Raw genomic sequence first — 57,671 nt, 5'->3', positions numbered from 1 at the left:
CGAAGCTGATCGACGTGTACGTGGAACAACGTACCGAAGACGAGCGCTTCATCGACACCTATCAGCGTATTGGCATCGACCTCTTCAAGGAACGCGTCTATGCAGCGAATCATTAAGAACAACGAAGTCGTCGACGAAACCTGGCATCTGCTGCCGAAGGATTTCAACATCGACGAGATCAGCAACTGTGACGATCTGATCGTGCCATTGCAGTTGTGGCGCGAACATAGCCGTATGCTCAAGGCCCGCGACGGCGGCCTGGGCGTATGGCTGGACGCCGATGAAGAGGCCGAGGAGATTGGTGACGACGTCGCCGATTTCCAGGTGATCGCGCTGAACTTCCCGGCGTTTACCGACGGCCGCAACTACTCCAACGCGCGTCTGCTGCGTGACCGTTACGGTTTCAAAGGTGAACTGCGGGCGATTGGCGATGTGCTGCGCGACCAACTGTTCTACATGCATCGCTGCGGTTTCGACGCCTTCGCTGTACGTCCGGACAAAGATCCCTATGAAGCCCTCGAAGGTCTCAAGGACTTCTCGGTGACCTATCAGGCCGCCACTGACGAACCGCTGCCGCTGTTCCGTCGCCGTTGATTGTGAATCCTTGAGCCCGCGTCGGCGGGCTCAAGGCCTCCCCCGTCATATTGATCAGTTCTCAACGATTGGAAACGGTCTGCCCAAAGCCACCCAATCCCGGAATACCTTTGCCCGGTTTTCCAAAACCGTAAAAATCGCCATGGGGTTGTCGGCCTCATCCGTAGCCGCTTCGACGTCTTGAATCAGTCGTTGCCACAGCTCGGGCGACAGGTCTGTCTCGTTTAACAGCCTCCAGACTCGGGATTGCAGTTCCGTGTAGGTGACCAGGAACTCCGGGGTCAGGCTTACACCTTCCAGCGTGCGCAAGAAACGCGGGCCTTCGGGTTTGGCGGCGAGTCGCTGCCAGATCGCCAATCGGGCATTGCTCAGTTGCTGCTCCGTATCGTGCAGCCAGACACTTGCCTCACCGTAATGGGCTCCCGGTGCGTCTAACCACAGATTGAAACCGGTATTGCGCCGGTGACTGACAAGGCGCAGCAGCGTGTCTCTGTCCTTCAGGGGATTACCCCACAACTGCACCCGATTTCGTGCGACGGCCTGCGCCACGACCGCCGGCGGTACGCGGGCAATACGGTTATCACGCAGATCCAGCGACGTCAGATAGGGCTCCTCGCGAATTCCGACCGGGCACGTGCGGATACCGGTATTGCGCAGATTGACTTCACGCAGGTTGTCCATCCCCAGCAACACCGGCGGAACTTCCAGTGGGTTATCGCTCAAATCCAGAGTGTGCAGATTGACCAGATCACGCAACTGCGCCGCAGTGCTCTCCTTGAACGTCAACTGTGTGGCCCGCAGGTCGAGCTTTGTCAGTTGGCTCAGGCGTGGAATCGCCGAGGGTAATGCGCTGCGCAGCTCTCCGACTGTATCGGTCAACCGCAGATCGACGCTTTCCAGGCTCAAGGTACGCAGACTGGGGAAACACTCGATAAAACCGTTCAGGCTCTCGCGTTCCACCAGATTGAAACCGCGCATGGACAACTCGATCACCTCATCAAATCGGCCATTGATCTGAGGCAAACGATGAAAGTCCTCAAACTCCAGATCCAGTTTGTACCCCAAAAGTACTTCACCTTCATAAAGATGATTGGCCTGAGGCGGACGCTTTTGCCAGATTGCAATCAACTCATCAGTCAATTCCCGCCGACACCCCCGCTCATACTCCAGAGCATGTTGAAGCAGCGCGACTTTGTACTGCTCGATTTGCCCGGCTGTCATCTGCGCAGCGTCCTCATCGCCAGCGAGCATGAAATCGATATCCATGTCCTCGACATCCTGCAGGCTTTGATCAATCCAACCGTTCAGATCCGTGAGCAACAACTGGAATTGGTCGTTGAGCTCGTCGAGTCGCAGTTGAGCGTTTTCACCTGCCTGCAGTAGCCATGCATTGACCTGCTCGTTACCGAGATCGGGATAAATGTCCCTGACCTGCAACCTCATCACTTCGTGACTCAGCCGTGCAGCTTGCGGCGTATCCGGGAAACCGCCTCCTCTCAATCCCTGCATTTCGAAAGGTAGTCCTGCCTGCATTCTGCCAAGCCCCAGCGCGAACTCCGCACGTGACAATGGGCTTTCACGCAGTTTGAGCTTGAGCCCGATAGCCGGGTTGAGCGACGGCAATCGCATTGCCGTGCGTTCATCTGCGGTCAACAACTCAGTCACAGCTGCGAATATGTCCGTGTGGCCATTGGATCGACCGGTTGCATCGAACGACTGATAACGTTTGCCGGTTTTGATCAAGCGACGGCAATTGGCGGCATCAAGCGCTCCAGTGCGATCCAGCACCCGGCCCACCTGAGAACTGTCGCGAATTTCGATTCGCAGGTCTTTCGGCCATCCGGGCAGGTTTTTCAGGGAATGCAGTACCAGCGAGTCGGCGTCAGCCTGGCTGACCGAGTGCAGAAAAAGGCTTTCGTAAGCCCGGATTACCCGCACGTGCTGCTGATATTGACGTGCCTTGTTGTCCAGATTATTGAATAGCGCTTTGGCGAGGGTAGTATCCGGTGTTGTCGCAAGATCGGCTCCGTAGCGGTCAAGCATTTGCTCCACCGCCCCTTTCGGCACGCCGGGATACTGCTGCTGAAACAAACGAACCCATGAGTTTTCAGAGTTCTGAAGTGCCTGATAGCGGTCGTCGAACCACGCCGTTCGCCGGGTTTGCAATGCCTCATACAGATCACTGTCCTGCGGTAAGGATTGCGCATCGAACTGTATTGTCTCCAGGGTCTGCGTCACTTCCTGGTCGATCCTGAACCGACTGATGATGTCGGTCAGCATCGGGTCAGGCTGACGGCCGGTACGAATCATCCGCAGCACGTCATCACTTACGGAACTGAATTTACCGATCTGCAGTAGTACCTCATCGCTGAAAATATCCACCGGGGTGCCGATACCTCGCAGCAGGCTCAAGCGCGTCGGCGGCTCGACGGGGGCTGGTAGCGTCACAGCGACGGGTGGTTTGTCTTCGGAGATCGGCGTTTTTTCGTCTTCCACCTTTGCGACTTCGCCGAGCACCGCGACCTCACTGCCCTCACCTTTCAACGTGGCGACGCCTGCGGCCAACGGCAAGGCATTGAGCAAGCCGAATACCGTTCGCGTCACGCCGGCAGAGCGATCACTAGAGGTTTTGCCTTCGATGGCCTGATCCAGACCGTAACCTGCGTCGATCAGACCCGCCAGTGCCAGCACCCCTTCACCGCCAGGAATGAACAATGCCAGCGGTCCGAAGCGATTGATCCATTGCACCAGCGGCTCGACGAAAGCGCTCAGGTTGTCACGGTTGACCTGCGCATCGTCACGGATGCCGGAGACACTGTCTGCGGCGACCAGCTTCATGACAGCCACCAATTGCGCAAAGGGATCGACGGTCGCAGGCGCGTTCTGAAAATCGATGTAGTCGTCAGGGTCCCAGTAACCGTCGTTGTTGAAAAAGCCGGCTTCCTTCGTCAGTCGATGCATCGCAGGATAGATCGCCATGCCTTCAAGGGCGGTCAGTACGCCAGCATGAAAGCTGCCATCCTGTTGATCATCCTTTAGAAAATGCGCAGCGAGTGCCCGTTTGGTTGAGTCGGCTTTACCCTGAGTGATGATCCATCTACGCAAAGCCTGTACATCGGCGAACTCATGCAACGGCGAAGAATTGCCGGGAATGTAAAGCAACCGGCGGGCATCCGAGCGCTTGCGGAAACACCAGATGTCCGTGGATGTATAGCGATACAGTTTCAATCGGCTCGCGTCGAACACCGATGACATTCTGGTCGGTGCTTGCAGCTGCTTGAGCGTCAACGCTTCCCAGGTTTGCGTGACGGGCAATGCGGCTGCTTGCAGGGCAAGTTCAAAGCCCTTTCGCGAAAGGCTGCCCTCCTGATATTGCAGCCGGGCGGCCATCACAAAGGCTGCCTTGACCGAGGTTCTAAGTGCATAGGGCGCAGCATCGGAGATGACGGCGTCCGATGGCCAGGACTGCTCAAGATAAGTTTGGTAGAGATCAGGCAGCATCAGCTCCCAGACCCATTTCTTGAATTCGGCGGGCCGCAACGTGAGCTGGGTTCCCGGACCATAGGTTTGCGGCACCGTTGCGCGATAAATGCCTTCATACGTGTCGTGATTGCCACTGCCGACTTCGGCGAATTCGTCCACCTTGTTGACAATACGCACGGTCGGCCCGACATCCGGCGGCGTGTAGAACCCGAACGCAGTTTCACCAAAGCGCCCATCGCCGACGGTTTGATAGTTGCCAAGCAAGGCGTCGACCAACGTTCGGGAGCTCTTGACTTGCCCTTGGTGAACGCCTTTCTTTGCGGGATGCCCGCGGTAGTTGTAGTCAAGCGTAACCAGCAACGTACTGTGTGGATCAGTCACCACAGCCCATTTTTCCATGATCAGCTTTGCGCCAAACTGCGCCGGGGTTTGTGGCAGGGCGATGGCTACTGCGGCCTGAAGTTCGTCCGGCATCGTGATTGCCGGCTTGAGTAGCGCGTTCGGGATCGAGTCAGTCATGTGCATTCCTTTGCAACAGATTGAGAAGCCCAAGACTACTCAGTCCTGATTCAGGCGTCAGTCGGACGGATCGACAGGTCGCCTAGGACATTTCGCCAAGTACATGGAAAACACGTGTCTGGAGACGAAAAAAAACCGCGGTAGTCCGCGGTTTTTTTGTTTGCTGGTGCCGAAGGTGCGGCTTACCAGAAGCGTTGCTGGGTCAGTCGACTCCACCAGCTCAACAGCACGCGATCGACCGAACCGCTGGCCGCCATGCCAATGCGTTCCTGCAGGCTTTTGCGCTCGGCGTAATGCAGGTGATAGACCTCGGCCTGCTTGGCTTTTTGCGCGAGGTATTCATCGCTGGTCTTGAGCTCATCGACCAATTGCTTGTCCAGCGCCGCGACGCCGAGCCAGACTTCGCCGGTCGCCACGTCATCGATAGCCAGTTGCGGGCGGTAGCGGGCAACGAAGTTCTTGAACAGTTGATGGGTAATGTCGAGGTCTTCCTGGAATTTCTCGCGGCCTTTCTCGGTGTTTTCGCCAAATACCGTCAGAGTGCGTTTGTATTCACCGGCGGTCAGCACTTCGAAATCGATGTCGTGTTTTTTCAGCAAGCGGTTGACGTTGGGCAATTGCGCGACCACGCCAATCGAGCCGAGAATCGCGAACGGCGCGCTGATAATCTTTTCGCCGATGCACGCCATCATGTAGCCGCCGCTCGCCGCGACCTTGTCGATGCACACGGTCAGCGGCACGCCGGCTTCGCGGATTCGCGCCAGTTGCGACGAAGCCAGTCCATAGCTGTGCACCATGCCACCGCCGCTTTCCAGACGCAGGACGACTTCGTCCTTTGGTGTGGCGAGGGTCAGCAGCGCAGTGATCTCATGACGCAGACTCTCGGTGGCCGAGGCTTTGATGTCGCCGTCGAAATCCAGCACAAACACCCGTGGTTTAACCTCAGGCTTTTTCTTCTGTTTCTTCTCGCTTTTTTCGGTCTTGGCCTCGCTCTTGCGCAAGGCTTTGAGCTGATCCTTGTCGAGCAGGGTTTGCTCCAGGCGCTCACGCAGGCCTTTATAGAAATCATTGAGCTTGCTGACCTGCAACTGGCCCGCCGACTTGCGCCGACCCTTGCTGCGCAATGCGGCAAAACTGGCGAGCACCACCAGAATGGCGATCACCAGAGTGACGGTCTTGGCCAGGAAGCTGGCGTATTCGGACAAAAACTCCACAGAGACTCCTTAAAACGATGCGTGGATGTAACACACACGCGGGATGGCTCCAGCATACCCATGCGCTGGCTCCTCGGCCAGCCGTGAAACCTCTGGCAACACGCCTGTAACGGGCATTTCAAACAAGCGTATGTTTTTTCATTGACAGCTCTCCATCATCCTCATAACCTCGCCAAACCTTCAACGTACCGGGATGACGCGGACGTGGGCAGCATCTACTTGATTCGACATGGCCAGGCCTCCTTTGGTGCAGACGACTATGACGTCCTGTCGCCGACCGGTGTGCGCCAGGCAGAAATCCTCGGTCAACACCTCGCCGAACTGGGGATCAGCTTCGATCGCTGCCTCTGCGGTGACCTGCGCCGCCAGCAGCACACGGCTACCAGTGCGCTGGAGCAATTCACCGCAAAAGGCCTGTCGGTGCCAACCCTGGAAACCGATTCCGCGTTCAACGAATTCGATGCCGACGCGGTGATCCGCGCCCTGCTCCCGGCGATGCTCCCGGACGAGCCGGAAGCCCTCGACATCCTGCGCAACGCCGCGCAAAACCGCACTGAATTCCAGCGCATTTTCGCCCTGATCATCGAGCGCTGGCTGGCTGGCACTTACGACACCCCGGGGCTGGAAAGCTGGCTGGGTTTTGTCGCAAGAGTCCAGGCCGGATTGCACCGAATTCTCGAACAAGCAGAGAAAAACCAGAAAATCGCCGTGTTCACGTCCGGTGGCACCATCACTGCCCTGCTCCACCTCATTACGCAAATGCCTGCGAAACAGGCCTTTGAACTGAACTGGCAAATCGTCAACACCTCGCTCAACCAGTTGAAATTCCGCGGTCGCGAGGTGGCGTTGGCCTCCTTCAACAGTCATGCCCATCTGCAACTGTTGAAGGCCCCGGAACTCATCACTTTTCGCTGAGTCCGGATTACTGTGACCCTTGCTGTAATCAACCAGCTCTTATTACCCAAGAAAGGATCGAACCATGACCTCCGTAGCTGATGCCGTACAAGCAATGAAAGCCAAGTTCAACCCAGCCGCTGCTGCCGGTCTGGATCTGGTCTTCGGTTTCCGCATCGACGAGACCAAAAACTTCTCGCTGATCGTCAAAGACAGCACCTGCGAGCTGAAAGAAGGCGAGAACCCGGACGCCCAGGTCACTCTGGTCATGGACGGCGAAACCCTGGAAGGCATCGTCGACGGTTCGACCGACGGCATGCAAGCGTTCATGGGCGGCAAACTGCGCGCTGAAGGCGACATGATGCTGGCCATGAAACTGTCCGAGCTGTTCCCTTCGTAAGACTGCAGTTCAGCTTCAAACAAATCCCGCCCTTGTGGCGGGATTTTGCGTTTGAGCGCCAGGGAAATTGGCTGACACAACGTTGATCTCGATCACTGGTGTGCGAGCGGTCACTGATTAATCTTCCGGCTCCATCGAAGGCCAGGGAAGGCTCACCGGGAGCCTGCGGCTGATCCCATTCAAGGAAGAACTTTCATGCGACCACTCAACATCATTCTGCTGTCGTCGGCGTTTAACGGCCTGACCCAACGTGCCTGGCTGGACCTGCGTGAAGCTGGGCATTCGCCCAGTGTCGTGGTGTTTACCGACGAGGCCTCAGTGTGCGAGCAGATTGAACACAGCGGCGCCGATCTGGTGATCTGCCCTTTTCTCAAAGACCGCGTACCGCAAGCACTGTGGAGCAACACCGAACGTCCGGTGGTGATCATTCATCCCGGAATCATCGGCGATCGTGGCGCCAGTGCGCTGGACTGGGCGATCACCAACGAGCTGACACGCTGGGGCGTGACGGCGCTGCAAGCGGTCGAGGAAATGGACGCCGGGCCGGTCTGGGCTACTTGCGAATTCAATCTGCCGCCCGGATTGCGCAAATCCGAGTTGTACAACGGTCGGGTCAGTGATGCGGCCATTCGCTGTATTCGCGAAGTGGTGGAAAAATTCGTTGAAGGCTTCGTGCCAGTGGTGCTGGACTACACCGACCCGACAGTACGCGGGCGTTTGCAGCCGAACATGAAGCAGGTTGATCGCAGCTTCAGCTGGCACGATTGCGCACGCTTCATCAAACGCAGCATAGACGCGGCGGACGGCCAGCCCGGCGTGCTGGCAAGCCTGGCCGGCGGGCAGTATTACCTGTACGACGCGCACCTGGACTCGCGCACTGGCATGCCCGGCGAAATTCTCGCGATGCATGACGATGCGGTGCTGGTCGCGGCTGGTGATCAGAGTGTGTGGATCGGCTCGCTGCGGCGCAAACCGCAGCCCGGCGAAGAGACCTTCAAGCAACCGGCGCGGCACGTGCTGGCCGGGCAATTGGTCGATGTGCCGACGCTGGACTGGTCGATTGCCAGTCAGCCGTTCAGCGACGAGGCGTATCAGCCGATTCGCTACCGCGAGTCCGGGCATGTCGGCGAGCTGACCTTCGAGTTCTACAACGGCGCCATGAGCACCGAGCAATGCCGGCGCATGGTTGAAGCGTTGCGCTGGGCCAAGTCCCGCGACACTCAGGTGTTGCTGATCAAGGGTGGGCGCGGGAGCTTTTCCAACGGTGTGCATTTGAATGTGATTCAGGCCGCGCAGGATCCGGGCGCTGAAGCCTGGGCGAATATTCAGGCGATCGATGACGTCTGTGAAGAGCTGCTCAGTGCGCGGCAACTGGTGGTCAGCGGGGTGGCGGGCAGCGCCGGCGCCGGTGGTGTGATGCTCGCTCTGGCTGCCGATATCGTGTTTGCCCGGGCCGATATCGTGCTCAATCCGCATTACAAAAGCATGGGCCTGTATGGCTCGGAATACTGGACGTACAGCCTGCCCCGCGCCGTCGGCCCGGCAATGGCTGAGCAGTTGGCTCAAGCGTGTCTGCCGGTGAGTGCCAGCCAGGCGCTGCAACTGGGCATGGTTCAGGAAATCGGACCGCGTTGCCCTGATGATTTTTCGTTGTGGTTACTGCAACGGGCCAACAGCGTTTTGAGCGATCCGACTTACGCCGCTGTGCGTGAACGCAAGTCACGGATTGATCAAGTGCTGATCCAGCAATGCCGCGAAAGCGAGTTGCAGGAAATGCAGGAAGACATGCTTTACAACCGCAACGGGTTTGCCGAGAAATGCCGCAATTTTGTCTACAAGCGCAAGGCGTGTGGCACCCCGGCGCGGCTGGTGGAGGATTGGGCGCGGGTGCGGGAGGCTGAGTTGATCGGCTGATCTTCAGCGTCCATCACGGCCCATCACTGGCAAGCCAGACTCCCACAGGCTTCAATGGTGCTCACAATTTTGTGTGAGATGACGAAACCTGTGGGAGCTGGCTTGCCAGCGATGAACGATGACGCGGTACGGAGGCTGCACTTACAATGCTCGCCACCTCAAACACCGGCCCGCCCATGGACATCGACCTCGCCCGCACCTTCCTCGAAATCGTCCGCCACGGCAGTCTCGCCGCTGCTGCGCAGAAGTTGTTCGTCACGCAAACGGCGATCACCGCCCGGGTGCAAAAGCTCGAAAGTCAGTTGGGCAGTACCTTGTTTGTGCGCAATCGCGCCGGGGCGAAATTGACGCCCAATGGCGAAGCGTTCGTGGTCTACGCCAATCAACTGGTGCAGACCTGGGAAGCCGCCCGCCGCGATTTACCGCTGCCCGAGGGTTATCACAACGTGCTGCACATCGGCGGTGAAGTCAGCCTGTGCAACCCGTTGATGCTCAGTTGGGCGGCCCAATTGCGCGAGAAAATCCCCGGCCATGCCCTGCGCATGGAAATCCGCGATGGCGAAAACCTGCTGCGCCAACTCGAACTCGGTGTGCTCGACGCCGCATTGGTCTATCAACCGGAATACTGGCCGGGATTGCAGGTCGAGCAGGTGCTGGAAGAAAAACTGATTCTGGTGCGTGCGCCGGATCGGCCCGATCCGTACGTTTACATCGACTGGGGGCCGGACTTCCGCCGCCAGCATGATGCCGCTCTGCCGGAAAAAGCCAAAGCCGCACTGAGTTTCAATCTCGGCCCGCTGGCCCTGCAATACATCCTCGAAAATGGCGGCAGCGGCTACTTCCGTACGCGCGTAGTGCGCACCTATCTGGAAAGCGGCGCACTGGAACCGGTGACCAAAGCCCCTGAATTCGGCTATCCGACCTATCTGGTGTACTCGCGCGATCGCGACTCGGCGACGCTGCAGCAAGCCTTCAACCTGCTGCGCGAAGTGATCCGCACCGATGACGACTGGTCACAACGCTGGAACCCGTTGAGCTGACGCTACCGATTTGCCGCGCAGCATGGCGCATGTGGCCTCAAGGTCTGGGCTGCACAAACGGCGGGATCGGCTAATCTGCCGGGTATAACAACAATACCCACAGGTGAACGCAGTGAGGCAGACCACCGAGGCATTTCGCAGCCGCTATCGCGCGGCGATCCATCCGTTTTACAACCCGTGGCTGCACGGCGTCTTCGTGCTGCTGTTCGGTGTGTTGGCCATCGGTGCGTTCTGGAGCACCGTGCAACAGGTCGGTTGGCTGGAATGGCTGACCGTGCCGCTGACGCTGTTGTTGTTCAACTTTGGCGTGTACATGGTCCATCGCCACCTCGGCCACCATAAAAAAGCTTTCGCAAAAATGTTCTACGCTCGGCATGCGGGCGACCATCACAGCTTCTTCACCCCCGGCCACATGACTTACGACAGCGCCCGGGATTGGCGAGTGATTCTGTTCCCGGCGTGGTTGATCGTGATTCACACGCTGGTCATCACTCTGCCGTTGTGGTGGCTTTTCGCGCAGGTCAACGCCAATGTTGCCGGGTTGTTTGGCGGCTGCATGGTCCTGGGTTATCTGGCCTACGAGGTGTTTCACGCCGCTGAACACCTGCCGCCAGACAACCCGCTGACGCGCCTGCCGTGGATTCGCCAGATGCGGCGTTTGCACGAACTGCATCACCGTCGCGAGCGCATGCAGGAGCGCAATTTCAATATCGTCCTGCCACTGATGGACTACCTGTTCGGCACCCTGTACTGGGAGCCGGAAACCTCTCCTTCGAGCTATTCGAGAATGCCCATGACCCGCATGCAGCACACGATCGATATCGCCGGCGACCCGATTGCCGTGCTCGCCTATGCCGCCAGTGTCAGCCACTGGCCCGAGTGGCACCCGTCTTCATTAAAGATCGACGGCGCGCAAGGCCCGTTGCACGCCGGGTCACGGTTTGAAGAAGATATTCATGCCGGCGGACGTGCCGGTCACCTCAGTTGGGAAGTCACCGAGTACCTGCCCGGCCGACGCTGGTGCGCGCGAGCGCAAGGCGATCACGGTTTGTCGTTGCTGTTGACCTACGAGTGCTCGGCTGAAGGCAACGGCACACGGTTTGTGCGCACGCTTGATTATCGCTTCGACGGTTTGGGCATGCGCATTGCCAATCAGTTATTGCTCAAACGCCGCATCGAGCGGGAGTCGGCGGCATCGATGCTCGCGTTGCGCGATAGAGCGGCACAGCATCTGGCGTCCGTGAGGGCCAGCGCATGAGGTGGCGGCGGTTTTTATTGCTGCTGATTGTTGTCGTCATCGCGTATCTGCTGCTGATGCCCACCCGGGTGGAACCGGTCGCGTGGAAACCGGCGTCGGCGCCCTCCCTCAGTGAAGGCGTCTATGCCGACAACCAGCGTCTCAAAGCGACCGAACAGGTGGGGCCGAGTGATATCGAAGGCCCGGAAGCGCTGCTGCTGGAGAGTGATTTCCTGATCACCGGGCTGCATGACGGGCGCCTGATCCGCACCAGTCTCGACGGCAAGACGCGCAAAGTTCTGGCTGATACCGGCGGTAGACCGTTGGGGCTGGCGCGGCATCCCAACGGGTTGCTGGTGATCGCCGACGGGGTCAAAGGCTTGCTCTCGCTGGATGCTCAAGGCCAGTTGATTCCCTTGACCACCGCTGCCAACGACCTTGAATTTGGTTTCACCGACGACGTGGCGATCGACAAGTCCGGGCATTACGCCTATTTCAGCGATGCCTCCAGTCGTTGGGGTTATGGCCATGACGGCGAGGCAATCATCGAGCACGGCGGCGACGGCCGTCTGCTGCGCTATGACTTCCAGACTGGCAAAACCAGCGTACTGCTGGACAAACTGGAGTTCGCCAACGGTGTAACCCTCGGCCCGGATGACGCCTACGTGCTGGTCAACGAGACCGGCGCCTACCGCATCAGTCGCTTCTGGCTGACCGGGCCGAAGGCTGGCACCCACGACGTGTTCATCGACAATTTGCCGGGGCTGCCGGACAACCTGGCGTTCAATGGCAGCAACCGCTTTTGGGTGGCCCTCTATGCACCGCGCAATGCGTTACTGGATGGCACCGCCGGATATCCGTTCGTACGCAAGATGATCGTGCGGGCGTTGACCGTACTCCCCAAACCGGTGGAAAAGCGCGGATTTGTGTTGGGGCTGGATCTTGAGGGCAAGGTGATTGCCAATTTGCAGGATGCCAGCAGCGGCAATTATTCGCCGATCACCACGGTGCGCGAGTATGGGGACTGGTTGTATTTCGGATCGCTCAAGGCGACGCATATGGCGCGGTTGCCACTGACTGAAGCCCTGAAGTAAGCCTGCTGAATTTGCGCTGGATTGACGGAAGCCATCGCTAGCAAGCCAGCTCCCACAGGAATATTTGTCGTTCGCAGATATTGCGGACGACCTAATAAATGTGGGAGCGAGCTTGCTCGCGATGGCGGTCTGTCAATTTGAGGATTTATCGAACTTGTCGGGGTCTTCATCCTCCGGCAGTTCTTCAACCGGCTCTTCAGGGAATGCGGTGGTGTGCGCCGGGCTATTAGGCTCGGGATGGGTCGGAACCGGGTCGAATGCGCCCTGCTCTTCACTGGGGAATTTGGGATCGTTCATAAGGCACCTCGCAAAGAGTCGATGATGGAAGACTCTGAACATTCGAGGTGCCGGGCGTGGCCGTCGTTCCAGTCAATCTGCAACCGTAGGTCGGCAGGTTAATCAGGGGTCAGGCTTTCGCCTGTAACTGCTGGACGATCTTGTCTTTGACCTGCAAGCGCTTCTCTTTGAGTTTCTTCAGTGCGTCGTCACTGGGGGCATCCGACTGGGCGGTTTCGGCCTTGACCACTTCGGCATCAGCTTCGGCATACTTGTTGATCAATGAATCCAGTAACGGATCGTTGGAGCGTTTGTGCTGGATCTCTTCCTTTGCAATCTTCAAGTCCTGTAACAGGTCATGGGGAACCGGCATGGAACACCTCCATCAGTTGATCGGGTGGCCAACGCGACCGATTGCGCTGGCCAGTTACCAGAATGGCCTCGGTTGAGCCGTTCTGTCGACCACCTGTCAGACCAGCGGTGGCCGTTCGTCGCCCTGTCGCAAATGCGATAAAACCTTTGTCCGTCGCCCTGCCTCCACTGCATAACGCTCACAACAAACTGCGTGGAGATACACAAATGGACGGATTCAAGCTGCGTCATCTGGTACTGGCTGTCGCTTTGAGCACTGGCATGAGCAGCGCCTTCGCTGCCACCGACAACAACTTCGTCGATAACGCCGCTGCCGGTGGCATTGCTGAAATCGAAACCAGCCGCCTCGCCCTGGAAAAAAGCCAATCGGCCGACATCAAGGCATTCGCCACTATGATGATCACCGATCACGGCAACGCCAATGATGAACTGGCGACGATTGCCAAGGCCCATGACATCGAGGTGCCGGACACCACCACGCTGGTCAAGCAGGCCAAAGAGAAAATCCTCGACATGCGCGACGAGTCCTTCGACGCGGCCTACGCCAACAATCAGGTGAAGGCTCACGAAGATACCATCGAGTTGTTCAAGAAGCAGGCCAACACCGTGACGGATGACAAGGTCAAAGGCGCGACTGAGCTGAAAGCGTTCGCCCAGAAAATGCTGCCGGCGCTGGAAAAACATCTGGCAGCGGCGAAGGAACTGCAAGCCAAGCATCCGAGCAAATAAATGATCGGCTGCAAATAACGAGGCCGCATCCAATGGATGCGGCCTCGTTATTTGCGACCCTGATTAACCCCCATCCGTGTCTATATCTGCATCCGTCTCCTCACCCGGTTTCGCACGATCCGGCTCAGGCTTGAAACCCGGGCTGAACTCGTTGTCGTTGTCGGTGTGCTGGTTCTTCTGATCCACCGCCGGATCAGCACTTTGCGCCTGCTCCGTATCACCCTGGCGTTGTGCAGGTTGCGTCGGTGCCGGTTGCCCCGGCACTTGCGGATCGATGGCCGGATCATTGCGATTGATCGGCTGCCCCGACTGATTTTGCTGTTGCTCGCTCATAAGCACCTCGTTGTTCAAAGCCAGCGCGACTGAAACCAGTCGGGCCTTGAAAGTTCGAAGCCGGCGCCGCGCCAACGTTCAAAACATCGCACTCGCCAGCCGTGCCCATCGACGCGCCGCGATTATCGGGTCAAGGCCCGGGCCAGAAACGGCGCTGTCCGGCTCTTTTTACTCGCAGCGACTTTCTGCGGTGTACCCGCCACAACAATCTTGCCGCCCTGATCCCCCGCCCCCGGGCCGATGTCGATCACCCAGTCACTCTGGGCGACCACGCGCATTTCATGCTCGACCACGATCACCGTGTGCCCCGCTGTCACCAGCGTATCGAGCTGTTCCAGTAATCGATCGACATCCCGTGGATGCAGGCCGGTGGTCGGTTCATCCAGCACATACAAGGTCGCGCCGCGCTGGTTGCGCTGCAGTTCGGTGGCCAGTTTGATCCGCTGCGCCTCGCCGCCGGACAGTTCCGTGGCCGGTTGCCCCAGCCGCAGATAACCGAGGCCGATATCACGCAGCACCTCCAGCGAACGACGAATACCCGGCTGTCCGGCAAACACCGTCACCGCTTCATCGACCGTCAATTGCAGCACTTGGACAATGCTCAAGCCTTCCCAGAGAATCGCCAGGGTCTGCGGGTTGTAACGCGCGCCATGACAGGTCGGGCACGGCGCATACACGCTGGGCATAAACAACAACTCGACGCTGACAAAACCCTCTCCTTCGCACGTCGGGCAACGGCCCTTGGCGACGTTGAAGGAAAACTGCCCGGCGTCATAACCGGCCGCCTGCGCCTGGGGCGTCGCGGCGAACAGCTTGCGCACGTTGTCGAACAGACCGGTGTAGGTCGCCAGATTGGAGCGTGGCGTGCGGCCGATGGGCTTTTGATCGACCTGCACCAGGCGCTTGATCGACTCCAGCCCGGCGACGACCTGACCGCTGCTGACCTGCGGCGCGTCATCCTCAAGGCTGAGTTCTTCAGGTTCGGCATCAACGCTCGGCCGCCCCAGTTGCGCGCCGACCAATTCCAGCAAGGCCTGACTGACCAGACTCGACTTGCCGGAACCGGACACGCCGGTCACCGAGGTGAAGCAACCCAAAGGAAATTCGGCGCTGAGATGACTCAGGTTATTGCGGCTGATGCCATCGAGTTTCAGCCAGCCCGATGGCTTGCGCGCCGCTCGTGTCGGACGCTGCTGCTCAGCGAACAGATAAGCGCGGGTCTGCGATTGCTCGATGTCGGCCAGACCCGCTGGCGGGCCGCTGTACAGTACCTGCCCACCCTTCTCGCCCGCCGCCGGGCCAACGTCGATCAACCAGTCGGCGCGGCGCATGGTTTCCAGATCATGCTCGACCACAAACAGCGTGTTGCCGTCGGCCTTCAAACGCTGCAAGGCTTCGAACAGCGCCTCGCCATCAGCGGGATGCAGCCCGGCGGACGGTTCGTCGAGCACGTAGATCACGCCAAACAACTGCGAACCCAATTGTGTGGCCAGGCGCAAACGCTGCAATTCACCGGACGATAAGGTCGGCGTGCTGCGCTCCAGCGCCAGATAACCCAGCCCCAGATCGGTCAGCGTACTGACCCGCTCCAGCAGGTCTTCGGCAATGCGCTGCGCCGCCAGCCGCTTTTCCAGCGACAGGTTCGGCGTGTGGCGCACATCCGGCGCGCCGGCATGGCCGCTCGCACCGTGGACGACGCGTTGCTGGCGTGCTTCGCGGGTCTGCGCATGGCTCAAGGTTTCGCCGCTTTCTTCGGCGTGTTCCAGGTAACTGGCCGCCGCCACCGGTTTCAATACTTCGGCGACTTGCAGCAACGGCATCTGCGACAGTTCACCGATGTCGTAGCCGGCAAACGTCACTGACAACGCTTCGCGCTTCAGGCGTTTGCCATCGCACAGCGGACAAGGGCTGCCGAGCATGAACCGCGAAACGCGCTTCTTCATCAGCGCACTTTGCGAGTGGGTGAACGTGTGCAGGATGTAGCGACGGGCACCGGTGAACGTGCCCTGATAACTCGGTTCCATTTTGCGCTTGAGGGCGACGCGGGTTTCTTCTGGCGTCAGCCCGGCATACACCGGCACGGTCGGGGTTTCTTCGGTAAAGAGAATCCAGTCGCGTTGCTTTTTCGGCAGCTTGCGCCACGGGATATCGACATCGATGCCCATGGTCACGAGGATGTCGCGCAGGTTCTGCCCCTGCCAAGCCAACGGCCAGGAAGCGACCGCCCGTTGGCGGATGGTCAGGTCTGGATCAGGCACCATCAGTGCTTCGGTGACTTCATACACCCGGCCCAGCCCATGACACTCCGGACAGGCGCCCTGCGGGGTGTTCGGTGAAAAGTCCTCGGCGTACAACATCGCCTGACCCGGCGGATAACTGCCGGCGCGGGAATAAAGCATGCGGATCAGACTCGACAACGTGGTCACGCTGCCCACCGACGAGCGTGTGCTCGGCGTACCGCGCTGCTGTTGCAGGGCCACGGCGGGCGGCAAGCCTTCAATAGAATAGACATCCGGCACACCCACCTGATCGATCAGCCGTCGCGCGTACGGCGCAACTGACTCGAAATAGCGGCGCTGCGCTTCGGCATACAAGGTGGAAAACGCCAGCGACGACTTGCCCGAACCGGACACGCCGGTGAACACCACCAGCGCATCGCGGGGGATGTCGACGTCGACGTTCTTCAGATTGTGCTCACGGGCGCCACGCACCCGAACCATACCGGCGGGTGCTTTGGAGGTGCGTTTGGAAGTCATCAGCCTGCCTTGGTGAGGGAGTTTTCAGCTCAGTCGTTAAGCACCGCACGAATCATCTGCAATAGCGCTTCGGGGCCATAGGGTTTGCCCAGCAAATGTGTGTCGGGGCTGAGTTGGTGATTGCGCGAAATGATGTCTCGGGTGTGCCCGGAGGTGAACAGCACTGCCACCTGTGGTGCCTGCACCTTGGCCCACCCGGCCAGATCGGAACTCTTGATCAGCCCCGGCATGACCACGTCGGTGAAAATCAGATCGACATCGACGCCCTCCAGCAGCATCTGCATGGCCGCATCGCCGTTGCCTGCGGTCAACACCCGGTAACCTTCTTCACGCAACAACTCGACGGCCGAGGTGCGCACCGCGTCGTTGTCCTCGACCACCAGAATCGTCTCGTGACCACCTTTCTGATGATTGTCGATGCTCGGTGACTCTTCGCGGATCGGCCGCAGGCTGCGCGGGAAATACAGCTGCACCCGCGTGCCCTCGCCGAGGGTACTGTCGATCTCGACGTGTCCGCCACTTTGTTTGACGAAACCAAACACCATGCTCAGGCCCAGCCCGGTGCCCTGGCCGTCGGCCTTGGTGGTGAAGAACGGTTCAAACACCTGCTCCAGCATCTGCGGCGGAATGCCTGGACCGGTATCGCTGACCGCCACCCGCACGAAATCGCCTGCGCAGATGCCTTTACCGGCGCAAAACGTGCTGTCGAGTCGGGTATTGAGGGCGCTGAGGACAATGGTGCCCTCACCCTGCATCGCGTCCCGGGCGTTGATCGCCAGGTTGAGAATCGCGTTTTCCAGTTGATTGCGGTCGACGTTGATGTGCCACGGTTCTTGCGGCAACTGCATATCGATCTGAATGGTTTCGCCCAACGCCCGTTGCAATAACTCACCCACGCCGTCGAAGATCTGCTGCGGATTGCACACTGCCGGTGATAGCGGCTGACGCCGGGCAAACGCAAGCAATTGCGAGGACAGCTTGGCACCGCGCTCGACTGCCGCCAGCGAGGCACTGACGCGCCGTTGCACGTTGGCATTGTCCGGTTCATGGCGTGCCAGCAAGTGCAGGTTGCCGGCGATCACTTGCAACAGGTTATTGAAGTCATGGGCCACGCCGCCAGTCAGTCCGCCGATCGCTTCGAGCTTCTGCGACTGACGCAATTGCTCCTCGGCGGCCAGCCGCGCCCCCACTTCACTGGCCACCCGTTGTTCAAGGTTGCGGGTGAATTTGAGCAGCGACTCTTCGGCGATCTTGCGCTCGTGGATGTCGATCAACACACCGGGAAAACGAAACGGTTCGCCCTGTTCATTGAACTCGCAGGCACCGCTGGCCAAGACCCACAGATAACTGCCGTCGCTGCGCTGTGCACGGTATTCGGCGTTGTAGGGCTCACCGGTCTGCATTGAATGGACGACCCGCTCCTTCACCCAGGGCAAGTCATCGGGGTGGATGCGCGAGCGAGCGACGTCTTGCGCCAGGTTGCTCAGATCCTGGTTCGGTGGATAAGAGAACGTCCGGGCGAAACGTTCGTCTGCCGACATCGTGTCGCTTTTCACATCCCAGACAAACGAGCCGAGCAAGGCGCCGGCATTCAATGCCAGACGCACCCGTTCGTTATCGGCGCGGTAGGCATCTTCGGCGGCCTGACGCAGCTGTTCGGCAACCACCCGTTCAGTGGTTTCCACCACCGTCGCCATCACACCGGCAGGCGCGCCCGTGTCGTCGGGTACGGGGTTGTAATACAGATCCATCCAGACGTCTTCGGGCACGCCATCGCGCAGTAATACCAGTTCCTTGTTGCGGTAAGACAAGGTGCCACCGGCCAGACACGTATCCACCACATGCCGGTTGAACTCGGCGACTTCCGGCCAGCCCAGTTCCACCGGTGAACCCAACAGGTAGGGATGCCGGCCACCCGCGAACTCCGAATAACCGTCGTTGTAGATCATGTAGCCAGCGCGCCCCCACAGCATGACCATCGGCAACGGCGAAGCAAGCAGCATCTGCACGGCGCTGCGCAAGCTGGTGGGCCAGGTATCCAGCGGCCCCAGGTCAGTCTGGCTCCAGTCGAACGCACAAATGCGCCCGGCCATTTCGCCTTTCCAACCGTCACAACCGTGGCTGTCGGATAAAAACTGCATCGGTTGACTCGGTGTCCTGTGCTGATTGCCCGATAAACCGCGACGCCGTAAGGACGCGATGCCCGTCTGTTTCGAGCATCGCCGAGCGTATTGGTTTCATTAGATGTATAGCCGATTTCAGACGCCGTTCAGGTTTAAACACCGATCAGATGTTTGAGCGGATGGTAGCCAGTTTTCATTTTGGCGGCGACGTCGAGAATGGCCTTCTCGATACCGTTCAGGTGCACGCAGGTCAGTTCGATGGCGGCGCTCTGATTGCCGGCCTCGATGTACTCGATCAAGCGCAGGTGCTCATTGTCGCGGCAGGCTTCGTGGCTGTCGTCATCCAGTGCGGCAATGTACAGCGAGGCGCGGGAAATCAGCTTCTGGAACCAGTCGAGCAGCACCGGATTATTCAGGCTGCGGGCAAGCTTGAGGTGGAACTCGCCGAGCAGGTAGATCAGTCGCTCGTGATCGCCGGCCTCATGGGCTTGATCTTCCAGCAGCAAGTGTTCGCGCAGGACCTGCATGGCGGCGATGTCTTTGCGTCGGCATAGCTCGGTGACAATGCCGATCTCGATCAGGCGCCGGGTTTCAAACAGCGAACGAATCTCTTCGTTACTGGGCAACGAAACCGATGCGCCTTTATTGGGCTCGGTAGTCACCAGTCCGTCGGCCTCCAAATGCTTGAGCGCGGCGCGCACCGACGTGCGGCTGACATTAAACAACTCCGCCAGCGAAGCCTCGCCCAGTTTCATCCCCGGACGCAGCGAACGCTTGCTGATCGCCTCGTAAACCCCTTGGTAGACGCGGTCGACGGTGGTTTCCGGTTTCTTCTCGGTCACTCGAAAGCTCCTTCCGTGCTGGCAACGTTGCCGTGGCGCATGAACTGTCGCGCAGGATATCGCCTTCGGCCGCAAGATGCAGGGTCTTGATTGCAAGTCGATATCGAAGAAAGTCGAGAAGTGTTCAGGCAAAAAAAATCGCAGCCTGTTGCCGCTTCTCGCAAATGTATTTACAAGAAGCGACCGCAGGCTGCGATCTTTTTATCTTCGCTGTCAGTCCGTGCCGTATTTCGGCGAACGTGGCCCGTACAGCAGGCCCGCCGGATGTCCGGCCGACAACAGACGATTGCTGGCGACACCGGCAATCGGATAACCGGCGTCGGTAGAACTGTTGATGATCTGCTTCACCGCTGCGGTAATCAGCATGCCGATCAGGCCACCCGCGTTACCGTTGTTACCCTCTTCGCTCGAGGCCCGCGCCGAACCGGTCCACAGCGTGGTGCCGGATTTCAGATCGACCAGTCTGGCGGTAGCGGTCACTGCGGTTTCGCTGCTGATCACCATGTAACGCGTACCGTACTCGGTCACGGTGATGTACAGCGCCGCATCCGCGCCGAAGATTTCCTTCAGTTTGTCGGGCGGTGCCTGGTGGATATCATCCGGCGTGGTCAGGCCGTTCTGGCGGAACGTCTCGTCAACCAGCGCGATCGGCAACACGTAATAACCGGCCTCGGCCAGCGGAAACGTCACTTGCGACAACAGGCTGTAGGAGGCCTTGACGTCCGGCGAGGTGTTCAGCGGCGGCAGCACCAGAATGGTCTTCGGACGCGCTTGTTTATACGCCGAGTAATCCACGGTCTTGGGTTTTACGCAGCCACCCAGAAGGGTCAGTGCCAGCACGCCCACCAGCAGTTTCACTGCACGCGGGATCATTTGGCGTCTCCGGTCTTGGCGTTTTTAAGCAGGAAATCCATGTACGTGCCGGACTCGGGAAACAGGGTCTTTTCGGTACGGAACTGCTGCACCATCTGATCGTCCTTACCCATGCTCAGGTACAGCAGACCGAGGTGCGCGTGGTAACCCGGTGGCACGGCCTTACCCGTGGAGCGGATCTTCTGCAGGTCGGCTTCCAGTGCTTCAGCCTGGGCTTCTTTCGGTGTTTCGCTTTTGAAATACTCGTAGACCTGGGGTTCGTAGCCTTCCCACTGGTACAGGGTTTGCGGGCCGGCGCAACCCGCCAGCAAGGCGCTGGCGGCCAGCGTCAGGGTCATCAGCGACCGCGACAGAGTCAAATTCATGGGTTGTTGCTCCTTGCAATGGGCGTCGATCAGTTGCCCGGTTTCCAGGCACCGGCGTTCATGCCATCAACCAGACGATTGATCGCCTCGCGCATGGCCAGATCCAGGACTTTGCCGTTGAGGGTGGAGTCGTAGGCAGCGGTGCCGCCGAAGCCGATGATTTCGCGATTGGACAAGGCGTACTCGCCGGCGCCCTGGGTCGAATACACCACTTCCGAAGTGCTGATGTTGACGATGTTCAGGTTGACCTTGGCGTAGGCCACTTGAGTTTTGCCGCGACCAAGAATGCCGAACAACTGGTGGTCGCCAGTCTCTTTGCGGCCAAACTCGGTGACATCACCGGTGACCACATAATCAGCGCCCTTGAGGCGTTGGGCCTGGCCCTTGATCGCCGCTTCCTGCTGGATTTCGCCCATGTTGTCGCGATCCAGCACGGAGAAACGGTTGGTCTGCTGCAAGTGCGTGATCAGGATGGTCTTGGCCTGACCACCGAGACGGTCGACGCCGTCGGAGAAGATCCCGCGCATATAGCTGGAGCGGTTATCGAACTTGCCCACGGCCATCGGCACGCGAACGCCAGTCCAGACTTGCGTGGCGCTTTCAACCTTGGCTACCGGCAGCGCGCGGGAGCTTTCGGTCGCGCAACCAGCGAGCGTGCCGGCGATTGTGCCCAGCACAGCAATCGCAACGCCTGAAACCAGCATCCGGGAGATCATTCTCACTGAGTATTTCCTTCTTGAAAAACGGGGGGTGTCCCGGCACAGCAACGCGGTGGGGGGCTGAAAAGGGGCGGCATTATGACAAAGTGCCATCATTGATAACAGGTTTTTTTTGACGCCAATGGATTGGCTGCTCTGGGAACGATCAGACAGAGAATTTTGTGGTGTCAGTGGAAATCGCGGCTCTGCACGCGGATGCCGTTGAGCAGCGGACTCAGGTCGCTCAGGCGGCCGGCGATCAAGTGGCGCACGTCGCCCTCGCGCTCCCAGCGGCCATCGACCTTGAGCAATTGCGAGCCGACCAGTACCTGGCGCTGACGCTCGGCCAGGTCGCGCCAGACCACCACATTGACGTTGCCGAACTCGTCTTCCAGGGTGACAAACGTCACGCCGCTGGCAGTACCCGGTCGTTGCCGGCCTGTCACCAGTCCGGCAATGCTGACCGGGCGACCATGCTCAACGTCGAGCAACTCTTTTGAACTGCGGCAACGCCGCGCCTTCAGTTCGTCGCGCAACAACGCCAACGGATGCGGCCCCAGGGTGGTGCCGACCGTCGTGTAATCGGCGTGCAGATCTTCACCGACACTGGGCTTGGGTAGCACCACGTCAGGCTCTTCCTGGCTCGGCAACCCGGCAAACAAACCCAGCTGTTTCTGCACCCCGGCCACCTCCCAGCGCGCCCGATGCCGATGACCGGCCAGGCCGCGCAACGCTCCGGAATCTGCCAGCAGCGCCTGCGCCCGACTGTCGAGTGCGGCCCGCTCGCCCAAATCGGCAACATCGGCAAATGCCCCGCGCATCCGCGCCGCTTCAATGCGTCGGGCATCGTCCTCGCGAAAACCCTTGATCATGCGCAGCCCCATGCGAATCGCCGGTTGTGCGCCGCTGATCGGTTCCAGGCTGCAATCCCAGTCACTGGCGCGCACGTCCACCGGGCGGATCTGCAGCTGATGCCGACGGGCGTCCTGAAGAATCTGGTCGGGGCTGTAGAAGCCCATCGGCCAACTGTTGATCAGCGCGCAGGCGAACGCCGCCGGTTCGTGGCACTTGAGCCAGCAACTGGCGTAGGTCAGCAAGGCGAAACTGGCCGCGTGGGATTCGGGAAAACCGTAGCTGCCGAAGCCTTTGATCTGCTCGAAAATCTGCGCGGCGAACTCCGGCGTGTAGCCGTTTTTCTTCATGCCGGCGGCGAGTCGCTCCTTGTGCGGTTCAAGCCCGCCGTGACGCTTCCACGCAGCCATGGAACGGCGCAACTGATCGGCCTCGCCGGGGCTGTAGTCGGCAGCGACGATGGCGATCTGCATTACTTGTTCCTGAAACAGCGGCACACCGAGGGTTCTTTCCAGTACGACCTTGAGTTCTGGCGACGGATAGGTTTCCGGCTCTTCCTTGTTCCGCCGGCGCAGGTACGGATGGACCATACCGCCCTGAATCGGACCCGGCCGGACGATGGCCACCTCAATCACCAGATCGTAGAACTTCGCCGGTCTCAGGCGCGGCAGCATCGACATCTGTGCGCGGGACTCGATCTGGAACACGCCGATGGTGTCGGCGCGGCTGATCATCTCGTAGGTCGGTTTGTCTTCGGCCGGAATCGTCGCCAGTGTCAGATCCAGATGGCGATGACGGCGCAGCAGATCGAAACAGCGGCGAATCGCGCTGAGCATGCCCAGCGCCAGGATATCGACCTTGAGCAGCCCGACCGCATCGAGATCGTCCTTGTCCCACTGAATGATCGTGCGGTCGGCCATGGCGGCGTTTTCCACCGGCACCAGACTGTCCAGCGGTTGCTCGGAAATCACAAAACCACCGGGGTGCTGCGACAGGTGCCGGGGGAAACCGATCAGTTGCCCGGTCAGGCTCAACACCCGGCGCAGCACCGGGCTGTCGGGGTCGAACCCGCCCTCAAGCAGGCGTGCCACTGGCGGTGTTTCATCGCTCCAATGGCCGCAGCAATCGGCCAAGGCGTTGATCTGATCCGGCGGCAGGCCCAACGCCTTGGCCACATCGCGCACTGCACCGGCGGCGTGATAAGTGCTGACCACCGCTGTCAGCGCTGCGCGATGACGGCCGTAACGGCGAAACACGTATTGCAGGACTTCCTCGCGGCGTTCGTGCTCGAAGTCGACGTCGATATCCGGCGGCTCGTTGCGCTCTTTCGACATGAAGCGTTCGAACAGCAACGTGGTGCGATCCGGGTCGATTTCGGTGATGCCCAAGGCAAAGCACACCGCCGAGTTGGCCGCCGAACCACGGCCCTGACAGAGAATGTGCTGCTCGCGAGCGAAGCGCACCACGTCATGCACGGTGAGGAAGTAGCTTTCGTAGCCGAGTTCGGCGATCAACTCCAGCTCATCGTCGATCTGCTTGAGCACTTTCGCCTGTGGCCCTTTCGGCCAGCGCCAGGCGATGCCTTCTTCGGTCAGGTGGCGCAACCAGGAACTGACGCAGTGCCCCTCCTGCACCAGCTCTTTGGGATATTGATAACGCAACTGGCCCAGATCAAAGGTGCAGCGCCGGGCCAGACTCACCGACGCCTCCAGCAAGGCCGGCGGATACAGTTCGCGCAACACCTCGACACTGCGCAAATGCCGCTCGCCATTGGGGTGCAGGCGCAATCCGGCTTCCGCCACCGGGACGTGATGACGAATCGCAGTCATGGTGTCCTGCAAGGCGCGTCGGCCTCGGGCATGCATGTGTACATCACCACTGGCCACGGCAGGAATCCCCAACTCACCCGCCAGACTCGACAACGCCGCCAACCGCCGCTGATCGTCCTGCCCGCGATGCAACTGCACCGCCAGCCACAGCCGTTCGCCGAAGGTTTGCTTTAGCCAGCGGCCTTCTTCCATCTCATCCAGCGAGTCCGGCACCCACAACACCAACAACCCGGGCAGCGCTTCGTTGAAGTCCTCGCGCAGCACCTGATACTGGCCCTTTTGCGTGCGCCGCCGGGCGCGGGTGATCAAGCCGCACAGCGCCTGATACCCCTCAAGGTTCTCCACCAGCAGCACCAGTTTCGGGCCGTTGTCGATGCGAATCTCGCTGCCGATAATCAGCGGCAATTCAACGGATTTCGCCGCTTGCCAGGCCCGGACAATCCCCGCCAGCGTGCATTCGTCGGTGATCGCCAGCGCCTGATAGCCGTGCTTTTTCGCCCGCTGGAACAACTCCAGCGCACTGGACGCACCGCGCTGGAAACTGAAGTTCGACAGGCAATGCAGTTCGGCGTAGCCATCGTTCATCCGAACCAGCCCTGCAGCCACAGCGGACCGCCCTCGCCCACCGCCCGATAGGCCCAGCCTTGCTGACCGGCGCGGTTCTGGATCAGGTAGTAATCGCGGCGTACATCGTCACCGTCCCACCAGCCTGATTCGATGCGCTCCGGGCCCATGAGGATGCGTGCCGAACCTTGCGCCACGCTCTGCGGTTCACCGAGCAACCAGCCCGGGCGGTAGACACTCGGCAAACCGGCGCAACGTTGTTTGTCGACGCCGTTTTGCCACGCGCACTCGGGCCGATGATCCGCCTGAAAGCGCAGGCCCTGCACCGCGTCATCGCCGAGCCGTGCGCGCAGGCGTTCGCGCAGTTGCTCCCAGGGCAAGGTTTGTTGCGGACGGTCATCGAACAGCTCCTGAAACTGCGGCACAAAACTCGGCAGATCTTCGGCACGCAGACGGAAACCGCGCACTGGCGCCTCAACCTGCACCTGTTCCAGCCGTCCACGGGCCAGTTCGAAGAGCATCGCCGGGTCGCGTTCGGCGCTGAGCAGGCCGACCTTGATCAAGGTGTCCGGCAACCCGGCGTGTTCCAGATGCAGGTCGAAACGCTGCACGCCGCTGTCGCGCCCACACAGAAACGCCGACAGATCGCCGGTCAAGCGTCGTAAAGGGAACAGCAGCGCCTGATGGGATTGCACATCGAAATTGAGCTCGATGCGCACATCGAAACGATCCGGCGGCAGGTAGAACGCCAGCGCCAGCGGCCGCGCGCCAAACAAGGTGTCGAGGTGTTTGAGCATCGGCGCTTCGAAGCGTCGGGCCAGTGCCTGACGCGGCAGGCTCTGCACCTGACTCAGGTTGCGCAGGCCCATGCGCGACAATGCTGTGGCCACGCCCGGCTCCAGACCGACCCGGTCGATGGGCAATTGCCCTAGATGATGCTGCAAGGCTTCGCCGTCCGGCACCACCAGTCCGTCATAGGCGTTGGCCAGAATGCGTGCCGCCACCGGGTTGGGTGCAGCGACGATGCGATGACGAAAACCCAGATCGGTCAGTTCCTTGCGCAACCGCGCCTCGAACTGAGCCCAGGAACCGAACAGGCCCAGGCTCGATTCGATCTCGAACACCACGGTGCGCGGGTAATGCACGCTGACCTGCGCGCTGAAGCGGTAGGCCCACGCGGCCAGAAACTGCTGCCAGTGTTCGACCTCGGCCACTTCATAATCGGCGGTGGCAAAACCTTTGCTCAGGGCTTGCGCAGCGGTCATCGACTGGCCGGGACGCAAGCCAAGTTTGCGCGCTGCCGGGTTGACCGCTTGCAGCACCCGACGCTGGGCCGGGCCGCTGAGCAACACCAACGGCTCATCGGGATCGGGCCGCTGACGCAACACGGCGTCGAGGGCCAATTGCGGGAACAGAATACACACCCAGCGCATGACGACCTCAGTGACCCACGGTAAAGGCAATCGGCGCCGCGCGCGCCAGTCCGCCACGGCACTTGAGTACGCGCAGTTGGGCCGGTTTTGCATCGATGGCGATGCGCAACGCTGCCGGTGACGGGTTGATCGCTTCGCTCAAGGGGCGCCACGCAAAGGCCAGGGTATGGCCGGTTTCCGCCGCCACCTGCAAACGCCGCAACGCGCGGTCATCAGCCTTGTGCGGCCAGCACAGCACGGCGCCGCAACTGCCTGAACGCAGGCATTGTTCCGCCGCCCACAAGGCATCGCGTTCACTGGCCTGAATCACCGACAACTGACGCAGGTCGACCCCGGCGTTCTCCCACGCCTGCGGGTACGGCACGAAAGGTGGCGCTATCAGCACGATGCGCTCACCCGCCGCCGACAACCGCGCCAGCGTCGGCCACACCAGTTGCAGCTCACCGACACCGGGGCCGGCCAGGAGAATTTCGCTCAATGCCGCTTCCGGCCAGCCACCGCTGGGCAATGCTGCGTCCAGCGCGGCATGCCCGGTCGGTTGTGGGCTGGCGGCCGGTGGCGCAGGACGGCCCTTCCAGACCTGGCCGCCATTGAACAGGGTATCCAACGCAACGACGGCGCCCATCAGCCTTGCCTCACCAGACCGCAGAACACCCCTTCGATGGCCAGATCCTGATCGTCACGCACGACAATCGGCTGATACGCCGGGTTGCGCGGTAACAGCCGCACCACATCGCCGACGCGCTCGAAACGCTTGATGGTGACTTCACCGTCGAGCCGCGCCACGACGATCTGGCCGTTGAGCGCCTCGGGATTGCGCCGCACACCGACCAGATCACCATCGAGAATGCCGTCCTCGATCATCGAGTCGCCTTGCACTCGCAGCATGTAATCGGGTGTGCGGGAGAACAGCGCCGGGTCGAGCATCAGGCGGTTATGAATGTCGGCATCAGCACCAATCGGCGCACCGGCGGCAACCCGGCCGAGTACAGGAATCTCCAGCAACTCCGCACGTGCCGGTTGCCCGAGCAAGCGAATGCCCCGGGCCTGATGCGGGTTGACCTCGATAAACCCGGCTTCGGTGAGCGCCAGCACATGCTTGCGCGCCACGCTGCGCGAGGCAAAACCAAAAGCCTCGCTGATTTCAGCGAGGCTTGGGGGCTGACCGTGTTCGGCGATGCGTTCGCGGATAAAGGTCAGGATGGCGGTACGGCGGGGAGTCAGGTTCGTCATGGAGTACATTTGTACTCCTGTAGGATTTTCCTGACAAGCACCGCCAGTCAGCTCAAACCACGCTCGGCCAGAAACCCTGCGATGTAATCGATAAACGCCACGACTTTCGCTGTGGCGCGCCGATGACTCGGGTACACCGCGAGAATGTGCGGGCCGAAGCTGTCCGGATCGATGGCGTATTCGGCCATGACCCGCACCAGTCGCCCGTCCGCAATATAAGGCGCGGCACTCCACAACGGCGTATGCAGCAAACCGCGCCCGGCCAAAGCGCTGGCCAGCAGCAAGTCGTAATTGTCACTGCGCAAGCGTGGCGTTGCCGGTTGCGGCAGGCTCAGGCGTTGACCGTCACGCTCGGCCCACCAGAATTCACGGCTGAGCAACGGGTGCCGGTACAGCAGCCATTCATGCTGATCAAGGGTTTGCGGATTCACCGGCAAGCCCTTGCGCGCCAGATACTCAGGGCTGCCGCACAGGGCCAGGCGATTGCTGCCGATCACCCGCGCGATCAGCCCCGGCAAGTCATCGTGACCTTCGCGCAAGGCCAGGTCGTAGCGGCTTTCCAGCAGATTGACGAACTCGTCGCACAGATCCACTTGCAGGCTGATCTGCGGGTATTGCTGCAAAAAGCCGTCGCACACTTGATCGAGAAACGCCCGTCCGTACGCCAGCGGCGCGGTGATTTTCAGGCTGCCGCGCAAACCGTGCTGCAGTTGCTCGATTTCCTCGCTGGCCTCTTCCAGGCGCTGCAGCACCAAGCGTGCGGTTTCCAGATACACCCGGCCGATTTCGGTGAGCAAAATCCGCCGGGTACTGCGCTCAAACAGCCGCGCCCCGAGTTCGGCTTCCAGGTGGTTGACCGCTTTGGTCAGCGCCGACGGCGTCTTGCCCAGTTGCTCGGCGGCGCGGCTGAAACTGCCGAGTTGCGCGGTGACCACGAACATTTTCAATGCACCCAACTTGTCCATGCTTTTTCCATTCAGGCAAAAACGTTTTTCGTGAGGGAGGCGTTCTGTCGGTCGTTGCCAGCCACTAATCTGGCCATCAGACGCAATAACAAGGAAATCTTCAATGAAAAGATTCATCCCGAATCTGCTTGTCGCTGCAGTAAGTTTTGCCTCGATGGAAGCCATGGCCGCGGCTGATCTGGTGCTGCTAAACGGCAAGATTTTCACCGCCGACCGCGCTCAACCCAAGGTGCAGGCGCTGGCCGTGGAGAACGGCAAAGTGTTGAAAGTCGGCACGGATGCACAGATCAAAGCGTTGATCGAACCCGGCACAAAAGTTATCGATCTAGGCGGCAAAGCGCTGATGCCCGGCCTGATCGATAGCCATTCCCACGCGATTTTCGGTGGTCTGGAAATGGTCTCGGCGAACATGGAAGACGAAGTCGTTGCCCTCGACGAACTGGAAAAAAACCTGCGCAACTGGCGGGACGACGGCACGGCCAGGCATGGCGATGTGCTGAGCATTGCCGGCATGAGTTCGAAGTATTGGGCGCAGGCTGAAGCCTTGGGCAAAACCTTCAACAACGGTGAATGGGCCAACGTGCCGGTGGTGTTCACCGGCAGCGACCACCACACCGCGTGGGCCAACAACGTGATGCTCAAACGCGCAGGTATCGACGCCGCGCTGCTGAAAAGCCTGCCAGACGCGGAAAAAGATACGATCGGCAAACTGGCCAACGGCGAACCCAACGGTTTTCTGGTCGATGCCGGTTGGGATCGGGTCGCCTCGAAAATGCCGGTGCCAAGAGCCGCCGCCATGCTCAACGCGGCGAAGTCCGCTGTGCGCTACAACAACAGCCTCGGCATTACGGCGTGGATGGATCCCGCCGCCAACGCCGCACCGGGCGAGCCGGTTTTCGCTCTCAAACCCACCGAGAAAACCGTCGGCGTGCTGCCGGCCTATAAGGCCCTGGCAGAAAGCGGCGAGATGAGCGTGCACGTCGCCGCGCTGCTGGTGGCCAATTCGAAAAGCGTACCTGCCGATCTCGATACCCTCGACAAGGTTCGCCAGCAGTTTCAGGGCATCCCCAACCTCACCCTGCCCGGCATCAAAATCTTCGCTGACGGGGTGATCGAATACCCGGCGCAAAGTGCGGCGATGATCGACCCGTACAGCAACTCGCACAAACAGGGCGAATTGCTGATCGACCCGCAGCATTTCGGCGCATTGGTCAGCGCCATTGATCAACGCGGTTGGCTAGTGCACATCCACGCCATCGGCGACCGTGCGGTGCGCGAAGCGTTGAACGGCATCGCCCAGGCGCGCCAGGATCGGCAAAGCGGCGTGACGCACTCGATCACTCACTTGCAAATGGTCAACCCGAAAGAATTCGCCCGTTTCAAACCACTGAACGTGATCGCCTCGATGCAGCTGCTGTGGGCCAGTGCCGACGATTACACCACCGACATGATCAAGCCCTACGTCAGCGCACTCGCCTTCCGTTATCAATACCCGGCGCACTCGCTGCTCAAACAGGGCGCGACGATTGCCGGCGCCAGTGACTGGCCGGTGTCGTCACCGAACCCGTTCAACGCCATGGCCCAGGCCATCACCCGCGTCGGCCCGCTGGGCGTGCTCAATGCCGAGGAGCGTCTGGACCGCGAAACCATGTTCTACGCCTACACCGCCAACGCCGCGCGAACCATTGGCCTGGACAAGCAGATCGGTTCGCTGACACCGGGCAAACAGGCGGATTTCATCGTCCTTGATCGCGACGTGTTCAGCGTCGACGACAAAGCCCTGCATGACACCCAGGTCCTGCAAACCTGGTTCGGCGGCCGTCAGGTCTACACCGCCGCTCAATAACAACACCGCCCCTCCCTGTAGGAGCAGCCTTCGGCAACTTCTACAGGTTTTCCTCCTGCCCCCATAACAATCACAACATCGGGACTTCACATGAAAGCCTTGCCCCTGTTCGCCCTGAGTTTCTTGAGCCTGCTGCCTTTGAGCAGCCACGCGATCCCCTTGAACGACGACTTCGCCGTGCTGGTGGATTTGACTGTGGCCAGCGATTACCGCACTCGCGGCATCTCGCAGACCCAGAACGACCCCGCCGTGCAGGCCGGTTTGACCCTCGCCCACAGCAGCGGCCTTTACATGGGGGCATGGAGCTCGAACGTCGATTTCGGCGCAGGTCTGAAAACCCGTCAGGAAGTCGATTACTACGCCGGTTGGCTGTGGCAGGCGACCGAAGAGGTCAGCCTTGATCTGGGCTACCTCAAGTACGCCTATCCCGGGGAAAGTCAGTTCAACCAGAGTGAGGTGTACGGGATTCTCGGTGTGTACGGGGTGAAATTCGCGGCGTATTACTCAAGCGATGCGCCCGGCATCGATAGCCAGCAGAGTTCGCTTTACAGCTACGTCAGCTATGAAACCGAACTGCCGTTCGATTCGGGCCTGAAGTTGCGTTACGGCCATATGGATTTCAAGGATCCGCATGTGTATTCGTCCTCCGGGCATGGCGAAGCGTCGTACCGCGAATGGGAAGTGAAAGTCACCCACAATCTGGCCGGAGTGCTGCTGGGTTTGAGCTACATCGACACCGATCTGTCGCAAACCCAGTGCTTGAGCAACTGGGGATTCAAGGACGTGTGCACCGCGACTGTGGTTGCCAGCGTCAGTAAATCTTTCTGACACACCACACTCCTACATTGGGCTTTTGGTGGGTTCAGGAAGTGAGCTGTGCGAGATATTGCCACGGGTAGATCCCGCGTTGGTGGCCATCGCTGAACACCAGCTGCACGCCATAGCCTTGGGGATTGATTTCGATGAGGCGCACGCGTTCATCCACCAGCGGCGTCAAGCCGCGCAGACGAAAAGCGCGGCATCGCGAGCAGGGGCATTGGCGGCGCAGTTCGGCGTGATCGAGCACCGATTCGCTGCCATCAGGCCAGCTTAGTCGAAGGGTCTGCTCACTCTGCGAGTTGCCGACTGACAGCGGGTTCATTGCAGCTGACTCAAGGCAATCCGCACGGCTTTGCGCACTTCCGGATCACCATCGTCCTGCGCGGCCTGCAACGCCGCCACTGCACCGCGATCATTCAACTCGCCCAAGGCTAACGCAGCTTCCTTGCGCAAGTTACTGATGCGATGGCCCAGGGTGCCGATCAGGGCGTACAGCGCCGGGGCGAAATGCAAGCGACCGAGGCTGCGGGTGGCGCGCAGACGCACTTGCCAGTAGTCATCGCTCAGCGCCTCGACCAATGCCGGACCTGCGTCGGTGTGGCCGACTTTCCCCAAGGTTGTTGCGGCTTCTTCACGCACTTGCCAGGCGTCGTCCCGCAAGGCCTGGCGCAGGGCCGGCAGCACGTCGGCGCCAGAGGCCAGACCGAGAGCGCCGGTGGCGGCGCGGCGCACCTCGGTGTCAGGGTCAGCGCTGGCCAGTCGCGCCAATGCCGCCAGTGCGTCGAGTTGTTTGAGCCAGCCGAGCACGCCCACGGCTTCGCGGCGTACATGGGCGTCGGCATCCTGCAGTGCGGCGACTGCAGCGGGCGCGGCAGCGGCAAAACGCAACTCACGTAAAGCACGGAACGCGGCGATCCGCACGCTGACGTCGACATGATCGGTCCACGGCAGAATCACCCGCCCGGCGGCTTCGGTCTTGAGCAGGCTGAGGCTCTGCGCGGCGGCAGATTGTACGGCTGGCGACGAGTCGGTCAGGGCCTGACACAGTGCCGCTACCACCGGCTCATCTTCCCGTGCCTCCAACAACCGCGCGGCTTCAGCGCGGACTTCTTCTGCGGGATCATGCCCGAGGCGTTCTACCAGCCACAACAAGCCATCGGGTTCTTCGAGATCGGCCAGATCGATCAGGGCAATGCGCCGCACGCCAGCGTCTTCAGCGGTCAGTCGTGGTTGCAGGTCGAGAATGTCTTGGTTATCGGTCAAAGCAAAAATAGAAGTCATAGGGCAAATCGCGGCAAAGGGTTTTCGGGAGGCAGGCCGAGCGGATTGAGGCGCGGCAGCGGTCGGTCGTTGTCGTGGCGTAACAGGTCGAGACAGTGGCGCTTCAGACGCGAGAATTCATGGCTGGTGACCAGCTCAGTAGTGCGCGGACGCGGGAAATCCAGGCGCAGATCTTCGATGATTCGCCCCGGCCGCGCGCTCATCACCAGCAAGCGGTCGGCAAGAAACAGCGCCTCGTCGATGTCGTGGGTGACGAACACCACGGTGGTGCGGATGCGCGTCCAGATGTCCAGCAACAGTTCCTGCATGTTCAGCCGGGTCAAGGCGTCCAGCGCGCCGAACGGCTCGTCCATCAGCAACAGCCGTGGACGATTGACCAGCACCCGGGCGATCTCCACCCGTTGCTGCATGCCGCCGGAGAGTTGGTCGGGCCAGCGTTGGGCGAAACCGTCGAGGCCCACCAGTTTGAGAATTTCGTCGGCGGCGCGATGACGTTCAGCCTTGCCGATGCCCTGCATCTTCAGGCCGAAGGCGACGTTTTCGCGCACCGTGCGCCACGGGAACAGCGTGTGATGCTGGAACACCATGCCGCGCTGCGGCGACGGGCCCGACACCTCGGCGCCATCGACTTTCAGGCTGCCGGTCTGAGCGTTTAAATGCCCGGCCAAGGCGCCGAGCAAGGTCGATTTGCCGCAACCGGACGGGCCGAGAATGCACACGAACTGGCCGGGTTCGATCTGGCAATCGAGGCCCTGCACCGCTTCAAACGCGTGCCGACCTTCGCCGAGGACGATGGACAACTTGCGGATATCAATCCGCCCTTCCGGGGTTTGCATCATGCTCATCAGGCTTTACCTCGTGGACGATGCCAAGGCGTGAACAACCCGCCCAGACGCTTGATCAACAAACTGCTGCCCATACCCAGTACGCCGATCAGCAACATGCCGACGACAATGTCGGCGTAGTTCTGAATGGTGTAGGACTCCCAGGTGTAGTAACCGATGCCGAACTGGCCAGAGATCATTTCCGCGGTCACCAGACAGAACCATGAGGTGCCCATGCCGATCGCCAATCCCGTGATGATGCTCGGCGCGGCGCCGGGCAGGATCACTTCCAGCAGAATCGCCCGGCGCCCTGCTCCGAGGCTTTTCGCCGAAGCGATCAGGCGTGGATCGACGCCTTCGACGCCGTGCACGGTGTTGAGCAGGATCGGGAACAACGCGCCGGTGAAGGTGATGAAGACCATCGACAACTCCGAGGACGGGAACATCAGGATCGCCAATGGAATCCATGCCACGGCCGGGATCGGGCGCAGGACTTCCAGCGGTGGCAGCAGCAGGTCTTCAGCCCATTTAGAACGGCCGATGGCCAGGCCCAATGCGATGCCGACGACCAGTGCAGCGAGGTAGCCGGCGAAGACGCGGCTGAGGCTGGCGGTCAGGTGTTGCAGGAGCTTGCCGGAGTCGCCCAGACCGAGTGCGGCTTCGATGACCGCCAATGGCGTAGGCACATTGGCGAAGGTGACGAGGCCGAGGTTCCAGTGGTGGCTGGCGGCGAGTTGCCAGAATAGAAGGCAGAGCAGCAGTGAGGCGGATCTTGATGTCCAGCGCAAGGCGGAAGGTGTTTTCATGGAGCGGGTTTCCAGTTCCGGATCTGTGTGACGGCTAAGATTTACCCCCTCACCCCAGCCCTCTCCCCCAAGGGGGCGAGGGGGAAAGGGAGCCGATTTTGTGTGTTTCAAAACCTGAGTTCGGCTCGGTATTCCAGGTCGGCGTATCTCGCCCAAACATCCCGGTCAGTCCCCTCTCCCTCCGGGAGAGGGTTAGGGTGAGGGGCTCTTGATCTGCCCTTAACGAGCGACCACAGCCTGTGCCGTGGCATCGGTAAAGTCGAAAACCTTCCCCCCCTGCGCCGCCGCAAATTGCTGGGCCTGGCCCTTGAGCAGGAATGCACTCAAACGCCCCTTGGCATCACTGGCAAACCACGCCTGATCCGCCAGCAACTTGATCCCGCTGTCGCTGGCCTGGGCATACACCGCACGGATGCTTTTACCGTCCTGCTTCAAACCGGCCAATGCGCTGAACGCCGCTTGCGCCGAGGCGTACTGGCGCACTTTGTCTTCACCGCGCACCCAGATTTCGGCGACGTGGCGCAAGTCCGTGATGGCTTTACCGCTGGCGGAATCAACAGTCTTGAGCGGCGTCTGCGCGTAGTTGGCGAGTTGCGCGGTGTAATCCAGGTTCGAAGCCTTGAATGCGGCGCGGATGTACTGGTCGTCGATGAAGTTGTTCAGATCGAGTCCACGATCAGCCTTTTTCAGCAGTTTCAATGTGTCGATGGCCGTTCCGACTGCCTGGCGATATTCCGGCTTCCAGCTCAGATCTCGGGTCTGCACACCGAGCGGACCGAGGAACAGGTAATTGACCTCGGCATCGACGCCAGTGACTTTGGCGATCAGCTCGCTGTACCTCTCAGGCTCGGCGGCCAGCAACTGATTGGCCTCGATGCTTGCGCGCAGATAAGCGACGACGATTTCCGGGTACTTTTTCGCGTACGCCTGATCGACCAGAGCACCGTGAAAGGTCGGCGAATTCGCTTGGGCGCCGTCATAGATCTTGCGAGCGAAACCACGGCTGGGGAACAGTTCGGCGAACGGCACAAAATCAGCATGGGCGTCGATCTTGCCGGCCTGCAACGCGGAGCCGGCGACTTCTGGCGGCTGAGCGATGATGTTCACGTCTTTAAGTGGGTCCCAGCCCTGCTCCGCCACCGCACGCAGCAACATACCGTGCGCCGTGGAAGCGAACGGCACGGAGATGGTCTTGCCCTTGAGTTCGCTCAGCGACTGCACGTCCGACGCGCTCGGCACGACGATGCCGTTGCCGCTACCCTTGGTGCTGCCCGACAACACGCTGATGAACAGGCTGTGCTTGCCGGCGGTTTCGAATGCCACGCCATTGAACGCACCGGGGAAATCGGCCATGGCGCCAAAGTCGAGTTTGCCGGCGACCATTTCGTTGGTCAGCGGTGCGCCGCTGGTGAAGTTCTTCCACTGCACGTCGTATTTCGCGTCTTTGTAGGCGCCGTCGTGGGGCAGGTACTTGTCGAGCAGGCCGAGCTCACGAATCAACAGACCGCCGGCGGCGCAGTTGATGGTGGTGTCTTGGGTGCCGATAGCAATACGGATGGTTTCGGCCGAGGCCGAGAAGGTGAACGAGGCCAGTACGAGACCGGCGATTGCTGCACGCAACATGAGTGTTTCCCCTCGAATCATTTATAGGATGTTCGTCTCCGCCGCGATCAGGGCGCGGTGGGAAACGAGGGGTGTTTTTGAATCCAGCGTCCGGGGTTTCCGGATGGCTTTGTGTTCTCACAGTTCCAATGTGGGAGCGGGTTTCAACGCAGGAGATAAGGGATATCGACTTTCACCGCACCGGTCGGACAATCCTTCTCACACGGCATGCAGTACCAGCATTCATCGAACGCCATGTAGGCCTTTTGCGTGGCCGGGTTGATCGCCAGCAGATCCATCGGGCAGACGTCGACGCACACGGTGCAGCCCTTTTCGGCGATGCATTTGTCCTCGTCCACGGTGACGGGGGCGTTGGAGCGGAAGAAGATTTCCTGGGCTTGATAGGCCATGGTTCGGGTTCTCTATGGGTGATGCATCACGCGGCAAAAGCGCCGACCCGCAAGCGGTCGTAAGCCTGCATTTCTTCGGCATCGAGCGGGATGATGTAAGGCTCGACGGCTTTTTTAAAACTGGTCATCTGGCCGTCGTCGCCCTTCTTCAAGTGGCAATGGCAGAACCATTCAGCGTCGTTGCGCTGCGGGTGATCGACCCGGTAGTGGTAAAGCCCCCAGCGGCTTTCGGCGCGGAACAGCGAAGCGCGGGCAGCCATTTCGGCGCAGTCGCGGATCACGCTGGTTTCCATGGCGCGCATCAGTTCGTGGGCGTTGCTGGCCTTCATCTGGTCGAGATCACGTTCGATGTCGCTGAAGCGTTGCAGGCCGATCTGCATTTTCTTTGTCACTTTTGGCGGTTGCAGGTAGTCGTTGACGAAGCGCCGCAGCTTGTACTCGACCTGCGCCGGCGGCAGACCGTGTTCACGATCCAGCGGTGCATAGACCCGCGCTTTCTCTTTCTCAATCTGCCCGGCATCCAACGCGGAAAACTCACGTCCGGCGACAAAATCCGCCGCGTTGTGCCCGGCGAACCAGCCGTAGGTAAACGCGCCGAGCATGTAGTTGTGCGGCACGGCAGCCATGTCCCCGGCCGAATACAAGCCTTTCACCGAAGTCTCGGCGCGTTCGTTGACCCACACACCGGACGCCGAGTGGCCGCTGCAAAAACCGATCTCGGAAATGTGCATCTCGACCATTTGCGTGCGGTAATCGGTGCCGCGATTGGCGTGAAACTGGCCACGGCTCGGGCGTTCGTTGCTGTGCAGGATTTCCTCGATGTTCTGGATGGTTTCCTCGGCCAGATGATCGAGTTTGAGGAATACCGGGCCGTTGCCGCTTTCCAGTTCCTGGTGGAACTCCCACATCATCTGCCCGCTCCAGTAGTCGCACTCGATGAAGCGTTCGCCCTTGTTGTTGGCGGTGTAGCCGCCCAGCGGGCCGGTGACATAGGCGCACGCCGGGCCGTTGTAATCCTTGATCAGCGGGTTGATCTGGAAACATTCGAGGTTCGCCAGTTCGGCCCCGGCGTGATAGGCCATCGCGTAGCCGTCGCCGGCATTGGTCGGGTTTTCGTAGGTGCCCATCAAATAGCCCGACGATGGCAAACCGAGGCGTCCGGCCGCACCACAGGCAAGAATTACCGCTTTGGCCTTGATCACATGGAAGTCGGCGGTGCGGCAATCGAAGCCCATCACACCGTTGACCGCGCCCTCTTCGTCGGTCAGCAAACGGGTGCAGACCAGTCGATTGGTGATGCTGACCCGCGCGCGCTTCAACTGGCGATAAAGGACTTTCTTGATGTCGTGACCTTCCGGCATCGGCAGCACGTAGGCGCCCATGTGGTGGACTTTTTTCACCGCGTAATCGCCGGTTTCGTCCTTCTCGAACTTCACACCCCAGCGGTCGAGTTGCTCGATGGTTTCGAAGCTGTGGGTGGCGTAGGCGTACACCGCCGCCTGATTGACGATGCCGTCGTTGGCGATGGTGATTTCCTTGGTGTACTGCTCGGGCGTCGAGTGGCCGGGGATGATCGCGTTGTTCAGGCCGTCCATGCCCATGCTGATCGCGCCGCTGCGTTTGACGTTGGCCTTGTCGACCAGCAGCACGCGCAGATCACGGTTCTTCTCTTTGGCCTTGATCGCGGCCATCGGGCCGGCAGTGCCGCCGCCGATCACGACGATGTCGTATTCCTGCTCAAGCGTGCTGCGTGTCATGCCTGCTCCCCTTTTTGCCGGTCGATCCGCAGGCGGTACTGGAACGCATCGCCACGGTAGTAAAGGTGTTCAAAGTCCAGCGGCTGCCCCTGCGCGTCGTGGGTCAGACGTTCGATACGCATGATCGGCGAGCCGGCCTCGACGTTCAGCGCCTGAGTCAGGTCGCTGTCAGCGAGCACCGCGTCGATGGCCAGATCGGCGTGGCCTAGGGCGATGCCGCAGTCGTTTTCGAGGATCAGGAAGATGTCGCGAGTAACCAGATCAGCCTTCTCCAGCCGCTCGCCGACGGCTTTGGGCAGGTAGGTGATTTCCAGCGAGATCGGCTCACGGTTGATCAACCGCACGCGTTTGATCTGCGCGACGATCTCGCCCTCGGCGACCTGCAAACGCTCGGCGACGCGCTTGTCCGCCGGGATGAATTTGAAGCTGCGCAGGCGGTTGATCACCTCGTAGCCGCGCCCGGTCATGGACTCGGCGAGACCTTGCAGGCTGCTGACGTTCTGGAAGGTTTTCGGCTTGGCAACGAAGGTGCCTTTGCCGTGGATCTTGAAGATCAGCCCTTCCTTTTGCAGATCACCCAGCGCCTGGCGCACGGTGATGCGGCTGACTTTGAACAGCGCGCCGAGTTCGCTTTCGGACGGCATCTGGCTGTCTTGCGGGTATTCGCCATCGAGAATGCGCGCGCGGAGGACGTCGCGCAGTTGGGTGTGCAGAGGAACGCTGCTTAGGGAGAGAACGTTATCGGTCATCACGGGATCACTTGTCATAACGAGTTATGACGTGATCTTAGAGTTGTTATGACAAGGTTGAGAAATATTGTTTGGGCATATCCTTAGATGCGACAACACGGGAGCAAATGTGGGAGCGAGCCTGCTCGCGAAGACGGTGTGTCAGTATTCGAATGGGAACCTGACACGACGCCTTCGCGAGCAGGCTCGCTCCCACAGGGGATGTTGTATGTCAGGGGGATCAGTGACGCTTGAGGATCTGATCCATGACCCAGTCGGTTTTCAGTGCCTGCTCGGCCACCGCCGGATGCTGCGCGTCACCACGGATATGCGCATTCATGCCCAGTACGTGATGCCACTGAATGTGCTCGTGATGCGGGATTTGCAGGCTGATTTGTTCGTCGGCAAATAACTGCACCGGGTGCTCATCAAACACTGAAAAACTGATTCGCCCTTCACTGCCGATGATCTCGACCCGATCTTCACGCCGATCCGCAACAAAGCTCCAGCAACCCATGCCCAGCGCTCCGGATGAAAACCGTCAACTGGCGCTGACCGCATCTTCAGCCGCATACAAGCCAGCCTGTCGTGCGGTGAATCCGGCGACTTCAACGATGTCGCCGAGCAGGTACTGGAACAGGTCGAAACCGTGGCTGGCCAGGTCGGCAAAGTAGCCACCGCCGGCCACAGCGGGGTCGGTTCGCCAGTTGTTGCTGCCCTCCAGGTCTGCCGCCGACGGCGCCTTGGTCAATGTCCAGCTCAGGTGCCGCACCGCGCCGATGCGCCCTTCCTCCAGCCATTGGCGCACTTGTTGAAAGCGCGGCAACGAACGGCGGTAGTAGGAAACAAACAGGTGCAAACCGGCGTCGGCAAACGCCTGCTGCATCTCGCGGCTTTGCCCCGAGCTGAGTGCCATGGGTTTTTCCACGCAGCAATGCTTGCCGGCGGCGGCGACTTTGAGGCTGTAGGCGTGGTGGCTGTCGGGTGGCGTGGCGATGTACACCGCGTCCACCTCGGGATCGTTGATCAGTGCATCGACGTCGGTGTAGACCCGGGCGATGCCGTGGCGCGCGGCGTAATCGCTCACCGCTTCAAGACGCCGCCCCATCACCGCCACCAACGCCGAACCGGGAGCCTTGTAAAAGGCCGGCCCGCTCTTGCGCTCGGTGACGTCACCGCAACCGATCATGCCCCAACGCACCACGTCCATTTGTTTTGCTCCTTAGCCGATGCGCAAAGCGCGCAGATCCAGATGCCCGTCCTTGAGTGGTGGACACCAGTAGTAACCGCCGGTAATCGGACGGCTGATGCGATAGAGACCATCGGTGATGCCATCTTCCAGACCGCTCATGCGCCGCAGTTGCGCTTCGAACGCATCCAGCGAGAAGCCGAAGGCGAGGAACATCAAGCCCGCGCGATCGCCTTCGATCCACGGCATCGAGCGGCGCACGACGAACGCCTCAGGCGCGAAACTTTCCTGCGCGGTGCGTTTGACGTGGGCGGAAACCGGCGCGTCGTCAATCTCTTCGTTGTCGCTGAGGCGACGGCCCATGATGTTGTCCTTGTCTTCGGCGGACAACTGATGGAAGCCCTTGAGGTCGTGCTGCCACTGCTGGATCGCGGCGAAGCTGCCACCGACCAGACCGTCGGCACCTGCGCTTTGCAGGGCGGCGGCGACAGCGGCGTCATCGTGGGGGTTTTCGGTGCCATCTTCGTAGCCGGTCAGGTCGTGGCCGTCCTTGTGGCGGAAGGCTTCCTGAGCCTCAACCAGACGCAAGGCCGGGGCCAGTGCGGCTTCGAAAGCATTGCAGCGGTTGAGCAGTTCACCACGGTCGACGCCGTGCAGCCAGACCCACAGGGCGTGCTGGGTCGACGGGTTTTCCACACCGACGCCGGTCATGGCCGGGAAGCTGCGCAGGCCGTCGATTTGCACGTTGAGCGCCTTAGCCAGGGATTCACCGAAACCGACCACCGCCGACTTGCCGTCCACCAGATTCATCAGGTTGTCGATCGCCTGCGGCAGTGCTTCAACCGACGCGAGGGCGAAAAACAGATGACGTGCTTGCGCAGGAACAGGGGTGGCGAGAATGCCCGGCTGGTAGTAACTCATGTGAACTCCTTGGGAAAGTGCGCGGAGTTTACCTGTGGCCGGAGAATTTGTGGGGGTTTGGATGACATCAAAAGCCCCTCACCCTAGCCCTCTCCCGGGGGGAGAGGGAACTGATTCGGGGATATTGAAGATCTATACCGACTTGAACGTACCTCTGTGAATCCGTAATCGACAAAGATCTTTCAGGTCGATGTAACTCGCAAGGCACCTCGGTCGGCCCCCTCTCCCTCCGGGAGAGGGCTGGGGTGAGGGTTGGCGTCATTGCGCCACGCACTTGGGCTCATCCCCGTCCAGCGCCTGAACGCTCGGCGAAAGCTGCGCACATCGCTGTAACCGACCTCTTCGGTAATGCGCTCGATCGGCATGTCGGGATTGGCCAGCAGACTCATCGTCCGCGCCTGGCGCACTTGTTCCAGCAACGCCTCAAAGGTCAACGAATGTTCGGTCAGGCGCCGGCGCAAGGTGCGGCTGCTCATGTTCAGGTCGCCGGCAATCTTCTCGATATGACTGCCCCGGCTCAGATCCCGGGCAATCGCCCGCTCCACTGCTTGAATCAGGTCAAGCTTCTGGTGCACCTGCGCCGCTTCCAGCTCCAGCAAGGCCAACGCCTGACGCAACGCCAGCGAATGATGATTGGGCAGGCTCACGTCCAGCCATCGCACATCAATCAGCATGCGATTGTGCAGGCAACCGAAGCGCACCTGCGGGCCGAGCAAACGGTGATATTCGCTGAGGTAATCCGGCGTGGCATGCACGAATTCCACGGCTATCGGCTTGAAATCGGCACCGGCCAACGCCCGCCCGTACACCAGCAGACTGGCGAAAAACTCCTCGACCGCGAACACCTGTACATCGGCGAACGGCAAGCGGCATTCGGCATCCAGATGCACGTGCTCGCCGACCACATCGACGCTGGAAACCACAATCCCGCCGGTGGTGTGCTGATGGCGAATGCCCAGAGCAAAGGCATCGCGCAGGGTCTTGCACAGCGACAGCACATGGCCGAGCAAACCGAGCGTGCCGAGAACATTCTGTGCCCCGACCCACAAACCCAGGCCCTGATTGGGCAGCACTTTGAGCGCACGCTGAATCATCGCCACTGCCTGCCGATAGGAAATCCGCTGCGTCGGGTCCTGCAAATCTTCGAGGGTAAATCCCAGGCCACGACACAGGCTCTCAGCCTCGACGCCCTTGCTCTGCGCGACTTCGGCGAGGGTTTGCAGAAGAAACGGCGAGACCAGCGCCAGTTCAAAGGTCGGGTCTTGGACTTTTACGTTCATGGGGGCTAGACATTCCGGAGCACGCTTGATTGTTATTTTTGTTACCGGTTATGTCGAAGGAAGTTAGCACAGGGTTTGCCGACTGTCCGCAGAAGCCCCCCTCAGTGTCCGCCAATACCCTGCCCCGTCGGGCGCCAAGCGCTTATTTCTAGTGTGCCGGGCGTTCTGCGTGCCGGCGTTGCGCCCCACCACAATAATAATGAGGACGGATATGCACCCGAATCGCGCGACATTGCCCTTGCGCCTGGCCCTGACTTTGCTTGGCTGCGCCGCAACCCTGCCAGCCCTGGCCACCGAAGCCGGCGTCGACAACATCGGCACCGGCACCGACGGCTTTTTTATGCTGCCGATGGAGGTCGACAGCCTTCCTGAGAACATGGTCGCGTTTAACCTCTACTACAACCATTACAAGGCGCGAAAGCTCAACATCAGCTCGCTCGGCGGCAAGGTGCCCAATGTCGAGATCGAGTCTACGGCGGTGATCCCGCGCATCGACTATCTGAGTCCGGTGCGCGTATTCGGCGGACGCCTGGCCGGCTATATCGCCCAGCCGTGGCTGAAGCAGGAAGTCTCGGTGTTCGGCTTGAGCGACACCCGCGAAGGCATGGGCGACACCACCATCGCACCGATCATTCTGTGGGACATGGGCAAGAATCTGACCCTCGGCGCGGCCGTGGAAATCACCGTGCCCACCGGTGAATACAGCGTCGATCGGCTGGCCAACACCAGCAACAATTTTTACACCTATAAACCGCTGTTCTCCTTCACCTGGCTGCCAACGGACAGGACCGAGGTCTCGATGAAGACCACCTACAGCTTCAACGAGAAGAACAAGGACACCGATTACAAATCCGGGCAGATCTTCCACTTCGATTATTCGGCCAGTTACAAGCTCACCGACGACCTGATGCTCGGCATCAATGGCTACTACCTCAGGCAAACCACCGACGACAAACAGTTCGGCCACACTGTGCAGTTCGCCGGCGAAGACGTGAACGACGGTGTGCGCGGCAAGGTATTCGCGATTGGCCCGGCGCTGCACTTCACCTTCCTCAAATACGCCAGCGCGGAGATTCGCTGGGCCAAGGAGTTTGACGTGGAAAATCGGCCTGAGGGCGAGATGCTCTGGGCCAAAGTCAGCATCCCTTACGCCTTTTGATCGACAACGCCCCCCTGTAGGAGCTGCCGAAGGCTGCGATCTTTTGATCCTCAAAAGCAAGATCAAAAGATCGCAGCCTTCGGCAGCTCCTACAGGTAGCAAGAAAAAAAAAGGGCGACCACTGGCCGCCCAAACGTACTACACGAGAGTCTTTTACAAGGTCAGTTGCCCACGCTCCTCCTCGGTCAACTGCTGTTTCGCCTGTTCATCCAGCGCCCCTGCCCCCAGCACTTGCACCGGACTGTTCGGGTTGTAACCCGGCGCCTGTGTGCGGCTGGCGCCATCGCGGGACGGGGCGAGTTGTTCGTTGCCGAAACTCAACACCTGCACGGTGAATACCGACGCCTGGTTCTGCCGCGCTGCCGCTTGTTGCTGACGCGCGACATCTTCGGCAGCCTGGGTGGCGGACGATGCGGCGGAACTGGCCGAGGTGATCGCGCCAGTGTTGACCGCCGAAACCACCGGCACGCCGGTCGCCTTGCCCTGCACTGAGATGTTGGCGGCGTTGACCACCGTCAGGGCGGCGATGTTGACGTTGCCCGACACACGAATGCCCGCCTCGCCCGCATCGATGGTGCCCAACGGCGCGATCAGATCGATGTCGCCCGGCTTCACTTCCGCAATCGGATTAAGCGTGGCGATACCGGCACCGGTGCTCGGCACCGACGGCGACAGCGACACGTTGCCCCAGGTGTCGTAAACGCGTTTTGGCGGTGTGTAGACCACAGTGGTTTTCGAGCCGCGACCGGCGTTGATATCACCCTCGGCCGACCAACCGAGAATCGAGCCGCCGAAGGTGGTCATGATCCGGCTCTGGCCAAGCAAAATGCTGCCCTGCGAGTAGAGCTGAATATTGCCCGAACCCTGCGTGATGATCCCCGCCGTCGAGGGCGGCGCCGCGCCTTCGATGCCGAACACCTGACCACCGCCCGGCGTAAGCATCTGGATGTCGCCGCCGAACAGGGTCTTGACCCCGGCGCCGCCGTACAGGGTGATATCGCCGTCGTAGCGGATCGGATTGCCCGCCACATCAACCGTCGGGAACAACGACGCAATGGCGTTGCGACCACGCAGATAACTGCCCTGACGCGGCCCATCGACATCGTTGTATTCCAGGCCACCGGCACGCAGTTCGGCGAAGTACACCTGGCGGGCGAAGATCGCCTGCTCGGCGCTCGGCAGTGCGGCGAAGAAGGCTTGCGCCTGTTCTGCGTCACCACTGAAGTCGTAGCCGAGGGTCAGCCAGCTCTGCAATTCGTCCACGTAGGTCTTGATCACTTTGCCCGGTTGAGCGCTCAACGAGGTATCCGGATTGGCGAGATTCTGCGTGTTCAGATACCGGGCGATGAAGCGCGAATAGTCCGGACCTTGTGCGCCCGCGCCAGCCTGCAACACCACGCTCGCACCCGGCCGGTTATCCCCCGCCACCACCGGCCCTATGCTGTTGATGCTGGCGCGATTATCCATAAGGATGTTGCGCCCGGCATTCACGTCCAGAACCCCTGGCCCCGCGATGTCGAAATTGCTGTAAAGGATGTCGCGCCCGGCCGAAACCCGAGAGACATCGCTTGGCCGACTGTGCACGAACAGATTGCCGGTAGACTGGATCTGTTCGTTGTTGCGCCCCATGCCCCCGGTGGGCGCAAACGTGGGTTGCCCCAAGTTGGTACCGGACGCCACGATGTCGCGCCCCGCCACCATCCAGACCGGGCCTGCCGATTCATACCAGGTGCGTTTCGTGGTCGCGAACGCCAGCGTTTCACCCGTGCGAATACCCACCAGATCACCGGTCAAGGCATAGAAGCGCGCCGGCCCCTGAACACTGCTCAAACCCGAGTAGCTATCGGGACCAAAAGCAAAGAGTGGATAGCGCGAATTGGTCTCCGCCAGCACACCGTCACTGCCGGCGTTGGTCATGATCGGGCGACTGAATGTGTTGTTGCCGTAGCCATTGAACGCAGGCGTAAACGGTGTGGCGAGCGCCGATGGGCTGGCACCCGACTGGTTGATGGCGTAGCCCCCGGCATAGATCGAATCACCGGCGATCAGTTCGAGCTGCCCCGCGTTCGAAGGCGCCAGCAGCAGCGAATAGGTCAAGGCCGGTGCTGCGTTGCCTACACCGTAAGCCGCTGACGGCCCGAGATAAATCGAACCCTGGCCAGCGACGGCGCGCAGTATCGACGGGATCACGTAGCGATCATCGGTGGGCGAAGTGTTAAGCCCGGCGACAGGACCCTGCCCAGTGGTTTCCAGCAACTGGGTGTTCGGCGTCAGGTTGCCGCCCGCCGAGAACAAATCGATGGCGGTGTGATCGGTCCACAGCGAAAAACCAGTCAAGCCGCCACCGGCGTGGTAAACGCCATCGGCCGTGGTAAACGGTGTGGAGTTCTGCAAACGCACACGGCCTGGGTCAGTCGCACCACCCAGTACCAGATCACCTCGGGTATTGAGGCGCATGCCCGAGTCGCCGGGAATCAGCACCACCCCGCCACTGGCATTACTGGCCGTCGAATTGAACGGATCGAAGGCACGCGTTTCCCGTGGATCGTGAAACAGCGCGGACGCGCCGTACTGCAGATTGATCCCGCCCAATGCGGCGCCCGCCAGTTGTGCCGCACCGCGCAGGTTGATGATCGCGCCCTGCAAGTCATGCGTCGGCGTGCCGCTGCCCGACAGGCCGGCACGTGCTTGCAGAGAGGGATTGAGGGTGCCACCCAGACGAATATCCAGATCGCCGCCGCCGGTCAGTTGCAGGTTGCCGTCGCTGTCCACGCGCCCCGTGCTGCCGACAGCCACGATCAAACCCTGACTGCGAGGGTACGACGCATACTTGTCGTCCCCCATGGCCTTGAGCATGCCGGCATCCCCGGCGGCACTCAGGCTGAGGTTACCGCCGCCCAACGTGCCGAATCCGGTAAAGCCCACCAGATACGGTTTGCTTTCCACGCCCTGTTCTGGCAATGGCTGCGCTGCGTAGCTGCCGAAATTGATCCACCAGGCCGTCGGCACATCGTTGTTGCCGGTGCCCTGGCGCCACAGCCAATTGCCCACCGCGACGCTTGGAACCTGCTCACGGGTACCGTCGCCCGTGCCGACCGCACGACGACCGAGCACATCACCGGACACCGACCCGCCGGCATTGATCGTCAGATTACCGCCCATCTGCGGATACCAGGCCTGGTAAAGGCTGGCAGTGCCGCCATCGACCCATTTTTCGGCATCGCTGCCGGCGCTGCCCAACACCGAACCATCAGCCGACAAGCGCCCTCGCGCCTGGTTGTAACGCGCATCGACGTTGCTCGATTGAGTGCCGGCGGTGTACACGCCAAAAGGTGAAGCCATGCTCACGTTACCGGCAGCCATCAGATCCAAGTCGCCGGTGCCGGTGCGCAAAACGCTGAACATCTGCGTATGGGCTTCGGCGCTCTTGCGGGGATTGTTTTCAATGCACAGCGCCGGATCGATGGTGCACCAGAACAATTCGTCATCGTTCATCGGCGTGTAATCCGGCATGCCCATCCAGTTACCCGGCGCCCACACCGTGCGCGCCATCGGCGCACAGGAGGCTGGCGCGATGTCACAGAGCACGAGGTATTCCTCGGGAACCGGCTCGTACGGTGTAAAGCCATACTCGTTACCCACGGCCCAGACCAGTTTGCCGGCCACCTCGACCATGGTCAGACCGTAATGGGTGTCCGCCAACTGCAAATGACCGGCGCTGGCCTGAGGCCTCACGGAACGGCTATCGGCCGCCGTGAGATCAGCCCCTGCCACCATGCGCATCGACCACGACGCACTGCCTGCCGGCAACATGCTGGCGATGGCCCAGTTGCGACCTTGTTGTGTGCCGTTGGAGGGACGCAGATCCAGGAACACAGTGCCATCTGCCAGCTTCACATCGGTCATGGAGGGAATCAGCGAACCACGCAACAGCTCCAGCGTGGTGCTCAGCATGACACCGACCGTTTTATTGTCGGCATCGACAGCGCCCGGCAGCGGCACGCCTTTGGGCCAGAGCAGGGCCTGCAATGCGGTGGCGTTGTTCAGGCGGATACCCGCGCCCAAACGACTGCCGGCCGGCAGGGTCACACCGCTGTCGAGCAACGTGCCGGCGGCATACAGCAGATTGCCCGCCGCGTCATGCACATCACCGGCCAGCACGGTTCCGGCCAGAAGCGTATAGGCTGCGGCCAGCGTGCCCTGTGCGGGTAACACCGTGCCCGCTGCCAGCGTGGCGGCCTGAATCGGCAAGTCGTAGTTCAAGGTGGCGCCGACCGGGAAAAGCGTACCAGGGGCAAGACTGACCCCGGCGCCCGGCACGATGAGATCACCACCGAACGGCTGTATCCCCGGCACCAGTTTCCAGCCGGCGTCGTCCACGGTTTCCGGCGGCGGCGCGAAACCGTCGTTGATGCTGCCGTAGATATCGAGGTTGCCGCCGGCACGAATCAACAGACTGCCCGCTTCGCCGCTGCCATACACCGAGGTGCGGCGAGTGTGCGGGTTGAGGCTGGCATAACGGTAGCCGGACAAGTCGAGGTCGCCCTGCACCACCAGATCACCCTCGGCGGTTTTGCTGACGATTTCGACACCCGGGCGCAAGTGAAACACATCCGTATAGGCCGCATTGTTGAGGCCGGCCAGTTTGCGTTGCAGCAGATCACTGTTGTTCAGCGCCGCATTGATAAAGCCGTCGCTGTCCGTGTGAATGCGGTCCAGGTAGGCCTGATCGATCACTTGATACGGACGACCGCTGGCCGCCGGGTCGGTGCCGTCGGCGGCATCGCTGTAGCGACGCACGGCGTTCAGCCCGATAGAGCGGGCACCTTGAATATTGACGGCACCGCTGGCATCGATGGCAATGTCATTGCCACCCAGGCGTGGTGCATTCAGTTCCAGCGTTCCCCGCGGCAAGCCATCGCGTTGTCCCGCCAGGTTTCCAGCCAGCGCATCGGTGCCGTGGCGCAGGTCGATTCGTGCGCCGGCCGCCAATGTCAGCACGCCATCACCGGAATTGAGTTCGACCATGGCCCGGTTCGGGGCGTCGATGATCTTGCCGTAGCTGTCGACACGCAGTACGCGGCCATGGGCATCCAGCACCGCGTTGCCCGTCAGGCTCAAACCGTTTTTGCCGGCCAGGCGAATGCTGCCGACCCGCTCGCCACTGGCATCGATCAGCCCGGCCACGGTCAGGCTACCGCTGTCCACCGAGACATTGACCTCGCCTGCTTTGAGCTCGTTACCGATGACCAGATCACCCTGCTTGAACTGAAAGCTGCGACTGCCGGTCACCCCTCCCGAATTAAGGCGCTGGTTGAGGCTGGCAAAGGCCGGGCTCAACTCGCCGTCCAGGCGCTGGGCACGAATGTCCACACCCCCGGCCTTGTACGGTACCCACGTGCCGCCGGCATCGTAATAGCCGCTGCTGGTGCCGACGATCTGCCCTTGCAGATCAACCTGTCCGGCGCCGCTGGCCAGGGCCACAACGCTCAATTGACCGGCCTGATTATTGACGGCCGACAGATCGATTCGCGAACCGGCCGACTGACGAATATTGCCGTTGTTGCTGTGCAACGACACATCGCCGCCCCAACTGTATTTCTTCACATCGTTGAACGGCAGAACCCGACCCGCCATGTCCACCTGCGCGCCGTCGCCAAGGATCAGATCATCCTCGGCATTGACCAGCAGTTTGCCGCTGGCCAGGACGATGCGGCTGTCGAGCACGACGCTGCGTGCCGTCAGACTCAGTTGCGCACCGAGGGCATCCGCCGCGGCCGTTGTCGCGGTGCCGCTCAGGGTCAGGAGGTTGCCGGCCTTGAGTTCACTGACCGAGGCGGCTTCCCCGGTCAACAGTGGCGTGCGCAGATTGAGATTGCCGCCGCTGTAGCTAAAACCCGTGACCGCGTCGTAAGCCCCTTGGGACTCGTACACCGCCAGGCTGCCCTTGTGGTTGGCGGTGATGCGCTCGCTGGCATTGAGGTTGACGTTGGCAAAACCCAGGGTCAGGCGGTTGTTGAGATCCAGCCCGTTAGGTTGCGGATTCGGGCCATAACCCAGTTCGATCCGCTGCGCTTGAATGTCCAGCGTGCCGTGCCCGTTACCGGCGCCATCCGTGACCACCGTTCCCGGAGCCTGAGTCGCCCCGTTCCAGATCAGATTCCGGGTGCGGATCGTCGCCACGTCACTGGCCGCGCCCGAACCGTAAATGGCCGGGGTGCCCAGCACCAGATTCTGCAAGCGGCTCTCGCCGGTCTGTGGGTCGAGTGTGTCGAGGGTAACGCTGCCGAAAAAGTTGAACGCATCGCGGGCCACCAGATTCAGGGTTTCCAGGGCCGGTGCGCCAAATTGCGTGTCGCCCTGCAACAGCCGATCCAGCACGTTCTGGTTAAGCGTCAGGCCCGCCGGCATACGGCCGCTGGCCGCTGCCAGTGCTTGCGTACTGCCGGCATTGACCACGCCAACCGACAGTCCGAGTTGGCGGGTGCCGAAGCGCACGCTCTCGCCCAGTTCGAAGTCTTTGTCGGTGGCGGCGATGATGCTGCCGTTGGAGTACAGCAACGCCGGGGCGGTGCACTCAGCCGTCGGACAGTTGCCGATACGAATGCTGCCACCTCCGCCCCCGGCAGGCGCAAGCACCGGCGTCCAACCGTTGGAGACCACCAGCAGACTGGAACGCTCCGGTACATAGACGAAACCGGCCGCCGCATCGTACGGGACGGCACCTCGTCCCAAGGTATTGATGCCCGCTCCCGCATCAATGGTGATGCCGCCACTCTCGCTGTTGGTGCTCAAAACAACTTCCGGCGCTGACAGGATCGCGCCCTCCCGCAGGCGGATGGCGGAGGTATTGCTGAGCACCTTGATCGAGCTGCCCTCCGAACCGTAATACACGGTCGGGGTGCCACCGATGGTCAGACGTCCGGCATTCAACCCGTTGAGGGTGTCGGCGTACAGCGATACACCGGCGAACCCCGCCGTTCGCGTATGCCCGGCGCCGAGAATCTCGAACTCACCGCCGGTATAACCGCCCTGGACAACCGCAGTGCCGATGACCCCGCCGTCGGCAGGCTTGAACAGCACTTGCCCGTTGAAGTCCAGTGCCGAGTCATGGTCGCCACCGCTGACCATGCGCAGGTGCAGCGTGTTGCCGTCCAGCGGGGTGCGGGCGCGCGGCAGACCGCGTCGCGCAGCATCGTTGAGCACAAATTGGGTGAACCCGGTTTCGTTGTACTGCGAATAGCGCCGCAGGACATCGGCCGACGTCACAGTCACCTGGCTGGGCAGGCTGTCGCGAATACCCGTGTTGGCAATCGACATCTGCCCGGCCGTGGTCCACGAACCATTGCGCAACTTCAACGCACTGCCCATGGGACCGGCAATCGCCTGACCATTGATTTCGACCCGGAAGGCACCGGGTAACAAGGCAAAGGTCGATGGCAACAAGGTGTAGGTGCCTGGCGCCAGCCCTGCGATACCCGCCCCGAGAGTGATTTGCTGGCCGATACGCGGATCGACTGCACCGGCCTCGGCCAGCATCGGCGCGTAGCGGCTCTGGTCACCCGCGACGATCGCATACACCGGGTTGCTCGCCAGCCCCGGCAGACTGAAGGTGCCATCGGTGGCATTGCGTACCAGCGGATTGAAACGCGCGTCGGTAGAGCCGCCTCGCCCGGAAACAAAACCGGCCCCGCGCAAATCGCCGCCACCCGAAAGATCGATCAGCGCTCCGGCCTGCACATCGGTGTATTGCGCATCGAGTATGACCCCGGAGGCCGCACCGGCGATGCCATTCAGAATCACCGACTTGCCGTTGTATTGATAGTCGATGCCGTCGGTGGTGCCACCATAAGGCATGACCAGTCCGGCGGCGCTGACAGACGTCACGCTCCCCGGCAGCAGATGAAGCTCACGGGTTTTGACAAGGATGTCGTCACCCAAGGAGATCAACCCCAAAGGCGCACGAATGACGCCACCCTGCTCGATCTGACCTGCACTGAGTGTCAGGCTGCCGAACACCGAATAAGGCAGTGTGGTCGGCGCTGGCCCTTGGCTGCCGATACGCAACGTATGCTCCGGCACCGATCCGGCCTGACTCTGATAGCCCACTCGCACTTCAGCCGAGACCCCGCTGGCCGGGTAGATTTGCGCAGCCCGCAACTGCATGTCACCCGGAGTCCACAGACGGCTTCGCTGCTGTTCATCGGTCGGCGCGAGGAATCGCATATCACCCTGGCTGTCGAGCGTCACCAGACCAAAGCCACTTCGGCTGACCGCAAGCGCGGGTGCGCCCGATTGCACGAGGGTCCCCTCGGTACCGAATGAAAGCGAGTTGCCCAGGTCCAGCAGGTTCGCGCTGGCATTGAATTGCGCGCTGGACAAGTGCGCGGTCGGGTTGCTCAGGACCCGTGGACGAATCTTGGCGTCCGAACTCAGGTAAGTGCCCGGCCCTGACAGGCGCAGATAAGGTGCGCTGAGATTGATCCGGGCGCTGTCTTTCGCCGACTCGGCCAGGGACAGGGAACCGGCGAACAGACTCAGGCTCTGCCCCATGTGCAGGTCGACATCGCCATCGAATGTCATCAGTCCATTGCTCAGCAGACTCACGCTATCGAAGCCGCCGCTCATCAACTGATCAGCACTCAAGCGCGTACGTCCGTAGCGCAAAAGTGGCGAGGCTTGCCCCGCTTGCAGCGCCTGCGGCAGTGCCTGTGCCGGCCCTTGGCCGATGATCAGTTCCCGTGGCACCCGTACCGCATTGCTCAAGTTCGCAGCACCGTACGCCGGTGTATCCAGAGCAATCTCCAGACGCCCGCCCGCCGCCCCTGCACCACCGGCATTGGCCTGCAGGCTGCCCTCGATGAACAGGCCATTGTAGGAACTCAGGGCGATCCGGCCGCCATCGGTGGCTACGCGAGCGGGACCTTGTCCGCCGTTGTCGAGGACGGCTTGCGTACCGGATGCGTCCAGGCGCGCACCCTGACGGACGATGACATAAGCGTCGGCGGCGGTCGCAGTGATCTTCTTCGCATCAATCTCGCCACCGAGGATGATCGAGCCACCCTTGCCGACCTGGCCGTAGACGCGGCCCAGCGCATCAACAGCAGTCGCTGCCCGGCCGGCCACGTCGAGCACGGCATGTTCACCGATCCAGATAGAACGGTTGTGTGCCGTCGGATCGGCCTCCTGCAAGGACGTCGCCACATCAATCGAACCGAATTGCTGTTGACGGATATCGATGGCGCCGCCCCAGGCGTTGAGTTCCCCGTCAACCGTGATCTGACCGGCCCCGCGCACGCTGATGCGCTGGCCGGGATCGACGCTGATACGTGCGCCCTCGCCAATCGACAACGGGCTGTTGGCGGGATCAATCAAGCCCACTAGCGTCCCGCCTGCCTGTAAGGCGACAGAAGCGCCGGCCCTTTGCGTCAATACGCCCTTGAGCGGGTTTTCCTGGAACAGCGAAGGCGTCCACAGCTCAAGCGCCGTGCGCGGCGACGTACCGGAGGCAAGGGTCGAGACGGATTCGCCGAATCGATAGACCGGCATCAGCACATCGACGGCAGTTTGATCGGCCACTTCCAGGCCCTTCAGACCGATGATGTTGTAAGCGCTGAACCCCGTGCGGAACAGCTCCGGAGTCAGACGCAAGGTCTGTTCATCGGTAACGTTGCCGGAGGACCCGATCAGGACCTTGTTGGCCTGCACGGTCAGCGTACCGCCGCCACTCACGCCATAACCCTGCACATCGCCATCGAGCACCATGCGTGACTGGCCGGGCGCACTGTTGGCGCTGGCTTCCAGGGTCACGTCGCCGCCCTTGCCGCCCCGTGTCTTGCCGTTGGCCAAGACAGCGCCGCCCGAGGTGACATCGACCAGACTGCCGCCGGCCAACTGAATGTCGCCGCTGCTGCGGATCGACACCGTCCCGCCATTGAGGTAGGCCAGGCTGGCAGCGTCGTCCGGGCTACTCAACAGGTTGCTCCACAGGCCGCGAGTCTGTAGCTGCACACCTTGCGCAACCGTGACGCGAGCCTGCTGGCCTGCTGGCACCTGGAGAGCGGTGTCATCACGCCGATCCGTGGCGAGCTGGTTCAAAACGTTGCCCAGATGCAGGCTGCCGCCCTGCGCAACCAGATCGGCATTGATCTGCACGTCAGGGCTGAACAGGGTGATGTCTGCCCCGTGATCCACCGTCACGCCGTCATTGACTTCAATCGTGTTTTTGGCCGAGATCTTCAGCGCCCCCAGCTGGAAACCATTGAGCAGCCCGGCATCGAGAAACAGTTTGCCCTGACGCTCTTCAGCAACCGCGTCTGTCAGCCCTGCGCTCACAGCGCTGGCACGCTCGCCACCCACCTGCACCTGATCGAGCAACGGGTTGAGTTGATAGAGCACGCCCGCACTGGCGGCAACATAAGCGGCGTCGTAACTGCCAATGACCAACTGCCCGCGCCGCGCCCGGGCGGTCTGGGCCTGGGCATAACCGTCCAGGCCTGCGCGCGGTGCCTGGTTCTGCCGTTCGCCCTGAAACACCTCACCCAACAACTGGCCGTCCAGCACGGCGTTGCTCGTGGCGATCACCAACTGTCCGGCGTCACGGCCCACGGTGTACCCGGCTTCCTGACGACGTGTCGGCGCGATCAGCGGACTATAGAAATATTCAGTCTGGCCCCAGCGCTCGCTGTGACTTTCGTAACCTTTGTAAAGACCGCTGTAGAGAATATCGCCCGGCGCACGCGACACTTCGTATAACCGCCCGTCCGTACCGCGCAGCCAACTCTGGCGAATCTCGCCGCCTTGCACATCAAGGGTGCCGCCGGACACATTGATCAGCGAACCTTTTTCGCTGATCACGTCATTCCCGGAAAAACGCACCTCGCCGCCCTGAGCCATCCATTCACCGATGCCATGGCCCTGAGTGCCAAGGTATCCACCGACCTCCAACAAGCCACCGGCGGTGTACCAGCGGTCGGTAGCGTAACCGTTGGTGCCGGCCGGCACGAACACCAGTTCGCGGACATCGACCCAGATATCGTTACTGTTGAGCGCACCCTTCTCGCGATTGACCGGCGCATCACGCTGCTCGTTGCCCTGTACATTGATCTTGATGTTGTTGGCGTCCATGGCCACTTTCACGCCCAGCGCGCCGGACACGTCGATCACCGCCCCCTCTCGCAACAGACTACGTCGTCCGGCGGCGACCGCCACCTGCCCGCCTGTGGCGAGCGTGATCGAGCCGCTTTTGAATTCGACGGTGCCGCCACTGCCGATATCAATCCGCGACTGGTCGCTGCGAATCCGGTTATTGGCGTTCACACCGATCAACGCCGCCTCGCGCTGACTGTCCAGGGCAGTCAGATCGCTGCTGTCGAGCAAGATCGCACTGACGCTGCCTTCACCCAGCGTCACACTGCCTTGAGCATCGCTGGCTGGATTGAGCAAATGCACGGTGCCGCGCGTCGCGACCGAGGTGCTCGCCAACAGCACGCCGTTCTGCCGAACGTCGCGGCCGGTCAGGGTGATATCGCCGGTAGACGCCTGAATCAGACCGGTGTTGCTGACCTTGCCAGTGCTGTCAGCCTTGAAACCGGGAATGACTTCGCTGCCCAAAGTGGTGGAATAACCATTGCCTTCGGTGCCCGAGCCCTTGCGGATGTAGAAACGGTCGCCCGCGCCCAGCACTGACTGACCTTTGGCCGTGCTGATAGAACCGTCGTTGTGCACTTCCTGGCCAAGCAACAAGGTGTAGCCACCGGAGTCGGTCGAGAGCGCAGGTTGATGCGTTTGTATCGACGCGCCACGCTCCACCAGGACATTGCCAGCGGCGTCGGTAAACGTCGGCTGACTGCCGGTGCTGTCGAAATACAGACCCCGATCGCGAAACTGTGCATCGCTCATGTTCGCGGCTGCCGCCACCAGATTGCGCACATTGACCTGACTGCTGCCGCTAAACACGATGCCGTTGCGGTTGATCAGCATCACCGTGCCGTCCGCTTTGATCTGCCCCTGAATCTGGCTGGGCCGTGCGCCCGGATCGTTGACGCGGTTGAGCACCGCCCAGTTGGACTGCTGGGCAAATTCCACCGTGGTATTGCGCCCGACGTTGAAGGTTTCCCAGTTGAGAATCGCCTTGTCGGCGGTCTGCTCGATCTTCACCGTGGTCTTGCCGTCCGCCTGTGTTTGTTGCGGGCCTTTGGCGTTCATCCAACCCTGAGACAGGCTGTTATCGACCTTCAGGCCGCCCTCGCCCAATCCATCCGGGACGACCTGCACGCTGCCCAACGCGGCGGCACGCCCAGCGGCTTGTGCCGCCTGCTGAGCGGCGATCGCCGCCACGGTGTTATTGAGTGTCTGCAAAGAACGCTGCAACTGCTGGCTGGCCCGTTGCTGCTGCGCCAGCGGCGGGGTCATCCCCGGCAGACCGCCCACACCCGGACGCGATGCCGCCGCCTGCTGCGCCGCCCCCTTGGCGGCAAACCAACCGGAACTGAACGCCGTCGCCGCTTCGGCACTGCCCGCCACCAGACACAAGGCGACGGCTTGCGCCAATGGCTTGAGCAGCCACTGTGCGGGATCGCCCACGCCACGTTTGATCGGCTGGATACGGGTACTGCGACGGGAGGTGCGAGCAAGCATCACTACAGGTCCTTTTGGGTGGCAGGTCGGATCAGCCCTGCTGTTACGACATAGGCGGTTGGCGAGCCTCACGACCGAACGGATGTCACACAAACTTCATGATCAAGGTGTAAATCGGCAAAAAAAAGCAGCAGCCCGAAGGCTGCTGCCGTTTTATTGCGCTTGAAACGAGGCTTACTGAGGACGACCAATGCCGTTGCAGGCGTTGGCGTTGTTGATGTTCAGGTTGTTGCCCGAGGTGTTGGTGATGAAGTTGGCGGTCACAGCGGTTTTCCAGTTGTTTGGAACCGGCGTAAAGCTGTGAGCGACGGTGGCAACGTTGTTGCCCGGGTTGCTGTAGTGAGTGGTCAGGAAGGCTTTGACATCAGCGGCCACGGCTGCGTCCTTGTAGCACTGGCCGAAGATGAAGTTGGTGTAAGCCACGATTGGATAACCGCTGGCCGGGTTAGGCACGACTGGCGCCCACTGTGCAGGGTTGGAAGGCGTGGTTGGCAGGGCTGCGGTGCTCAGCGCCAGCGTCACGTTGGCGTTGGTTGGCTGAACGCCATTGATGCGGGCAACCACGGCATTGCTGGTGGCATTCACGCCGTCCGGACCGACATAACCGATGGAACCGTCTACAGCGTTCACGGCAGTCGCCACTTCAGCGGTGTTGGCTACGCCAACCCAAGTCGATGGCAGTGCAGAACCGGCTGGCAGACGAGCGTTGGTGAAGGTGGAGTTGACGGCGAATTTGCCTGGGCAGACGGCATTCAGGTGGCGGCTGAGGATTTCAGTGGTGCCACTGGAAACGCTGCGGTAAACCACACGGATCGGCGTGGTGTCGGCGGTGCCCAGCAAAGTGCCCCAAGTGGTCGCGGTGCCCGAGAGCGCATCGCACAGTTGAGCGCTGGTCAGGTTAAGTGCGGTCTGACCGGTTTTTTTGTAAGGAATGGCAACCGACGTGGCCACCGATGGCAACTGGATCAGCGGACCGTACGAAGTACCGAAGTTGGTGGTGTAGGTGCTCAGTTCCGAAGCGCTGAGGATCGAGTCGCTACCGGCGAAATGCACAGTGCCGGTGGTGCTGAACTGTGCAGCGTTGTTGGTCAGGAAAGCACTTTTGCCGACGCCGCTACCGGTCACGGCGTAGCTGAAGTTGGCAGGCAGGATGCTGTTGGCAGAGCCTTTGTACAGAGCGGCAGGCAGTGAAGCGCCACCACCGGTAACGGCCATGGCTTGAGCGGAGGCCAGAGCGGCGACGGTCAGGGAAGCTGCGATCAGAGTGCGCTTGAACATGAAGAATCTCCTTTTCAACGTTGGTGTTTGAACACAGGTTTTCAGGGAACTTGCATGAAACCGGGAGGACTCACCGGGCCCTCGCTAGCGCTGGCCTTGGTTAAGTCGCACTGAGAAATTCGCAGTTTCCGGTGACAGATAAAGGAAAAAACCTCGGGAGGTGCGCGGTGATTTTCGGGGGGATTTCTCGGGTGTTCAGGGGGATATGCGCAGCGTCTGGATCAGGGCTTTGGCTGAATCGGGCTGGAGCCATTGACGGGTCGTTGCAGATGACAGAAAGGAGAACCCGAGGATGGTTGAGTCAACGGTCGGGTGATGCTGAAGTCCTGGGAAAAAATCTGGATTATTTATTGCCCTGACTGGCCCCATCGCTGCATTGGTATCTACACATCTCTAAAGTCTTCGGCTGGCCACCCAGCCGATGGCTTCTTTAGCGAAACCCGCCAGCTCCTGTGGCGTGTATTGCTCCAGCGTCTCGCACATCGCCAAAAGCATGTACA

Annotated in this window: 40 protein-coding genes and 1 pseudogene (1 of these 41 running past the window's edge); 12 read left to right on the top strand and 29 right to left on the bottom strand. The window is 60.9% G+C overall.

Features of this window, described 5'->3' with window-relative positions; genetic code table 11:
* Together IAI51_RS18655 and IAI51_RS18650 are read left to right on the top strand one after the other, a co-directional pair.
* Nucleotides 1-116: the end of a nitrite/sulfite reductase gene (locus IAI51_RS18655; protein ID WP_187679814.1), read on the top strand. The gene continues 1,543 nt to the left of window position 1, outside the view; 116 of the gene's 1,659 nt are visible here — the last part of the coding sequence; its start codon lies beyond the left edge, outside the window; the stop codon is at nt 114-116.
* Entirely contained in the window at nt 100-594 is a 495-nt protein-coding gene (locus IAI51_RS18650) for a DUF934 domain-containing protein (protein ID WP_187679813.1), read from the top strand. Before IAI51_RS18655 ends, IAI51_RS18650 begins: the two co-directional genes overlap by 17 nt.
* Nucleotides 595-648: 54 nt before the next feature.
* On the opposite strand, the gene IAI51_RS18645 is transcribed toward IAI51_RS18650, so the two are convergent.
* On the bottom strand, nt 649-4,596 hold the full coding sequence (locus IAI51_RS18645; protein WP_187679812.1) for a leucine-rich repeat domain-containing protein: 3,948 nt from the start codon (nt 4,594-4,596) through the stop codon (nt 649-651).
* Between the two features lie 182 nt (nt 4,597-4,778).
* Nucleotides 4,779-5,810, bottom strand: a complete 1,032-nt coding sequence (gene sohB, locus IAI51_RS18640; protein ID WP_187679811.1) for a protease SohB — start codon at nt 5,808-5,810, stop codon at nt 4,779-4,781.
* A 204-nt stretch (nt 5,811-6,014) separates the two neighbouring features.
* On the opposite strand from sohB, the gene IAI51_RS18635 reads away from it, so the two are divergent.
* The 6 genes from IAI51_RS18635 to IAI51_RS18610 all read left to right on the top strand — a co-directional run bounded on the left by IAI51_RS18635 (nt 6,015) and on the right by IAI51_RS18610 (nt 12,389).
* Nucleotides 6,015-6,725: a histidine phosphatase family protein gene (locus IAI51_RS18635; RefSeq protein WP_187679810.1), complete on the top strand. Its 711-nt coding sequence runs from the start codon at nt 6,015-6,017 to the stop codon at nt 6,723-6,725.
* Between the two features lie 64 nt (nt 6,726-6,789).
* Complete coding sequence (locus IAI51_RS18630; protein ID WP_047598615.1) at nt 6,790-7,104, top strand: SCP2 sterol-binding domain-containing protein; 315 nt, start codon at nt 6,790-6,792, stop codon at nt 7,102-7,104.
* A 195-nt stretch (nt 7,105-7,299) separates the two neighbouring features.
* Nucleotides 7,300-9,018 carry an enoyl-CoA hydratase-related protein gene (locus IAI51_RS18625; RefSeq protein ID WP_187679809.1) on the top strand — a complete coding sequence of 573 codons (1,719 nt, stop codon included), beginning with the start codon at nt 7,300-7,302 and terminating at the stop codon, nt 9,016-9,018.
* A gap of 176 nt (nt 9,019-9,194) precedes the next feature.
* Nucleotides 9,195-10,058, top strand: coding sequence for a LysR family transcriptional regulator (locus IAI51_RS18620; protein WP_187679828.1), 864 nt, complete (start codon nt 9,195-9,197; stop codon nt 10,056-10,058).
* Between the two features lie 112 nt (nt 10,059-10,170).
* A complete protein-coding gene (locus IAI51_RS18615) occupies nt 10,171-11,316 on the top strand; it encodes a sterol desaturase/SRPBCC family protein (RefSeq protein ID WP_187679808.1) in 1,146 nt (381 codons plus the stop codon).
* Nucleotides 11,313-12,389, top strand: coding sequence for an SMP-30/gluconolactonase/LRE family protein (locus IAI51_RS18610; RefSeq protein WP_187679807.1), 1,077 nt, complete (start codon nt 11,313-11,315; stop codon nt 12,387-12,389). The genes IAI51_RS18615 and IAI51_RS18610 overlap by 4 nt, the downstream gene beginning before the upstream one ends.
* Nucleotides 12,390-12,521: 132 nt before the next feature.
* Here IAI51_RS18610 and IAI51_RS18605 read toward each other — a convergent pair whose 3' ends face one another.
* Nucleotides 12,522-12,686 (bottom strand): hypothetical protein, encoded by a 165-nt coding sequence (locus IAI51_RS18605; RefSeq protein ID WP_187679806.1) that lies wholly within the window; start codon nt 12,684-12,686, stop codon nt 12,522-12,524.
* A 109-nt stretch (nt 12,687-12,795) separates the two neighbouring features.
* Complete coding sequence (locus IAI51_RS18600; protein ID WP_187679805.1) at nt 12,796-13,038, bottom strand: DUF465 domain-containing protein; 243 nt, start codon at nt 13,036-13,038, stop codon at nt 12,796-12,798.
* Nucleotides 13,039-13,244: 206 nt separating this feature from the next.
* Between IAI51_RS18600 and IAI51_RS18595 the strand changes: the two genes are divergently transcribed.
* Nucleotides 13,245-13,766: a DUF4142 domain-containing protein gene (locus IAI51_RS18595; RefSeq protein ID WP_187679804.1), complete on the top strand. Its 522-nt coding sequence runs from the start codon at nt 13,245-13,247 to the stop codon at nt 13,764-13,766.
* Between the two features lie 63 nt (nt 13,767-13,829).
* Here IAI51_RS18595 and IAI51_RS18590 read toward each other — a convergent pair whose 3' ends face one another.
* The 12 genes from IAI51_RS18590 to IAI51_RS18535 all read right to left on the bottom strand — a co-directional run bounded on the left by IAI51_RS18590 (nt 13,830) and on the right by IAI51_RS18535 (nt 28,632).
* Nucleotides 13,830-14,099 carry a hypothetical protein gene (locus IAI51_RS18590; protein WP_187679803.1) on the bottom strand — a complete coding sequence of 90 codons (270 nt, stop codon included), beginning with the start codon at nt 14,097-14,099 and terminating at the stop codon, nt 13,830-13,832.
* A 122-nt stretch (nt 14,100-14,221) separates the two neighbouring features.
* On the bottom strand, nt 14,222-16,855 hold the full coding sequence (locus IAI51_RS18585; RefSeq protein ID WP_187679802.1) for an excinuclease ABC subunit UvrA: 2,634 nt from the start codon (nt 16,853-16,855) through the stop codon (nt 14,222-14,224).
* 29 nt (nt 16,856-16,884) lie between these two features.
* Entirely contained in the window at nt 16,885-18,996 is a 2,112-nt protein-coding gene (locus IAI51_RS18580) for a PAS domain-containing sensor histidine kinase (protein WP_187679801.1), read from the bottom strand.
* A gap of 134 nt (nt 18,997-19,130) precedes the next feature.
* Nucleotides 19,131-19,820: a GntR family transcriptional regulator gene (locus IAI51_RS18575; protein WP_187679800.1), complete on the bottom strand. Its 690-nt coding sequence runs from the start codon at nt 19,818-19,820 to the stop codon at nt 19,131-19,133.
* A gap of 213 nt (nt 19,821-20,033) precedes the next feature.
* Complete coding sequence (locus IAI51_RS18570; protein WP_187679799.1) at nt 20,034-20,693, bottom strand: DUF799 domain-containing protein; 660 nt, start codon at nt 20,691-20,693, stop codon at nt 20,034-20,036.
* Nucleotides 20,690-21,058, bottom strand: coding sequence for a DUF4810 domain-containing protein (locus IAI51_RS18565; RefSeq protein ID WP_187679798.1), 369 nt, complete (start codon nt 21,056-21,058; stop codon nt 20,690-20,692). Before IAI51_RS18565 ends, IAI51_RS18570 begins: the two co-directional genes overlap by 4 nt.
* A gap of 29 nt (nt 21,059-21,087) precedes the next feature.
* Nucleotides 21,088-21,774, bottom strand: coding sequence for a CsgG/HfaB family protein (locus tag IAI51_RS18560; protein ID WP_161986630.1), 687 nt, complete (start codon nt 21,772-21,774; stop codon nt 21,088-21,090).
* Nucleotides 21,775-21,944: 170 nt separating this feature from the next.
* Nucleotides 21,945-25,022 carry an error-prone DNA polymerase gene (locus IAI51_RS18555; protein WP_187679797.1) on the bottom strand — a complete coding sequence of 1,026 codons (3,078 nt, stop codon included), beginning with the start codon at nt 25,020-25,022 and terminating at the stop codon, nt 21,945-21,947.
* Complete coding sequence (locus IAI51_RS18550) at nt 25,019-26,434, bottom strand: Y-family DNA polymerase (protein WP_187679796.1); 1,416 nt, start codon at nt 26,432-26,434, stop codon at nt 25,019-25,021. Before IAI51_RS18550 ends, IAI51_RS18555 begins: the two co-directional genes overlap by 4 nt.
* A 7-nt stretch (nt 26,435-26,441) precedes the next feature.
* Nucleotides 26,442-27,059 (bottom strand): translesion DNA synthesis-associated protein ImuA, encoded by a 618-nt coding sequence (gene imuA / locus IAI51_RS18545; RefSeq protein WP_187679795.1) that lies wholly within the window; start codon nt 27,057-27,059, stop codon nt 26,442-26,444.
* Complete coding sequence (lexA, locus tag IAI51_RS18540) at nt 27,059-27,676, bottom strand: transcriptional repressor LexA (RefSeq protein WP_187679794.1); 618 nt, start codon at nt 27,674-27,676, stop codon at nt 27,059-27,061. Before lexA ends, imuA begins: the two co-directional genes overlap by 1 nt.
* Nucleotides 27,677-27,714: 38 nt before the next feature.
* Nucleotides 27,715-28,632 carry a LysR family transcriptional regulator gene (locus tag IAI51_RS18535; protein ID WP_187679793.1) on the bottom strand — a complete coding sequence of 306 codons (918 nt, stop codon included), beginning with the start codon at nt 28,630-28,632 and terminating at the stop codon, nt 27,715-27,717.
* Between the two features lie 103 nt (nt 28,633-28,735).
* Between IAI51_RS18535 and IAI51_RS18530 the strand changes: the two genes are divergently transcribed.
* A complete protein-coding gene (locus IAI51_RS18530; protein ID WP_187679792.1) occupies nt 28,736-30,478 on the top strand; it encodes an amidohydrolase in 1,743 nt (580 codons plus the stop codon).
* Between the two features lie 90 nt (nt 30,479-30,568).
* Complete coding sequence (locus IAI51_RS18525; protein WP_187679791.1) at nt 30,569-31,306, top strand: TorF family putative porin; 738 nt, start codon at nt 30,569-30,571, stop codon at nt 31,304-31,306.
* Nucleotides 31,307-31,340: 34 nt separating this feature from the next.
* Here IAI51_RS18525 and IAI51_RS18520 read toward each other — a convergent pair whose 3' ends face one another.
* From IAI51_RS18520 to IAI51_RS18470, 11 genes and pseudogenes are all read right to left on the bottom strand, one after another.
* Nucleotides 31,341-31,619, bottom strand: coding sequence for a DUF971 domain-containing protein (locus tag IAI51_RS18520; protein ID WP_187679790.1), 279 nt, complete (start codon nt 31,617-31,619; stop codon nt 31,341-31,343).
* Nucleotides 31,616-32,578: a HEAT repeat domain-containing protein gene (locus tag IAI51_RS18515; RefSeq protein ID WP_187679789.1), complete on the bottom strand. Its 963-nt coding sequence runs from the start codon at nt 32,576-32,578 to the stop codon at nt 31,616-31,618. The genes IAI51_RS18520 and IAI51_RS18515 overlap by 4 nt, the downstream gene beginning before the upstream one ends.
* Nucleotides 32,575-33,423 carry an ABC transporter ATP-binding protein gene (locus IAI51_RS18510; protein WP_187679788.1) on the bottom strand — a complete coding sequence of 283 codons (849 nt, stop codon included), beginning with the start codon at nt 33,421-33,423 and terminating at the stop codon, nt 32,575-32,577. The genes IAI51_RS18515 and IAI51_RS18510 overlap by 4 nt, the downstream gene beginning before the upstream one ends.
* On the bottom strand, nt 33,423-34,208 hold the full coding sequence (locus tag IAI51_RS18505; RefSeq protein WP_187679787.1) for an ABC transporter permease: 786 nt from the start codon (nt 34,206-34,208) through the stop codon (nt 33,423-33,425). Before IAI51_RS18505 ends, IAI51_RS18510 begins: the two co-directional genes overlap by 1 nt.
* A gap of 219 nt (nt 34,209-34,427) precedes the next feature.
* Nucleotides 34,428-35,831 (bottom strand): ABC transporter substrate-binding protein, encoded by a 1,404-nt coding sequence (locus IAI51_RS18500; RefSeq protein WP_187679786.1) that lies wholly within the window; start codon nt 35,829-35,831, stop codon nt 34,428-34,430.
* Between the two features lie 143 nt (nt 35,832-35,974).
* Nucleotides 35,975-36,220, bottom strand: a complete 246-nt coding sequence (locus IAI51_RS18495; protein WP_003225615.1) for a ferredoxin family protein — start codon at nt 36,218-36,220, stop codon at nt 35,975-35,977.
* A 26-nt stretch (nt 36,221-36,246) separates the two neighbouring features.
* Complete coding sequence (locus IAI51_RS18490) at nt 36,247-37,977, bottom strand: fumarate reductase/succinate dehydrogenase flavoprotein subunit (protein WP_187679785.1); 1,731 nt, start codon at nt 37,975-37,977, stop codon at nt 36,247-36,249.
* Entirely contained in the window at nt 37,974-38,726 is a 753-nt protein-coding gene (locus tag IAI51_RS18485; protein WP_016774450.1) for a GntR family transcriptional regulator, read from the bottom strand. The genes IAI51_RS18490 and IAI51_RS18485 overlap by 4 nt, the downstream gene beginning before the upstream one ends.
* Nucleotides 38,727-38,946: 220 nt before the next feature.
* A pseudogene (locus IAI51_RS18480) lies at nt 38,947-39,915 on the bottom strand (Gfo/Idh/MocA family protein).
* Nucleotides 39,916-39,927: 12 nt separating this feature from the next.
* Nucleotides 39,928-40,815 carry a Dyp-type peroxidase gene (locus tag IAI51_RS18475; RefSeq protein WP_187679784.1) on the bottom strand — a complete coding sequence of 296 codons (888 nt, stop codon included), beginning with the start codon at nt 40,813-40,815 and terminating at the stop codon, nt 39,928-39,930.
* A 182-nt stretch (nt 40,816-40,997) separates the two neighbouring features.
* Complete coding sequence (locus IAI51_RS18470; protein WP_187679783.1) at nt 40,998-42,095, bottom strand: AraC family transcriptional regulator; 1,098 nt, start codon at nt 42,093-42,095, stop codon at nt 40,998-41,000.
* 211 nt (nt 42,096-42,306) lie between these two features.
* Here IAI51_RS18470 and IAI51_RS18465 point away from each other — a divergent pair, with 211 nt between their 5' ends.
* Entirely contained in the window at nt 42,307-43,254 is a 948-nt protein-coding gene (locus IAI51_RS18465) for a transporter (RefSeq protein ID WP_187679782.1), read from the top strand.
* A gap of 153 nt (nt 43,255-43,407) precedes the next feature.
* Here the strand turns inward: IAI51_RS18465 and IAI51_RS18460 are convergent, their stop codons facing one another.
* On the bottom strand, nt 43,408-55,893 hold the full coding sequence (locus IAI51_RS18460) for a filamentous haemagglutinin family protein (RefSeq protein WP_187679781.1): 12,486 nt from the start codon (nt 55,891-55,893) through the stop codon (nt 43,408-43,410).
* 174 nt (nt 55,894-56,067) lie between these two features.
* Nucleotides 56,068-57,171, bottom strand: a complete 1,104-nt coding sequence (locus tag IAI51_RS18455) for a substrate-binding domain-containing protein (protein WP_187679780.1) — start codon at nt 57,169-57,171, stop codon at nt 56,068-56,070.
* Nucleotides 57,172-57,671 lie beyond the last annotated feature (500 nt).

It is taken from the genome of Pseudomonas sp. N40(2020), assembly GCF_014472415.1.
In the GTDB taxonomy this organism is placed as follows: domain Bacteria; phylum Pseudomonadota; class Gammaproteobacteria; order Pseudomonadales; family Pseudomonadaceae; genus Aquipseudomonas.
Note: the sequence above shows the minus strand (reverse complement) of the source record. Positions and strands in the feature narration are given on the sequence as shown.

What these genes read in the sequence shown, in the direction of transcription:
- IAI51_RS18650 (WP_187679813.1), top strand. Translation starts at nt 100, where the DNA reads ATGCAGCGAATCATTAAGAACAACGAAGTCGTCGACGAAACCTGGCAT.
- IAI51_RS18645 (WP_187679812.1), bottom strand. Translation starts at nt 4,596, where the DNA reads ATGACTGACTCGATCCCGAACGCGCTACTCAAGCCGGCAATCACGATG.
- IAI51_RS18630 (WP_047598615.1), top strand. Translation starts at nt 6,790, where the DNA reads ATGACCTCCGTAGCTGATGCCGTACAAGCAATGAAAGCCAAGTTCAAC.
- IAI51_RS18625 (WP_187679809.1), top strand. Translation starts at nt 7,300, where the DNA reads ATGCGACCACTCAACATCATTCTGCTGTCGTCGGCGTTTAACGGCCTG.
- IAI51_RS18620 (WP_187679828.1), top strand. Translation starts at nt 9,195, where the DNA reads ATGGACATCGACCTCGCCCGCACCTTCCTCGAAATCGTCCGCCACGGC.
- IAI51_RS18610 (WP_187679807.1), top strand. Translation starts at nt 11,313, where the DNA reads ATGAGGTGGCGGCGGTTTTTATTGCTGCTGATTGTTGTCGTCATCGCG.
- IAI51_RS18605 (WP_187679806.1), bottom strand. Translation starts at nt 12,686, where the DNA reads ATGAACGATCCCAAATTCCCCAGTGAAGAGCAGGGCGCATTCGACCCG.
- IAI51_RS18600 (WP_187679805.1), bottom strand. Translation starts at nt 13,038, where the DNA reads ATGCCGGTTCCCCATGACCTGTTACAGGACTTGAAGATTGCAAAGGAA.
- IAI51_RS18595 (WP_187679804.1), top strand. Translation starts at nt 13,245, where the DNA reads ATGGACGGATTCAAGCTGCGTCATCTGGTACTGGCTGTCGCTTTGAGC.
- IAI51_RS18590 (WP_187679803.1), bottom strand. Translation starts at nt 14,099, where the DNA reads ATGAGCGAGCAACAGCAAAATCAGTCGGGGCAGCCGATCAATCGCAAT.
- IAI51_RS18585 (WP_187679802.1), bottom strand. Translation starts at nt 16,855, where the DNA reads ATGACTTCCAAACGCACCTCCAAAGCACCCGCCGGTATGGTTCGGGTG.
- IAI51_RS18580 (WP_187679801.1), bottom strand. Translation starts at nt 18,996, where the DNA reads ATGCAGTTTTTATCCGACAGCCACGGTTGTGACGGTTGGAAAGGCGAA.
- IAI51_RS18570 (WP_187679799.1), bottom strand. Translation starts at nt 20,693, where the DNA reads ATGATCCCGCGTGCAGTGAAACTGCTGGTGGGCGTGCTGGCACTGACC.
- IAI51_RS18565 (WP_187679798.1), bottom strand. Translation starts at nt 21,058, where the DNA reads ATGAATTTGACTCTGTCGCGGTCGCTGATGACCCTGACGCTGGCCGCC.
- IAI51_RS18560 (WP_161986630.1), bottom strand. Translation starts at nt 21,774, where the DNA reads ATGATCTCCCGGATGCTGGTTTCAGGCGTTGCGATTGCTGTGCTGGGC.
- IAI51_RS18555 (WP_187679797.1), bottom strand. Translation starts at nt 25,022, where the DNA reads ATGAACGATGGCTACGCCGAACTGCATTGCCTGTCGAACTTCAGTTTC.
- IAI51_RS18550 (WP_187679796.1), bottom strand. Translation starts at nt 26,434, where the DNA reads ATGCGCTGGGTGTGTATTCTGTTCCCGCAATTGGCCCTCGACGCCGTG.
- imuA (WP_187679795.1), bottom strand. Translation starts at nt 27,059, where the DNA reads ATGGGCGCCGTCGTTGCGTTGGATACCCTGTTCAATGGCGGCCAGGTC.
- lexA (WP_187679794.1), bottom strand. Translation starts at nt 27,676, where the DNA reads ATGTACTCCATGACGAACCTGACTCCCCGCCGTACCGCCATCCTGACC.
- IAI51_RS18535 (WP_187679793.1), bottom strand. Translation starts at nt 28,632, where the DNA reads ATGGACAAGTTGGGTGCATTGAAAATGTTCGTGGTCACCGCGCAACTC.
- IAI51_RS18530 (WP_187679792.1), top strand. Translation starts at nt 28,736, where the DNA reads ATGAAAAGATTCATCCCGAATCTGCTTGTCGCTGCAGTAAGTTTTGCC.
- IAI51_RS18525 (WP_187679791.1), top strand. Translation starts at nt 30,569, where the DNA reads ATGAAAGCCTTGCCCCTGTTCGCCCTGAGTTTCTTGAGCCTGCTGCCT.
- IAI51_RS18520 (WP_187679790.1), bottom strand. Translation starts at nt 31,619, where the DNA reads ATGAACCCGCTGTCAGTCGGCAACTCGCAGAGTGAGCAGACCCTTCGA.
- IAI51_RS18515 (WP_187679789.1), bottom strand. Translation starts at nt 32,578, where the DNA reads ATGACTTCTATTTTTGCTTTGACCGATAACCAAGACATTCTCGACCTG.
- IAI51_RS18510 (WP_187679788.1), bottom strand. Translation starts at nt 33,423, where the DNA reads ATGAGCATGATGCAAACCCCGGAAGGGCGGATTGATATCCGCAAGTTG.
- IAI51_RS18505 (WP_187679787.1), bottom strand. Translation starts at nt 34,208, where the DNA reads ATGAAAACACCTTCCGCCTTGCGCTGGACATCAAGATCCGCCTCACTG.
- IAI51_RS18500 (WP_187679786.1), bottom strand. Translation starts at nt 35,831, where the DNA reads ATGTTGCGTGCAGCAATCGCCGGTCTCGTACTGGCCTCGTTCACCTTC.
- IAI51_RS18495 (WP_003225615.1), bottom strand. Translation starts at nt 36,220, where the DNA reads ATGGCCTATCAAGCCCAGGAAATCTTCTTCCGCTCCAACGCCCCCGTC.
- IAI51_RS18490 (WP_187679785.1), bottom strand. Translation starts at nt 37,977, where the DNA reads ATGACACGCAGCACGCTTGAGCAGGAATACGACATCGTCGTGATCGGC.
- IAI51_RS18485 (WP_016774450.1), bottom strand. Translation starts at nt 38,726, where the DNA reads ATGACCGATAACGTTCTCTCCCTAAGCAGCGTTCCTCTGCACACCCAA.
- IAI51_RS18475 (WP_187679784.1), bottom strand. Translation starts at nt 40,815, where the DNA reads ATGAGTTACTACCAGCCGGGCATTCTCGCCACCCCTGTTCCTGCGCAA.
- IAI51_RS18470 (WP_187679783.1), bottom strand. Translation starts at nt 42,095, where the DNA reads ATGAACGTAAAAGTCCAAGACCCGACCTTTGAACTGGCGCTGGTCTCG.
- IAI51_RS18465 (WP_187679782.1), top strand. Translation starts at nt 42,307, where the DNA reads ATGCACCCGAATCGCGCGACATTGCCCTTGCGCCTGGCCCTGACTTTG.
- IAI51_RS18460 (WP_187679781.1), bottom strand. Translation starts at nt 55,893, where the DNA reads ATGCTTGCTCGCACCTCCCGTCGCAGTACCCGTATCCAGCCGATCAAA.
- IAI51_RS18455 (WP_187679780.1), bottom strand. Translation starts at nt 57,171, where the DNA reads ATGTTCAAGCGCACTCTGATCGCAGCTTCCCTGACCGTCGCCGCTCTG.